The sequence below is a fragment of the Algoriphagus aestuariicola genome, from assembly GCF_017254835.1.
Taxonomy (GTDB): domain Bacteria; phylum Bacteroidota; class Bacteroidia; order Cytophagales; family Cyclobacteriaceae; genus Algoriphagus; species Algoriphagus aestuariicola.
Genome location: NZ_JAFKCW010000004.1, coordinates 565,623 through 623,293 on the forward strand (window position 1 = coordinate 565,623; position 57,671 = coordinate 623,293).

The window sequence follows — 57,671 nt, forward strand, 5'->3', positions numbered from 1 at the left end:
CGGGAACTGGACGAAAAGGAAAAAAAATACCGGTCCCTATTTGAGCGATCGCTTGACTGTATTTTCCTTGCCAACAGCGATTATTCGATGCTGGAGCTCAACGATTCCTTTCTTGATTTCTTTGGATACAAGCCTTCCCAAAATTCCCTCCTACACCTTCGGGATATCTTTGCCAATCAAGAGGATTTTGAATACTGCGTGGAGCAGCTCAAGGTCCACGAGGTGGTAAAGGACTTTGAGGTGGTACTGTTGACCAAAGACCGAGAGCCCAAGGATTGTCTGTTCAACTGCGTCTTCATCCCTGATCAGGCGGATGATTTTTGCTGTTACCAAGGAATTATCCGGGATCTTACTTTTCGGAAAAGGGCTGAGCGGGAGATGATGGTGGCCGAGAAGCTCTCCATGACGGGCAAACTTGCCCGCACTATCGCCCACGAAATCAGAAATCCCTTGACCAACCTAAACCTAGCCCTAGACAATCTAAAAGAGGAAATATCGGACAGGGAAGAGGACTCCATACTCTACACGGACATTATCCAGCGCAGTTCCAACCGGATCGAGACGCTAATCGGTGATCTCCTCAACTCGTCCAAGCCCAAGGAGCTGCAGCTTGAGTTGAGTTCACTGCATCGTATACTCGACGACGTGCTTGAGTTGGTCAGAGACCGTGCAAAACTCCGAGGAATAAGGATTGCCGAAGAGCTTGAAGAGGAACTGCCTAGGATTTTCGTGGATAGAGAGAAGCTCTCCATCGCACTGGTTAATATTCTCATCAATGGCATCGAAGCCATAGAGCATGCCGAGGGACTTCTTAGTGTGCAAACCGAGCTGCGCGGCAGTTCCATTTTTCTGGTCATTGCAGACAATGGGCAAGGCATTGCCAAGGAAGACCTCAAAAAAATCTTTGACCCATTTTACACCAGCAAGTCGGAAGGGACCGGACTCGGTCTCACTTCCACGTTGAATATCCTCTCCAGCCACAATGCCAGCATACAAGTCAGCAGCACGGTCGGAGTCGGTACCCGTTTCGAAATCGAGTTTCCCCTACCGATGCACTAAAAAAAGGCAGCCCCTGGTGAGAGAGACTGCCCATGCCTTTACTAATCGTCAAGTTTATTTGAATACCCTCGCTCCAAATATAAGCGTGAGTAAAAACAAGACGATAAAAATAAAGAACAAAACCTTTGCGATGGAGGCAGCTCCCGCTGCGATACCACCAAATCCGAAAATCGCCGCGATGATCGCAACGATAAAGAATCCTAAAGCCCAACGTAACATAGTATTTAAGTTTTGGTGAATACTTTTTTGGCAGTTTATAGAAAATAAAATGCCAAGACCCTAAAAAGCCCCTAGAGGTTGATTTTTTGGCAAAGTGTCCCATTTGGATGTAGAAGGCTTTCCCCAAAATCGCTGCAAATTCCCCATAGCGATATTTCAAAACGGCCATTTTCTGGCTTTTTGGGCATATTTACCGCTTGGCACCGCACTTGAATAGAGCAGTGTGCAATTATTTTACGACGCTAAACCACAATGAAAATGAAAACGGACACAAAATTCAAAATCCAAGGATCTTGGAGAGAAATCAAAGGAAAACTCAAGCAAAAGTATGCAGACTTGACCGACGATGATCTGCTATATGAAGAAGGCAAAGACGAGGAGTTGATAGGAAGACTGCAGCGAAAGCTTGGAATGACTATCGATGAAGTCAAAAGTGAAATCAACAGTCTTTAAATTAATGAGAGTCTGAAATAAAATTCTAAAACACAAACCAACAAAAATCATGAAAACGAACGCAATTGCAGCTTTGGCATTCGTCGCATTGGGCTTCACGGCGATTTCTTGCGGTGAAAACAGAGCGGAAAAACAAGCAGAAAGAGAACAGGAAGAGCTCGTCGAAGCTCAAAGAGACTTCGAGAAGGAGCGTACAGAGATGCGTGAAGAGCTTCGGGAAATTGAAACCGAGATCGACAAAAAGATGATGGAGCTCGAGGCTAAGAAGGAAAAAGCCGACGCTGAAATGAAAGCTGAAATCGAGAAAATGGAAATGGAGTTGAAAGAGGAGAAGACTGAAGTCGGCCAGGCTATTGACGATCTCGAAAGAGCAACCGAAAATACCTGGGAAGACGTAAAAACTTCCGTCAACAACACCACCAAAGACATCGAGAATAGCTGGAAAGAATTTAAATCCGATGTCAAAGAGACTGTGGATAATGACAATAAGTAAATGGGTGATGGAGTAGGAAAAGGGGCTGGTTTTTAATCAGCCCTTTTGTTTTTCCGCTAATCCCCTAGTCCCAATGGATCCAAAGAAGTAGTCATCCCATGAAGCTTCAAAAAGCTTGGCGAATACTCAAGAAATCCGTGACGTCCTTTCTACGGGAGGATGCATTCACCTATTCGGCGGCGATCTCATTTTATACGATGCTGTCCCTGCCGGCCGTTCTGCTCATCGTCGTGTCGATCGGCGCGACTCTGTATGAGGAAAACCGGATTCAGAGGGAACTGATAGATCAGATTTCAAGATTGATCGGCCCCTCCACTGCCGGTCAGATCGAGCAGATCCTTGCCGAGGCCTCCATCAGCGAGGGAAATACCCTGCTCGCTCGCGCAGTCGGCATTGGCACGCTGATTTTCAGTTCGACTACAGTGTTTTTTTCGCTTCAGTTGGCCATCAACAAAATCTGGAATATCGAGGCAAAGCCGGAAAAGGGATTTGTGAAATACCTACTCAACCGACTTCTATCCCTAGCGATGGTGATCGGGATAGGATTTGTGTTGATGGTCTCCTTGGTCGTAGAGGCTTTGCTGGTAATCTTCAAAGAATTCGTCCAGGGATTTCAGGAGACACTTTCCCTGATCATCATGAAAGTCGGATCAGAGGTTATCTCCTTCAGTATAGTAATGTTGATTTTTTCGATGATGTACAAGATTCTCCCAGATGCCAAGCTCAGATGGAAAGATGTCTGGGTGGGGGGCTTGATCACAGCAATCCTTTTTGTGGGAGGTAAGCTGCTGATTGGAGTTTATTTGGGAGCGAGCTCGTTGACGGATCTCTACGGAGCGAGTGGGTCATTGGTAGTACTGTTGGTCTGGACTTACTATGCATCGTTTATTTTTCTATTCGGCGCAAAAATCACCTATATATATACCAAGCGAAACGGCGGCGGGATAGAGACCTACGATACTGCTGTCGAAGTGAAAAAAGTAATGATCGAAAAAAGCTCCAAGCAGGAATCGGGAGATCAGCCTGAATCTTGATTTTTACCCAATTTGTGGACTTTGGTAGACTTCGAGTCCGAGCCCAGCGATCGGGAGAAAAAAGAAATTGCTGCAACAGTACGTACCAGCCGAATTTTATTTCCAAAAAGCGATCACTTGGAAAATTGTCTCACAAGAAGTCGAATTGGTCTTGATATTGAACCACTTGAGAAAACAAAAATAAATTAACTATGGCAACCGCAACTAATCAAAAAGCAACCTTGTCCAACCACTTGAACCTGGACGAAAAGGTGATGAAGAAGCTCAATGGGCAACTCAATGACCTATTGGCGGACTACCACGTGTTTTACCAAAACGTGAGAGGGTTTCACTGGAATGTCAGGGGAAATGACTTTTTTGTCCTTCATGAGAAATTTGAAGAATTGTACACGCAACTCTACAAGTTTATCGACGAGCTGGCGGAGCGCATCCTGATGATCGGCTACCGTCCTACTCATGTGTACTCCGACTATCTGAAGAATACCATTCATAAGGAAATCACGGATGTCAAGGATGGAGACGAATGTGTCAACCACGTCATCAATGGCCTAGGCGTATTGGTGTCCTCTCATCGCAAGACAGCCGAGACGGCTGAAGAGGCTGGAGATATCGCAACGGCTGATTTGCTTACGAAGTTTGTTGGGGATCTCGAAAAACGTATGTGGATGTTTACTATGTACAGAAAATAGTCCTCAGATACCAACAAAGCATGGCGACCCATTAATTTGGATCGCCATTTTTTTGTCTCTTTCATTTAGAGGCAGGACGGACACTGATTCGTCTCTCTGTATAATCAGAATATTTGCAGGGAATTGCCAGAAGGAATATGGTGTACGGGCAAGTCTGGCATGTGATCGACCAACCAGTTTTTTAAAAATTCAGAACCGCCTTCTTCACTGGCTGAGTGGCCGATTTCTATCATGGAAAGTTTCATCCCGATCTCGTTTGCAGCGCGCACATATTCGGGAGTTTCCCACTCGTTGGATTCACCACAGACTAACACATCCGGCCGATGTTCCATGATTCGGGTGATTTGCATTCGACCGCCGACCGCACCGGGCAGGAGTAGCACTTTGGAACAGACTTGGTCAAGGTCTCCGACAAAGCGCATGGCTGGTACATTCATGCGCGATTTGATATGGTGAATCATATCTCGAAGTCTCACCTTCGGAACGTTAAGAATCGGGCTTTTTTGTACGTAGTAGTCATTCCATCCAAGCTCTGCTACTACGCCGATCCTCACTCCGTCATCCTGCATTCGATGTACGTAGTCGTGGTTTCTCCAAAGCGTAATTCCGTTTCTTTCCATGAGATCATACTTAGCCCTGAATACAGGATCCTCCTGTAGGTAGTCCGTCTCATCCTGTCCAGAAAAGAACGTGGGCTCGTGGGGAATGATTAGGTTCGCTTTAAGCTCGATGGCTTTCTGGATGATCTCCAGGGTAGTAAACATCGTGGTGACCACGCCGGTCACGACCGTGTCTCGTGAGCCAACCTTGATCGTGTCTACAGTTCGTTCAAAGGGAGCATTGGGAACTTCTGAAACGAACGCATCGATGATTTCACCAACTGTCCAGGTTTTCTGTACTGATATGCCAAAAGAGGGAAACGGGTTGTTAACCAGTCCGGCTCCTGCTAGAGCAGCCGATTTGAGGAGGAATTCCCGGCGGCTAGTTTGGGTATTGGGTATCATAGGTATGAGTGCTGTGAAAAAATGACTTTTGCTATTCCACTTTGATATTAGATATCCAAAGCGTACGTTTCCCGTCGGCATTGAAATGCTCGGTGGCGAATTTCAACGGCCCATGGGATTCTACAGTTTCCCAAGTGACAGGTCTGCCCTCGGGGCCGTTGCCCCTTCTAAATACCCATTCGACGATCATCAGGTTTTCATCCAAGTAGAGATCATAGGCATCTCCTGGCGTATAGCCCATGCCCGCAGATTTTGGTTCACCGGATTGATAGATTATCGTCAGCTTGGTGGAGGGGATCCCTTTGATGGGTGAGCTTGCATTTTCAGTCGTTTCAAAGGTATAGCCAGTATCCCAAGCAAGTTGGAAAGGCATCATTGCCCAGTACTTGTCATTGATGAAGCCACCATCCTGCTTTGGCAAAGAGTCTGCGGTCAGGCTGTAGGTGAAGGTGGTATCAGGACCGGAATAATAGACTGTGCTGTCCTTGATATGCCATTTCCAGTCCCTTGAGAGTACATTGACTGAATCCCGCTGTACATTCCACGTGTAGGCGATCGAATTGACTTGGTCAAAATTCTCGATTCCATAGGCTTTGGCTACTTGAAAAGGAAGGGTGTCGGGCATTTCCTGTTTTTGCTCGCAAGCTGCCACTGTTCCGGCAATAGCGAGTATAAAAAGAAGATTTTTCATGGGCGGCTTTATTTTGAATGGCTATTAATATGACGAGGTCTGGAATCAGCTGATTTTTAGCCTTAAATAAATATAGGAAATAGTAGCAAAGAATGAAGGCGCAAGAATAAAGTAGCCAAGCCAAATGTGGAGTAGCCATTCTCTGATTTTCTGGGCCAAGGTCGTATTCCAGACATCGGTCAAAGGGTGCTACACGTGCTCTTCGCGATAGGTAGGTGTCGGAAATCTGATAAAAAAGGGATTTACTTTGATCGCAAAAAGTGGGTGGATCCCACGGATATCCGGGAAAAAGTTCGGGTTAAGATCAAGCTGTTTGATTTTGGCAAGTTTTCCCCAACCTGATCCAGACAGTCTGGTGAAGTGCTTAAGCTTATTCCAAGTTTGGCAGAGTCTGAGAGGAAGAAATGCCGTCGATAAGGGGAATGATAGCCCTCCAGATTCAAAATCCGCTGAGAAGATGATGTCTCCATTTTTGGCCAGCATGATTCGATCTTGGTTGGGTGTTGCATCCCAGGCGATTTCGACATTTTCTGCCGGAATTCCCCAATTGCTTCGGAGGTTTTGGGTGCTGACTTCTTTTTCGGAAAAACACCTGGTTACCGCCTGTTTTCTCGATTTTCTGAATTTCCCCGGAATGAAAATAACCTGATGAAATGGACCTACCGGACTTTCGCTATAGTTTGCCAAAAGCAGCATGCCCAAACCGCCTTTGAATTTTCCTTTCAGGTGTTTGGGAAGGTTTCCGTAGGTTTCCACCCATTCCCGTTTGAACTTATATACCAACAAAATACCCACTCCTTTGAGCCTCCAAGGCGCTGGGCTTTTTAGCACGTATTTTTTGTCCAATATGAGAGAGTGGTTTTCAGGCATAGGGAGAAGGGCTGATGGAGGTCCAGCCCCCGTCCACGACGAGGGTTTGGCCGGTGATGTGACGCGCCCCATCCGAGAGCAAAAAAACCGCCGCCGCCGCGATATCAGTGGTGCTTGCAGGTCGGCCAAGGGGGGTTAGCTTTGACCAGGTGCCGATATAGTTTGGATCCGAAGTGGTCCTTTCGGTCATCGTCGCACCGGGTGCCACGGTGTTGATTCGGATTCCAAAAGGAGCTAGCTCGAGAACCAAGTTTTTGGCCAGCATTTCTACGGCTGCCTTACTCATGGCGTAGGCCGCAAGATTTTCGTGGCTTTGATGCGCAGTGACCGAGGAAGTCAGAAGGATCGAGCCCCCATCCGGCTGCCTTTTCATTATTCTGGCCGCCGCTTGGGTCAAAAAGAATGTGCCTGCCTGATTGATTCGGACAACTTCGAAAAAGTCTTCCCGGCTATAGTCTAAAAAATTGCCAAAAAGTGTAATCCCTGCGTTAGCCACCACCTGATCGATGTGCCCGAAGTGACGCATCGCCATCTCCACCATTTCCGAAATGACTTCTTCTGATGCCGAGTCCCCTGCGCAACCGAACACGGAACCTTTCCCTGCCCCGCTCAGCGAAGCCACTGCCTCCTCGGTGAGGCCTTGTTCGAGATCGTTTAGAATCACATGAGAACCCGTTTCCAGCAAGCTCCGGGCGATTTCAAGTCCGATTCCCTGTCCGGCGCCGGTGATGAGGGCCACTTTCTGATTTTTCATAGTGAGTAGGTGTATCCCCTCCCGGAAATTAGCCCTTGGAGGGGTGCTACGGCAAGCTTATACTTTTTTTTCAATTAGTGTGAATCCCGCTTTACCTCCGATCCGGAGCTTCCTTGCAGAAAGTCGAAATCAACTCCCTCATGGGCTTGGTTTACCTTGTCAAGAAATAGATTGACATAACCTCTTTCGTAAGGCAATCGAGTTGGCACAAATTCTTTTCTCCTTTTTTCAAACTCCTCTTCTGAGATCAGAAGATTGAGGCTGCGATTTGGGACATCGAGGGATATCATATCTCCGTTTTGGACAAAGGCAAGCGGACCACCGATGGCAGATTCCGGGGACACGTGCAGCACGACGGTTCCAAATCCCGTTCCGCTCATACGCCCATCTGAGATTCGGATCATGTCTTTGAAGCCTTTTTCCAGTACCTTTTTAGGAAGTCCCATATTGCCGACCTCCGGCATTCCTGGGTAGCCCTTTGGGCCGACGTTTTTCATCACCATGACGCACGTTTCGTCGATATCGAGATCCGGATCATCCACTTTTGCCTTGTAGTCGTCGATATTTTCGAAGACCACCGCTCGTCCGGTATGCACAAGTAGTTCTGGAGTAGCGGCAGAAGGTTTCAGCACTGCTCCATTTGGGCAAAGATTTCCCTTCAGCACGGCAATGCCGGAATCGGGTTTAATGGGTTTCTCCAGAGTTCCGATCAGGTTTCTGTCCCAGCATTCTGCCTTGGAAATGTTTTCGCCAATGGTTTTGCCATTAACAGTGAGGGCATCCGTGTGGAGGTGTTTTTCGATTTCGCGCATGACGGCAGGCAGCCCGCCAGCATAGAAGAGGTCTTCGACCCAATGTTCTCCCGAGGGCTGGACGTTGGCGATGAGAGGGATTTTTGATGAAAAATAATCGAAATCGGTCAGGTCCAATTCAACTCCGATTCGCTTGGCTATCGCTGTCAGATGGAGAATGAAATTAGTCGAGCCTCCAACAGCTGCATTGACCATGATGGAGTTTTCAAAGGCCTTTCGGGTCAGGATCTTGCTCATCTTTAGGTCTTCCTTCACCATTTCCACGATACGCATCCCGGTGAGATGGGCCAGGACCTTGCGCCGGGAATCCGCGGCGGGGATGGTGGCATTGTCCGGCAATGATAGGCCAAGCGCTTCTACCATCGCAGCCATGGTGGATGCTGTTCCCATCGGTGCGCAGTGACCCGCCGAACGTGACATTGCCGCTTCTGCTTCGATAAACTCTTCTTGGGAAAGCCTTCCCATCTTAAAGTCCTCGGCAAATCTCCAGATGTCTGAAGTGCCTATTCTTTTCCCTTTGAATCTACCCACGAGCATGGGGCCTCCAGACAGCACCAAAGCTGGTAAGTCTACTGAGGCAGCGCCCATCACAAGGGAGGGCGTGGTCTTGTCGCAGCCGCACATGAGTACTACGCCATCCATGGGATTGGCGCGGATGCTTTCTTCCACATCCATGGACGCCAAGTTTCGGAAAAGCATCGCCGTTGGCTTGATGGAACACTCGCCCAAGGACATCACAGGAAACTCCAAGGGAAAACCGCCTGCCTCCCAAATTCCTTTTTTCAGGCATTCAGCCAGTTCCCGAAAATGTGCATTGCAAGGGGTGAGTTCGGACCAGGTATTGCAGATGCCAATGACGGGTTTGTCGCCCTCAAAAAGGTGATGGGGCAATCCTTGGTTTTTCATCCAGGATCTGTAAATAAAACCGTCTTTTCCGGTTCGGCCGTACCATTCTTGGCTACGGAGCTTTTTCTTGGTCATGGGTATAATGGGTTGAGCTAACTGGCTAAAAAGATAGCAAAAAAAGGGGGACGCCTGAAAAATCGGGACTATGAAAGATGAAAAGGCCCCGCTTTGTTTATCTGCAATCCTTTCAGTCTAGCGCAATTGGTGCCTTTGATTGCAAATGGATTGAGGTCAATGGCGACGCCCACAAAACCGAGTCTAGGAATAGCGTGATAAAGCCATATTGTCCTCCGTTTGGTAGCTGGCCTAAAAAGAGTAGGAATGTTGAAAAGAAAAAAGAGGGAGTAGCTCCCTCTTTGTTTATGGCAATCGCTCGATCCTGGCGCCAAGCGCATTGAGACGCTCGTCGATGTTTTGATAGCCTCGATCAATCTGTTCAATATTATCTATCACAGAGGTGCCGCTCGCGGACATTGCCGCGATCAGGAGCGCCACCCCTGCACGGATGTCTGGGGAGGTCATCTTGATGCCGCGAAGTGGATATTTTCTATCCAAGCCAATGACAGTGGCCCTATGTGGATCGCAGAGAATAATCTGCGCACCCATGTCGATCAGCTTGTCCACGAAGAAGAGGCGCGATTCGAACATTTTTTGGTGAACGAGCACCGTGCCTTTAGCCTGTGTCGCTGTCACCAAGATGATGGAGAGCAGGTCAGGCGTAAATCCTGGCCAGATCTGATCAGCCACGGTGAGGATAGATCCGTCGATGAAGGTCTCGATCTCGTAGTGTTTTTGTGCGGGGATGTGTATATCATCTCCGCGAAACTCCAGCTGTATGCCCATCCTGCGGAAAGTTTCCGGGATGATGCCCAAGCGGTGAATCTGGCAGTCCTTGATGGTGATCTCCGATCCTGTCATGGCAGCCATGCCGATAAAAGATCCGATTTCGATCATGTCAGGCAACATCGTGTGTTCCGTACCCCCGAGTGCTTTGACGCCGTCGATTGTCAGCAGGTTGGAGCCGACTCCGGTGATCTTTGCCCCCATCCGGTTGAGCATATCGCAGAGTTGCTGGAGGTAGGGTTCGCAAGCAGCATTGTAGATGGTTGTTTTCCCTTCTGCCAGTACGGCCGCCATCACAATATTGGCGGTGCCGGTGACCGAAGCTTCGTCCAAAAGCATGTAAGTGCCTTTTAGATTTTTGCCATCGATGTGGAAAATCTCGTTTTCGGCATCATAGTGAAATTGGGCACCGAGTTTTTGGAAGCCGAAAAAATGCGTGTCCATCCTGCGGCGTCCGATTTTGTCGCCTCCGGGCTTGGAGAGCTTGCCCTTCCCAAATCTTGCCAAAAGCGGCCCCAGGATCATGACCGAGCCCCTGAGTGCGGAGGCTTTCTGAAGAAAGTCATCCGTTTCGAGGTAGTCGAGATTGACCTCGTCAGCCTGGAATGAATAAGACTCCGGTCCGAGCTTCTGGATTTTTACCCCCATATCGGACAGCAGCTCGATAAGCTTGTTGACGTCGCGGATATTTGGGATTTTGTGGATTGTGACTTTTTCAGGCGTGAGGAGTACGGCGCAGAGAATCTGAAGTGCTTCGTTTTTGGCTCCTTGGGGGACAATTTCGCCTTTGAGTTGGGTGCCCCCGGTGACACGAAAAGATGCCATTAATTTCTGCGTTTTTTATTGTGTCCGTTTCGGTGATTCTTTTTGTGTTGGTTTTGGCGCTTGTTTTTTTGGCCGTGCTCTTCCTCCACATGGGGGATTTTGAAGTCTCTTCTGGTGTTGGACTCAAAGAGGGCATTTTCCCTCACCTTCTCCAGGTCGATGTGGAGTTTGCCTTTGGAGAGCGTCTTGATGTCGTCGAGGATGATGCCGTCGTCGAAGTTGTCCCGGTTCCAGGTGGAGTGAAAACTTCGCATCAGCTGCCCGATGTAGATGATGGCGGATTCCTGATCTTCGTCGTTTTCGATCTCAATGGCCTTTTCGATCAGTTTTTCGATGTTTCGGCCATAGTGTTTGAATTTCACTTCGCCTTTAGGGTACCCTACTGGCAGGGGTTTTTTTCCCAGGAGCTCTTTTTCCGGCATGGGAAAGGGGCCGTCCACATCGAGTTTGAAATCAGACATGATGTAAATGTCGTCCCATAGCTTTTGGTCGCTCTCCTGCTTTACGGAGGGGTTGAGTTGCTTGATGATCTCAATGACGGTGTAGGCACTTTGGGTGCGCTTCTCACGGTCTTCAAGGCCCGTGACATGATCGACCAGGCGTTGAATGTTTTTGCCGTATTCTTTCAAGATAAGTTGTTGTTTTTCAGGTTCGGTGTGCTCCATGTTGCTTCCCGTTTATTGCCTTCAAAAGGTAACAAAAAATCACCAAAGGACAGGGAAGCAGGTGATTAGTCTATGATTCTGAGCTTGGCAAAGCTAAGCAATAATGTTTTCTCGCCAAAATGCTCAAATTGAATGGTTGCTTTTTTGTTAAGTCCTTCTGTCTCAATTTTTTGTACTTTCCCATAGCCGAATTTTGGGTGCTCGACCAGCTGTTCGGCTTGGAGATTGTTGGTGTTGCTGGGCTTAAAATCCGGGGAAGGGGTGTGGATCTTCAGCTGGATCGGCTGTCGGGATTCTGGCTGCCGTTTTAGGCCTACAAACCCTGTACTACCTGGCAAACCTTCCTTACGAAGCGCCCCAGGCATCTCCTTGGATGCCATCCTTTTGTTTACTTTGATCCTACTCGGATCCACCTCTTCCAAAAACCTGCTCGGCTCACAGTTGAGCAAGCGCCCGAACCGATAACGAGACAAGGCGTAGGACAAGTATAATTTTTCCATCGCCCTTGTTGCGGCCACATAAAACAACCTCCGTTCTTCCTCCAGATCGTCACGACTCTGCATCATCATCTGGGAAGGGAAAAGATCCTCCTCCATGCCGACCACAAAGACCTGCTTAAACTCCAGTCCCTTCGAAGCGTGTATGGTCATGAGCGTGATGGCGTCAGTCTTGTCCTTGTCTTGGTCATTGTCGGTCAGCAGGGCGATTTCCTGGAGGAATGAGCCCAGACTTTTGTCTTCATTTTCTGGATTGTCCACATATTCCTTGATCGCGTTGAGCAATTCCTGGACGTTTTCGTAGCGGTTGAGCCCCTCGATGGTTTTGTCCTCATAGAGCTCACGGAGGAGTCCGCTTTGCTTGGCGATGAAGTTGGCGGCTTCATAGGCATCTTTTCGCTCTGCCTCGATCTGGAAGGCTTTGATGGTAGTGGCAAAGTCATCCAATGCACTTCCGGCACGGCCGCCTAGAAAACTGTGGGCATTTTGGACGACTTCCCAAAGTGGAATGTCGTGCTCATAGGCGGAGACGAGGATTTTTTCGACGGAAGTGTCCCCAATTCCCCGCTTAGGATAGTTGATGATGCGCTTGAAGGCCTCTTCGTCCACGGGGTTTACCGTGAAACGGAGGTAGGCCATGAGATCCTTTATTTCCTTTCTTTGGTAGAAGGAAAGTCCGCCGACAATCTTGTAGGTGAGGTTCATCTTGCGCAAGGCCTCTTCCATCGCCCGAGACTGGGAGTTGGTCCGGTAGAGGATGGCGAAGTCGCTGTTGTTGAGTTTTTTATTGTTTTTTTCCTCGAAGATGATGTTGGCCACGATGCGACCTTCCTCATTGTCTGATGCGGCCTTGACGAGTTCGATAAGTTCCCCATCCGGATTGGAAGTCCAAACCAACTTCTTCAGCTGGGCCTTGTTCTTGTCGATGATGGAGTTGGCTGCTTCCACGATGGTTTTGGTGGATCGGTAATTTTGCTCCAATTTGACGACAAAGAGGTCTGGATAATCCTTTTCGAAGTTGAGGATGTTTTGGATATCCGCTCCACGAAACGCGTAGATACTTTGGGCGTCGTCGCCTACCACGCAGATGTTTTGGTGAACAGAAGCTAGCTTTTTGGTGATGAGGTATTGGGAAATATTGGTGTCCTGAAACTCGTCCACCATCACATATTTGAAGCGCTGCTGGTATTTGTTCAATACGTCCAGATGATCACGAAAAAGCACATTGGTATTGAATAGCAGGTCGTCAAAGTCCATTGCCCCGGCTTTGAATAGACGGTCTTGGTATTTTTGATAGAGCTCGCCCATCCGTGGTTTCATGGCGGACTCGTCGTCAGCTTTGACATAGGGATCTGCCTGATAGGCCTGCCAAGAAATCAGGCGGTTTTTGGCGCCGGAAATTCGGGAGAGTACCACGCCAGGTTTGTAGACTTTGTCGTCGAGTCGCATCTCTTTGACGAGCGTGCGGATCAGGGACTTGGAGTCGTCGTTGTCGTAGATGGTGAAGTTGGAAGGATATCCGATTTTCTCGGATTCAACTCTCAGGATCTTTGCAAAGATGGAGTGAAAGGTCCCCATCCAAGTATTTCTCGCCTCCAATCCTACCAATGTTTCGATGCGGTGCTTCATCTCGGCAGCCGCTTTGTTGGTAAAAGTCAGGGAGAGGATATTGAAGGGATCGATTCCCTTGGCGTAGATCAGGTGTGCGATCCTATAGGTCAGTACCCGGGTTTTGCCCGAACCGGCGCCCGCAATGATCATTACCGGTCCATCGGTATGCTGTACCGCCTGTAGCTGGGGGGGATTCAGTTCCTTGAGGTAATCCATTTTTTAGTATCAAGTAGTTAGACTCAGGTGTCAAGATTTTAGGGTCTGGCGGCAAGAGTCAAGAAGCAAGAACCAGCGAGTCGAGAATGCTGGTGTGATTGTATCAAGATTTTAGAATTATGATTTGCGAGCGCATCAACAGGGGTAAAGGCCAAACGTATTAAGGCCTTCGGCTAATTCATTTACCGGCTTCCCAAGCGCAACTATTGAATCCTACAACTTCCATCGCTTATGGCTCCAGAGATAAAGATCAGGTTGGTTTTTTATGTTTTCCTCCAGCCTTCTGCAAAATTCATCCGTGATGCTATGCGGAAGATGGGAGTCATAGGGAGGTTCGGCGAATTTGGCAAATTCAAACCTGTAATGACCCCGTTTCACTTTTGTCATGGTGCCGAAGAAAACAGGAAGCTGCATTTTTTTTGCCATAAATTCTCCACCTTCGAAGAAATAGGCAGGTCGGTTTAGAAACTCCCGCTGGTAGCGGTTTTCCGAACCCGGAGGACGCTGGTCAGCAGCCAAATGTACTATTCTTGGCTGGCTTCGCATCGTGATCATACTCTTTCGAAAAGCTTTTTTCTCCGTCATCACCCCGCCAAAATGGGTCCGGATATGGAGCATCAACTGATTGAAAAAGGGATTGTTTACCTTCAGATATACTGTTTCTGCAGTGACCTTGGTGTTTAAGGCGACGCCTAGGATCGCCATTTCCCAGTTAAATACGTGGCCTGCCATCATTAGGGCGCTTTTTCCCTTTTGGACTTCCTCATCGATGATTTCCTGATTGACCACGTGAAACCTTCGACGAAGCTCTTCCTCTGAGATAGTCAGCATCTTGATTGTTTCTGCAAAAAAGGCGTCGGTAAAATTTCTGTAGAACCGGTTTCGGATCTTTTTTCGCTCCTCCGCGGTTTTGTCTGGAAAGGCAAATCTGACGTTTTCGTCGATGACCTTTTTACGGTAGCTGATCACATAGCGTGCGACCAGGTAGATCAAATCTGAAATCAGATATAAAACCGGCAGGGGCAAGTAGGACAACAGCCTAAAGAAAAACATAGCAATTACCTGTAATTGGGGGAGTTTTGCTCCGGGTATGGAGCCATATCAGCAACAAAATAAATTAATTAAGCCGACTTTCGGTTCAATTACTGGTTATAAATTGAGCCAATTACTACTTTTGAAGCTTATGTCTGAAGTACAGCGAAGGAAATATTCTCAGGAAGAGAAAACGGCCATCTTCGATGGGGAATTTATGCCGCACATAGATTCCATGTACAATTTTGCCTTTAGGCTCACCTTTGACGAGGATGATGCCAAGGATCTCGTGCAGGACACTTACATGAAGGCTTTTCGTTTCATCAACTCCTTTGAGCAGGGGACGAATGCGAAAGCCTGGCTTTTTCGGATCCTGAAAAACAGCTTTATAAACGAGTACCGCAAGAAAAGTAAACAGCCTGCGAAAGTAGATTACCAGGAAGTTGAAACTTTCTACAACTCTGATGATGTTGACTACCAAAGCACTACCGATCTGCGGGCGGAATCCGTCAAGGACATGCTCGGGGATGAGATCTCCAATGCCCTCAATGCGCTGGCGGTAGATTTCCGTACGGTGATCATTCTGGCAGATCTGGAAGGGTTCACCTACGAGGAAATGGCAAAGATTCTCGATATTCCAATCGGGACTGTGAGGTCCAGGCTGCATCGCGCCAGGAATCTGTTGAAAGATCAATTGAAAGAATATGCCCAGTCGATGGGATATAACACTGACGAAGAAGAGGAGGATTAAAATGATTACTCATGGAAATTAACAATCAAGCATCCGGAGAGCGAAAGCTTCAGTGCGATGATGTGAACAGGTGTTTTCAGCTGCTCGAGAGTATTCTCGACGGAGAGATGGGGGAAAATGGCAAGGAAGTCCTCAAGGAAAAACTGGCCAAGTGCCAGCCTTGTTTCGAACACTTCCATCTGGAACAGGCAATCCGCGACGTGCTGAAAAACAAGTGCACCAAGCAACCCGTCCCCAATGAACTGGCCGACTCTATCCGGCAGATGATCAAGGAAAGCAAATGAGCCAAACCCAAGGAAAGGCGATTATTTTCTCTGCTCCCTCCGGCTCAGGAAAAACTTCCCTAGTCATACATCTCATCCAACACGTTCCCAATTTGGGATTTTCCATTTCGGCCTGCACCCGGGACAAAAGAGGAAGACACGAAGTGCACGGGAGAGATTATTATTTTTTGAGCATCGAAGAGTTCAAGAAAAAGATCGATGAAGATGCATTTGTAGAGTGGGAGGAAGTGTATGCGGGAAATTTTTACGGCACCCTCAAAGAAGAGGTACAAAGAATCTGGGATACTGGCAAGGCGGTCATTTTTGACGTGGACGTCAAGGGCGGACTGGCTTTGAAAAAGTACTTTGGCCCCCAGGCCTTGGCGATTTTCGTCAAAGTACCCTCCATGGAAGTGCTGGAATCCAGGCTCAACGACCGGGGGACGGAGACTGCGGAGTCACTCTCCAGGAGACTTTACAAAGCCAAGTTTGAGATGACCTTTGAGCCCCAGTTTGACAAGACCATCCTCAATGATGATTTTGAACGCTCTTCCAGGGAGGCTGTTAGTATGGTTTCTGAGTTTTTGGCCGGATAGCCATGAAGGTGGGGCTGTATTTCGGGAGCTTCAATCCCATCCACGTAGGACACCTGATCATAGCCAACACGCTCTACGACCGCACGGATTTGGATGAGGTGTGGTTTGTGGTCAGTCCCCAAAATCCCTTTAAGAAGCAGCAATCTCTGATCCATGAGTTTGATCGATTGCGGATGGTGGAGTTGGCGATAGCCGATCATTTCCACTTTCGGGCCAGCGATTTGGAATTCCGCATGCCCAAGCCCAGCTACACCATCGACACGCTCACCTACCTCAGTGAGCAATATCCCCAGCACCGGTTTTGTCTTTTTTTGGGTTCGGACAATCTGGCCCATTTCCACAAATGGAAAAACCACCAAGCCATATTGGATCATTACGAAATCTTTGTTTATCCCCGGCCTGGAGAGACGAAAGCCTTTGATCATCCCCAAGTCAAAACCATCGATGCCCCCCTGCTGGATATCTCTGCGACGTTTATCCGTAAGTCCATCCAAGAAGGATATTCTGTCAAATATCTCCTGCCAGACAAGGTAGAGGAGTATATTTTGGATAAGAAGCTGTATCAATAAACTTTCGTGAAAATGGGTAATTCACCCACCGCTATGAAAATCGTTAGTCAACTGCCAGTTGCTAATCGGCGGACAATTGAGACTTCGGAAAGAAAACCCCCGAGACTCCTCCTGGGGATTTTTTGTTGATGTTTTGGAATTTAAAAAGACTTTCCGACCGTGAGCTTGAAGCCTCTGTTATATGCCGTATCAGCAATCTCGCTGATGTTGGATACCCCATGCTCATAGGTGGTCTGTACATGCAGTCCCGCGTTCAATTCTACTCCAAATCCTATCACTCCGGCAAAGTCGAAACCTTTGTAAAGATCCGCCACGTCCTTGCCGTTGACGGTAACCTTGTTTCCGTTTTCTTCCAAAACAATAGCTGGAGAAACCAAAAAGGAGGGTTGCACTCCCGCAAGTCCATAAAATCTTTCGCCGAAGCGATAGTTGAGCAAAAGGGGGAGGTCCAGATATCCGTTTCTAACGACCGCTGATACCCCTCCGTCAGAACCGTTGGCCCCTTTGTTTGCATATTGCAATCCAGACTCAAAACTCAGTGATTCAGAGATGGCAAAAGACGCGAATCCGCCGATGTGGAATCCAACTCGAAACTTGGCTCCTACGCTACCATCGTCACCTCCCAAGGTGGTGAAGCTGGGCCCGCCTCTCAGACCAAATGTGACATCTTGTGCAAACAGTGGCAAAGTCAAGAAAAAAGCCAATAGGAAAAAGACTGATTTGTTCATAGTGGTTAGATTGGGAATATTAAAGTTTTAGAATATTACGGGAAAAAATGAAAACTCCAAACTATTCTTTTCATGCAATTGACGAGCTCTTATTAAAAAGCAAAAGCCCCGAATTTTCAGATTCGAGGCTTTTCTAAATTCTAGTCTTTCAATGCAACCTGTTTCGGCTTGGTGGAGATCTTTTGCCAAATCAACTGACCAACCTGCTTACCCTGTACGATCCCTTCCGTGATCGCGGGCATGTAGTGGATGCCTCCATAAAATCTGCTGATTGCAGCTTCTTCATACATCTTCGTAAATCCATCAAACTCCCGGATCGGCAGCCCATAAGCTACCTCGGAGCTGTCCACGATGTGCATTTCGTCTCCGAACAGCTGTGTTAGCGTATAGGCCGCAGCCGTAGATGCAACGCTGTGTCCGCTGGTATGCTCTGGAAAAGGTGGAGTCTGCAGCAGCGGTACCCACTCTTCATCTATATATTGATTGATGTAAGTCTCCGGGCGGATAAGTTTGGAGCGGTATTTTTCGTCCCAGCAAGAGATAAATGCTTCATTCAGTGACACGGCTGTGAGCGCGTAGGCCTCTACGGTACCTTTCCAATCCCTACCCGCGGCCTTGCTGGCAATGGAGGCTATGCTCATCCAGTGACCACCTGGGGTGATTTTTTTCTCGGCAAACATGACGTGGCCTTTCACATTCATCTTGTAGGGATTGCAGTCCCAAAACATGGCAATGTCCTTTTGGTCATCCGTCATGTTGATTTTTGCATCATAAACCTCTTTGGCCACTTTGTAAAACTCGGAAGATGGATCTGATGAAAAGACCGGAGGCGCGCCTGCCTTGAACTGGGCTGCTGAGTCCAGCGCAAAGGTGCGAATCTTGTTCCAGTGAGGTTCTACCGCTTCCATGTAAGCTGGAGGGGTGGGCTGCCAGGTGTTGGGCTGGTTGACCACCGTATACTTGGGGAAGGAGCGACTTTGGTGGTAGTTGTCCTTTTTGGAGTAGTCCTTCACCTTTTCTGCGACTTCCTGTCCAAACATGACGGAAGCTTCAAACACATCCTCTGGTATTCCTTTTTCCATCAGCTCGGCAAAGTCCTTGTCCCGCTGTGTGTGCATCATATCCTCGGAAAAGATCAAGGCAGTCCCCATGTGGTAGTAGGCAGCCAATGCAGCCAATGGAGGGTAGACATTTTCAGGGATAGTCAAGTTCAAAGGCTCGGAGCCGTTGAGCTGACCTAGGAGGGGAGCATAGTGGGCAGGGTCACTGGCCGCTGCCACTTCGTATGCCGCCAAAGAAGCATAGGAATAGATCCTGGCTGCCACAGGTGGGGAGAAGATGTCGTGGATGATTACTTCGGTGATGCGGGTTTGGGCCCGATGAAAGTAGTGTCCATCGCTGATAAGTTGGGAATAATCCGTTTTTTTCTGGCATGCGGAAAACGCGCCGAGCAGCACCAGAATTAGGAAAGGTAATCGTAAAGAACTCATAGTGGGTTTTTCATTTTTAAGTTGACGATAGATTCCCCTGACGGGGTCGATTGGGTTTTATCAACTTACATGAGAATTCAAAGCTAAGTATAAGGCATTCAATCCCAAATGATTTTGCTCAAGTTTTTCACCTAATCCAGATCAATGGGCCATTGTTTTGGGAAGCGAGTAGGACTGGGCCCGAGGCGGTCTTGATGAATTGCAATTTGCGGAGTTGACCACTGGTAGGCTGCGAACTGGTGCTCAGCCAGGCGCCTTCCTTCCACTGGAAGGCGAGGACGCCAAGATTCATGGATTTGCCAAGATCCACCCGGAAGTCAGAGGAGTTGCCAGCTAAGTATACGGTCTGTGTTTCAGTATCGACAGCAATGCCAAAGATTGGGCTCCATTGTGCGTCTGCCGGAAAAGGTACAAAGTCGAAAGAGGCGTCCTCGTTCTGGAAATAGATACCCGATCGGAATTCATAAGCAGAAAGCCTTCGGGCTCGTTGAAGTTCTTCGGCGGAGAAAAGATCCTCCGGTTTGCTGATCTGGGCATAGTCTGCATAGGATTTGTGCTTTCGCTTGATTGCCGGGATCTGGCGGATCAGATCATCCCGTGTCGCAAAGGGGACCAATTTCTCTCCGAGATAGTGAAAGATCAGGGGATCAGCTTGGCCGTTTCCGTCAAAATCCCCGTGATAGAGCCAGGCAGGCTTTTCCTTCGAAGCCTTGAGCTTGCTGTTTGTCCCGAGATTTCCCACTAGGATGTCGAGCTTTCCGTTGCCGTCCAGATCCGCCACTTCGATGGAATTGATCCAGCCTGCGGAAAATTCCAAACCTTTTGGCTGGATTTCCACCAGTTGTTTCGCGGACCTGATTTCGAAGACCCGAATACCCTGCCAATCTCCCGTCAATACCAATTCGGATTTTCCGTCTCCGTTTAGATCCGCCCATTTTGCGGCATTGATCATTCCCAGCTCGTTTGCTTGCTCAAACCATTCAGTAGTCGCATCCTCAAACTGGCCATGTCCCCGATTGATTAACAGACTGCTTTTCGGGCTCGCTCCATAGTCACCTGCCGTGACTGCTGTTCCGATAAAGAGATCAAGGTCGCCATCTCCGTCGACGTCGTGGATAGCCACACTGGAGGTGTTTTCACCGATCGGTGGCAAGGCTCTCATGGAAAATGCAAAATTCCCCTGGCCGTCCCCGAAGAAAATGCGGTCAAAGTTGTAGAGTTCTCCTGAAGGGTATTCATTTCCTCCGCTCCCGACAAATAGATCCTGATGCCCGTCTCCATTGAGGTCCGCAAACTCGGCCACCACATCTTCGGCTTTGGCCAATTGGTCAAACATCGGGTTGGGGATTTCTTGAAACTCCCCGGTTTCCGTCTGCAAGAAAAACGCTCCAGGCTGATCCATTGCGCCACCGAGGTAAAAGTCGTCAAGCCCATCCCCATTTACATCCGCAACAGCCATAGCAGGACCCATTCTGGAGAAGGTTTTGGGAGCCAAGTATTCCCGCTTGATAAAGTCCATAATGTCCTTTTCACGATGGCTCCAGTCTATCGGTGAATTTTTCCTTTCAGATATTTGACTAGGGGCGGAGAGAGAAATCGCTTTTCCTTTTCCCTGGGATAGTTTTAGACTTTGATTGGCTTGAGTCTGAGGAAAAATTTCTAAAAACCCATCTGGCCAGTTGACTTGGATTGAGTCGACTGATGTGTTTTTCCCCAAGCCAAAAACCAGTGTTGTGGAGGGCCCGGACTGAAATCCCCGGCTCGTACTCAGTCGCTGCGTCCACTTGATATCCCCCGAGTAGAGAGTGACTTGAGCTCCTATACCGTGGCGATTTTTTTCACTGGCTTCCAGATCGATTCTGATGAAATGATTCCCTGTGTTTTCCGCATTATTTTGATAGATAAATGCCTCTTGGTTGAGGTTGTTGACGATCAGATCGAGGTCTCCGTCATTGTCCAAGTCGGCGTAAGTGGAGCCGTTGGAGTAGCTTTCCTGAGCCAAGCCGAGCGAGAGGGCTTCGTTTTTGAAGCTGAGTTGTCCAAGGTTTTTCCAGGCGAAGTTGGGAAGCTTCACACTGGGCAGCATGTCGATTTGTTTTTTGCGCAACTCCGACATAGACAGCCCCGGTTCTGGGGACTGGCTGTATTGGATGAAGTCTAGGTCATTGGGGCGCTTGATGATTCCATTGGTGACGTGGATATCAAGAAGTCCATCGTTATCCATGTCAAAGATCAAGGGAGACCAGCTCCAGTCCGAGGCGAAAACCCCTGCAGACAGCGCGATTTCCGCAAAGCCCTTTTCCCCCAGATTTAGCTGCAGGTGGTTTCGCACATATTGGTCCTGATAGCCAAACTGCTCTTTGATCTGATACACTTCCGCCTTGTCCTCGCCGACGGATTTCATCCAGATCTCCGGATCTTCTGGAAGCATGTCCGTAGTGAAGATGTCTGGACGTCCGTCGCCATTCAGGTCTGCGGCGTCATTTCCCATACTATAGCGACTTGTGCTGGGGATGATTTCCACCAAAACCTCCCGAAAAGTCCCATCCTGATTGTTGAGATAGAGGTAATCGTTTTCGGTAAAATCATTGGAAACGTAGAGGTCAAGCCAATCATCTCCATCGAAATCTTCAACACTGACCCCAAGCCCAAAACCGAGGATGCTGGAATAGATGCCAGAAGCGTCCGTGACGTCCAGAAAACGGTCCTGTCCCTCACTAGCCAGGTTTTTAAGCAGCCGATCACCAAGTGGACTAGCTTTGCTGCGGGCGTCGGATTTCACAAAGACTTCCGGTGATTTCACGTTGTGGTTGAGCAGGTACAAATCCAGGTCCCCGTCCCGGTCGTAGTCGAAGAAAACTGAGTGCGTACCAAATCCTCGAAAATCAAGTCCAAACTCTGCTGCCGCTTCACCGAATTTTCCGTTGCCGAGATTGAGATAGAGTCGGTTGTGACCGGTGATACCGGGGAGTTCGGAGACTTGGGCTACGTAGATGTCCAGCAACCCATCGCCGTTGACATCAGCCATAGTGGCGCCAGTAGACCAGCCCCCATCTCCTCCGACTCCGGCGGACTCGGTAATATCCTCAAACTGGAGATTGCCTCTGTTGAGGTACAGCCTATTGGACACTTGATTGCCCGTGAAATAGAGATCCACCAAGCCATCGCCGTCAATGTCCCCAGCTGCGACTCCGCCACCGTTGTAGAAGTATAAGTATTCCAGGATGTTGAGTTGTGGGCCGTCGGTGAGCTGGTTTTTAAAGTCAACTCCGGTTTGCTCTGGCGTAAGTAGGGAAAACGACGGGGCTTGGATGTCTTGTTTTTTTTCCTTTTTGCAGGAAAAGAGCATTAGTCCCGCGAAGATGAAGCATGCGTATTTTGCTGTCGAAAATGCCATCAATACTTCCAGATTTCAGCTGTCGCGCTGTTTTTGACCACTAAGAGCTCCTTCTCTCCAACGAGGGAAAATGCCCGGATATCCCCTTCTAGCCGTAGGCCGCTGACGCGGTTGGGGAGGTAGGTGAATGTACCGTCGCCCTTGCCCAGCAGTACCTCACCATAGCTCGCGTCAAACTTGCCGATCTCGGGTTTTATCTGAGCCAAGTTTCCACCTAGGATCAAATCTTGTTTTCCATCTTCGTTGAGATCCAGGACTTGGATGGCGAAGATCCAGGAGCGTTGTGCCATCCTCGGAAAGGCTTTCCACTCAAAATTTCCTCCTCCTTTGTTCAGCAGTATTCCAGACTCCAGATGATTGACTTCTTGGACGATGGATTTGTCGATCACATCTTTTGCAAAAATGTCGCTGAGCGCTTTGTTGTTGTAGTCGGTGTAGCGGATGTACTTTTTCTTAATCCCGGGGACCTGACGCTCCAGTTCATGCTTGAGCGTGTAGGGTACCTGCACCTCTCCTAGCTTTTGGGTATAGATCTGCTCGATGGAGCCGTTTTGGTCAAAGTCATTCAAGAACATGCTTACCGGCGAAGTGGCTGAGGCCTTAAACCGCGTGTTGAGTCCATGATTTCCAAGGGCGAGATCAGGCAGACCGTTACCATCGAAATCGCCGATTTCCACGCCTCGGTACCAGCCCTTGAGTCCAGCCAAACCAGCCATTTCGATTTTTTCGAGTTTTCCCCCCGTGTTTTTGAAAAACGTAGGGGACATCCACTCGCCTACGACCACCAGGTCAGAAGTTCCATCCCCGTCCCAGTCAAACGACTGGGAAGCCGTCACCATCCCCAGGTTTTTCAGAGAGGGGGCAAGAGTGGACGATTGTTCGGTGAAATTGCCCCTTCCGTCGTTGACCCAAAGCTGACTACTTGCAGGGGCTCCATAGGTAAAGGGAATAAGCCTGCCACCTACGAAAAGGTCCATTACCCCGTCCCCATTGATGTCGATGGGACTCACCGTACTGCTGCTTCCCAAAACTGCTGAAAACCCCGCCTGGGAATTTTTGGTGAAGTTGCCTTTTCCATCGTTGAGGTAAAGTCGATCGGCGAGGTCAGGCATAGAGAAACCTGATTCATTTCCTCCAGAAGTGACAAAAAGATCCAAGTCCCCATCTCCATCGGCATCAAAAAACAGTGCATCGGTGTCTTCGGAAGATGCATCTTCCACGAATGCCGCCTGTACCGATTCTTTGTATTTGCCGGAAAGGTCGGCAAGAAAAAGTTTTGCGGAAAAGGTTTTTGCCCCTCCGAAGAATAGGTCTTCCAAGCCGTCTCCGTTTACATCGCCTTTTGCAAAAGCCGGGCCTTCAGTAGAAAACATAAAATAGGTCAACCTATCCCGGTCGAAGTCCACGAAGGGATTTTCGGAATGGGTAAATTCCAAGCCTGGCTCCGGAACCTTGGAAAACTGGTGGGTTTTGGTTTCAGGGTAAAAGAACACGTCCGTGGGGATGTCAACTGCATCTTCCCATTTGAGCTGAAGGAGCTGGTCGGCGGCTTGTTTTTCCAGTACGCTGTATTGGCCATCAGGCCAGAAGACCTCAATCTTATCCAACCGGGTGATTGAGCCTAGGCCTAAGGTAATCTTGGGATCTACCGAAGACTGGAAGCCGCGATTGGGCATTTGCTCCGCGTAGAATATTTTGTCGCCGGCAGTCACCCGAATTTGCGTGCCAATGGCTTGGGTATTTTTACCTTTTCCCAAGAGCTGGACCTGTAAAGAATGGTTTTCAGGAAGTTGTGATTTTCCCTGGTTTTTAAAGATCTGCGCAGGCTTGTTCACATTGCTGACGACCAAGTCAAGCGTACCATCGTTATCAAGATCTCCGTACGCGGCACCATTGGAATGTATAGGCTCACCCAAACCCCAAGCCTCTGCGACACTTTCAAACTTCAGGTCGCCGAGGTTCTTGAACGCATAGTTTGGAACTGGATTGATGGGAATCGGATCGATCAGCGCTTTGTAGTCCACGCCTTCCTGGGAGATGATTTTGATCTTGGTCTCCTCATCGTCGATGAAATTGAGGTAGTCCAAGTCGGTGATGTCCTGATAGATGCCATTTGCGACAAAGAGATCTCGCATGCCGTCGTTGTCCATATCGAAGATCAACGCGCCCCAGCTCCAGTCGGTCGCCTCCATGTTGGCTAATCGGCCCATTTCGCTGAAGGTGCCGTCGCCATTGTTGATGTGGAGCATATTACGCGAAAACTGGTAGTGATAGCTGTGCGTCTTGTTGAACTGGAATTTGTCCCAGTTTTCAAAGGTTGTCACCTGCTTTAGTCGCGGCAGTGGCTCAGGAAGCATGTCCGTTACGAAGATATCCAATAGCCCATCACCATTGATATCCGCAATGTCGGCCCCCATGGATGCGGCGCTGATGGAGCGCATGGAGCTTTCCAGGGATTCGGTGAAGGTGCCGTCCTGATTGTTGATGTAGAGGTAGTCTTTCTCGAAAAAGTCATTGGAGATAAAGATATCCGGCCAGGTGTCCTGATTGACATCGCCGATGGTGATCCCCAGCCCAAAACCAATGATTGACCCATAGATTCCCGCAGCCTCGCTGACATCGATAAACTTTCCATCGTCGTTTCTGAAAAGCTTATCTCCTCCCACTGCGTCTCTTTTGATGCGCTCGTTCTGCATCTTGTTGAAGGAGCCGATGGCCTGATAGGAGTTGTTGAGCAGGTAGACATCGAGGTCTCCGTCCTTGTCATAGTCGAAGAATACCGCGTGGGTAGAAAATCCCTGGTCGGCGAGACCGAAAGCTTCGGCTTGCTCAATAAAGGTACCGTCGCCTTGGTTGATGAAGAGCTCGTTTTGTTTGTTGTCTCCAGAGATGTCCCCGGAGTTGCAGACATAGATATCCAGCCAGCCGTCTCCATTGACGTCCGCCATCGCCACTCCCGTACTCCAAGCACGGGTGCCGGCAGTTCCGGATTTTTCGGTCACGTCTTCAAACTTGAAGTCGCCTTTGTTCAGATAAAGTTTGTTTGGACCTAGATTGGCGGTGAAATACAAGTCGGCCAAACCATCATTGTTCACATCCCCAATGGCAACTCCACCCCCATTGTAGTAGTTTCTGTAGGTAAAGACGTTGAATTCCTCGTCGAAATTCAGGTCGTTGCTGAAGTTCATTCCGGATGATTCCGCCGGAATTTCCTGGAAAAGCGTAGGCTGCTTTTCCGGTTGTTTCTGGCAGGAAAAAAGTATTGACAGGAAGAGAATGCTTGGAAGGACGTTTCTCATGAATTGGTGTTTCCTTTTAGTTTCTTCTCTACGGGAAGATCGGAAATCTCCGCTCTCACCACCGAGAGGTGCTTTTTAAATATCCTGATCCTGCGGTTGCCATCCATTTTTACAAAGACGATTTGGGATTTGTCCTCGTTGTACACTTCGATGAATCCAGGTCCATACCAGGACTCAAAGAGCTTCACGACGTCTTCGCGCAGCTTCTCCGCTTTGAGATCTTCGTTCCACGGTGCCCAACCTTCGTAGGTGAATTCGATGGGCATGAGGTAGATCCTTTCATCTTCAAATCTGGGATAAAACATCATCTTGGTGGGAAATCTAGAGGGCATCGTCGGGCGGTACTCTACCGACAACTCCGAGGGGCCGTTGACCAAGAGTCCTTGCTGGTTGAGATCCCAGCAGGTCTGGTAGAAGGCCTTTCTGTCCATACCCAGTTTTAGTCCGAGAAAAAGCTCGTTTTGGATTTTGCCGGATGCCAGCTCCCGTTTTTCCATTTTTTCGTATGGAGTTTGGCAGGAAAAAATAAGAGAAAGAGCAAATAATAGGAGTGGGTAGTTGGCTAAGTTAATCCGAACTGACTGCATGCAATTTTGGGTTGTATTCGGTTTTTTCTTTGGAGAGAGACCCTTCCCAAAGACGGAACGAAGGGTAAAATTAACGGTTTTGGCTAGATTGTCTTGGGGAAAACCGGTTTTTGGCGACTATGTACAAGAGCTTTTCCCAAGATTGATTCTTGTGGAAACAAAAAGGAAGCGTGCCGATGCACGCTTCCCGTTTTTCATTACTCCATTCAGATTAATAGCCTGGGTTTTGAACCAGATTTGGATTGGCATTGATCGCCTGCTGTGGGATAGGGAACAAGGCTCTGAAAGGCTCAGATTGGGCCTTTTCCCACCAAGCCTGATTCCACTTGCCAAAGCGGATCATATCTGTACGACGGCTAGCTTCCGCAAACATCTCCCTGCCGCGCTCATCGAAAATGTCGTCGGCGGTAAGCGTATTATACGGGGCTACTTTAGCCCGAGCTCGGATCATGTTTATATAGGTTAAGGCATCGCTAATGTCTCCCTGACGGAAGGCCGCTTCTGCCTTGACCAAAAGGATGTCGCCGTAGCGAATTAAAGGGTAATCATTACTTAACGAGGAAGTAGCTCCGTTGGCAAACTCATATTTTCCAACACGCACACCAGCCTGTCTGAATGCATTAGGGGTGAGCATGTTGATCTCCGGTGTGAAGGTCAGGGGCTGACCGTCTGGATCGCCAGCCTCTGCAGAGATGTCGTTCAGTCTACTTCCGTCTGCCGCATATTGGGGGCCTTCCAGAAAGGAATTGATGCGGACATCGTTGTCATCAAAACTGTTATAAAATTCTTCCAAAGAAGAGTAGCCATTCCAAGGCTGCTCTTGCAGATTGTAGGTTTGCTGATTAAGGTAGTGCAAAGTCATCATCGGTAGATTGAATCCCCCAGCGTTGTTTTGGTCATAGGGTAGCGTCATTATGTTTTCTGTCGATCCACTGTTTCGTTCAGCGAAGTTGGCGAAAAAGTCAGAGGTAAGGGAGTACTTCCCACTCTGTATTACCATGTCGGCTGCGGTCTCTGCGTCGGCCCATCTCGGAGTTCCGGTGTAGATCTCTGCGTTGAGATAGAGCTTGGCTAGCATTGCGTGGGCTGTAAGCTGGTTGACAGTATATTTGTTTGTACCATCAGAAAGAAGGTCCAAATTGTCTTTGATGGAGCTTTCGATGAAGGCGAAAACCTCTGCCCTACTGTTGTTCGTAGGATTTCCTCCAGTAGAGTTTTCGTCTACAATCGGCACATTGCCAAAGGCATCTATAAGCCACATATAAACCAAGGCACGCAAAACGCTCAGCTCGGCTTTGAGTTCAACCACGTCGGGATATTGAATTATGAGGTTATTGATCTCACCGATGGCGGTGTAGCAATAGTTCCAGGAGTTGTTGAAGGATTCTTCTTTTGTTTCCCACTCATGCTGATGCATCTTTATCCACTGCCGTCCATCTTCCCAATCCGAGGCTTTGTGGGTGATCACCATTTCATCAGATGATACCTCCTGAATAGACCAGATGCTATTGTGTGCTCCCCATGATCCCACGATTCTGGAATAGGCAGAAGCTTTCAGTACATTAACCAAATTTGGGTTGGTGCTGTTGGCAATATCGTCTGCGGTCACACCATCCAACACTTCTTGATCTAGCTCCCAACATGCGCCCAAGCCAAAGGTCAAGGGGAGCATTAAACAGATTTTTTTTAGTGATTTTAACATGTCTGTAGGATTTGATCGGTTATTTAAAGTTTACGGTTACTCCCATAGTGAAGGAGCGAGTCTGGAAATAGGTGTTTCTTCGCTCGATACCTGGAGATAGGGCTGAAGTAAAGGCATCTAGGTTCTCAGAATCATTTGTCCTTACTTCAGGGTCGATCCCAGTGTAACCAGTGATAGTGAAGAGGTTCTGGGCAGCGAAATAGATTCTCAGTGAGCTCAGGTTGGCTGAATTGGTCTTCACGTTGTAGCCAAGTTCTGCGTTGTCCAAGCGAATGAAGGAGGCATCTTCCACGTAGGAGCTATTGAAAGTTTGAGTGGAGACGACTAGAGGGTTCGTGGGGGTTTTGTCGGTGATGACCGAGTTCCAAGTCACCGCTCCGGGATCGTTATTTTCGTAGAAACCTCTGTAAGAATTGTAAAGGTCGTGGCCCCAAGCTCCTCTCAGGAAGAAATTCAGGCTCCATTGACCATACATAAAACTGTTGGTAAAGCCGAATTCTCCTTTGGGTAGCCCGTTTCCGAGTTTTTCATACTCGTCTTCTTTCGTTGTAGACAAAATGTATTGTCCGTCTTCGGTATAGCCGAGGAGTCTTGGTCCGTAAATATCGCCCAGGTTTTCGCCCACTCTATTGTAGATGATAGGAATATTATTTTGGCCAGGAGATCCTGGAGTGGCAAATCTCAGTTCTTCAAATCCGAGATCACCAGCGGATAAGCTTTCAATAGTCGTTTTGTCGTAGATGGTGAAGTTGAGGGTCGGAGTCCATTTCAGTTTTCCATTTCCGATCTGGTTGACCGAAGCCGCAAATTCAAAACCGGCGGCACGCAAGTCCGCAAGGTTGATCCATGTAGAAGAGGCAGTGTTGAATCTTCCCGGATCAAATGGGTTTGGAGCTCCGGGGGCAACAGGCACATTGAATAACAGGTCAGAGATATTTCGGGTATAATAGTCCACACTACCGGTGACTTTATTGTTAAACATCCCGAAGTCCAATCCCACGTTGAATTCTTTTTTGGTTTCCCACTTCAGGTCCCTGTTAGGGTTGGAGTTTTGCACAATACCCACAAAGATGTCATTCTGGGTCAGCGGGTCGCCATCCAAATCGATTCTGTTACCATTGCCAAACACACCCAATGCCAAGGTGGGCGATGGAGGTAGATTGCCGGTCACACCGTAAGAAACCCTCGGCTTGAACTGGGAAAACAAGCCCATGTCGAAGATTTGGGTAAAGTCAGAACCTACGGAGAAGGCAGGGAAAATACCAGTTTGGTTGTTCGCTCCAAATCCAGAGTAGGTCTCTGATCTCACGGATGCCGAAACGAAGAAGGTGTTGTCCCAATTGAAGTTGGCTCGACCAAAAAGCGAGTTGAGTTGGTCCTCATTCGCGTAGGACGAAACCTCGGTGAAGTTGCCCACACGGATCGCACCCCCTCCAAGGTTGTTCCATCCTTGGTCAAACAAGTACTGCCGTACTCGTGCCCTAAAACCCTCATTTTTGGTGAATTGCATACCTGCACCACCAAGTAAGGTCATGTTTAACTTGTCGCTCAGGTCGATTTCGTATCTAAGCGTTGATTCAAAGATACGCTGGGCGCGATCCCTTGTGATTCTTTCCGCGGAGCCTGCCGCACCAAAGCCTACTTGGTAGTCCTGCATAGACCAGAAGTTGCCTAGGAGTTCGTTTTTTCTATCCTGGGAATATTGTGCAGAGAGTGTCAGGTTGCTCAGGATATCAAACTCCGCCCTATAAGATAGCAGGTTGGATTTTACTTCTTCTACAAATTTCTGCTGATTGGCCAAGGCCACAGGATTATAGAAGTCAAAAAGGTTCCTTTGGAAATATCCCCCAAAATCTTCTATGGCGTCTTCGGTGTCCTCATAGATAGGGGCTGTGGGGTTATAGATGGTAGCATATCTGAATGCGGCATCATTAATCGATTCTTTTGCCAAGTTCGTAAACGACAGATTGACATTGAAACGCAGTCTGTTGTTTAGCGCGCCTTGGGAAAGGTTCAATCGGGTGTTGAGTCTTTCGTTGCCGACGCCATTGACTATCCCGTTGTTGTCGCGATAGTTGACGGATGCCATATAATTGGAATTGCCAAAACTGCCGGATATGCTGGCGTTGGTAGTAAAGGACATCGCATCGTCGATGAGTTCTTCCCTCCAATCGGTTTCGCTACCGAAGTCAGTTCCACCCCTTTCGACAAATTCCTCTGCGGAAAGAATTGGGATCAAGTTGGCGGCTTTGTCGAGTGTGGCAAAGCTGTTGACAGTCACATTGGTAGCGCCCTCGCGCTTGCCTTGCTTGGTAGTGGTGATCAGGATCACACCAGAGGAGCCTCTGGCACCGTAGATCGCCGCCGCGGATCCATCCTTCAATACGTCGATGGACTGGATATCATTGGGATCGACGTTTTCCAAGGATGCTCCGATCACTCCATCCAATACGATCAAGGGAGAGGAGTTGGCCCCAAACGTGGAAAGACCTCTCAGCCTTACATTGAAGGCATTGTTTGGATTACCGCCTGGTCTTGTGATAGACAGACCGGCCACCTTGCCTTGCAGCAATTGTGCTGGGTTCGACACATTTCCTCGGTTGAAGTCTTCTGGTTTCACACCGACCACCGCCGACGTGATTTCCTTTTTGTCTTGTGAACCGTAGCCGATGACTACAGCTTCTTCCAGGCTCTGAATGTCCTCTTCCAGATTGATGGTGATAGTGCTTTGGTTGCCGATCTCTACCTCTTGGGTCAGATAGCCTACAAAGGAAATTACCAGCACCTGGTCTTCGGGCTGTAGGGGAAGCGTGAACTTACCATCCACATCAGTGGCTGTGCCTCGGGTGGTGCCTTTGACCATCACCGTGGCTCCGGGTACAGGGTCTCCAAGGCCGGCGTCCATGACTGTCCCAGAGATGGAGCGGCTTTGGGCATTGACGGCCAAAATAGCACTTAGGGTAAGTGCAATTGTAAGCGCCAATGACTTGAGATTGGGTAAATAATTTGTCATAGGGTTTTTTGTTTGATAAAAATCGAAATAGGCATGAGTACTCGTATTCCAAATCTAAAGTGCTCGTAAGATTTCGATTTTGCAATTATTAACAATTGCGCGCTTTCCTCGGTGAAAAACCAATCGTCAACAGAAGATTGTATTGTTTGTTTAGAATTTAATAGAATCCTAAAAAATGTATGAATACGTTAATGGAAAACGTTTTCCGTTTATGGAATGTCAAAAAAGTCATTTTTTTTTAATTATTTCAGAATTCTGATTTTTGATAAAGTGTCTCAGAAAATGCAAAAGCGGCTTTTTCGAAAAAATTAAATAAGTGCCTTAGTTAGCATAAAATTATCATAAATAAGGAGTCGGTGAATGTGGTTGTTTTTGACTGTTCCAGTCTATCTCTTTACCTGGTCTTACCCTCTTTTTGTGAACATCCTAAATCATCTTAAATGAGGCCTTACAACCTTGGGGTCGTTTTTTACATCTATATCTTTATACAAAGCAAAACCGACTTTTATGACGCACGGGAGTAAGTTCTCTATACTTTGGATGGGTATGTTTCTTTTTGGTATTCAGGTGATTTCTGTTGCGCAGGGGATACGTGGAAGAGTTGCTACGACGGATGGTGAGCCCCTGGCCTTCGCTTCAGTCTACATTCGCAATTTGGAGGACGGAGTGCCAACCAATGAAAATGGACTCTACGAATTTAGGTTGAAGCCAGGATACTATGACGTGATTGTCCAATTTCTCGGCTACAAGTCACAGCTAGAAACCGTTGAAGTCAGAGATGCCTGGGTGGATTTGAACTTCACACTGGAGCCGCAGATCTATAATCTAAGCGAGGTGGAGGTAAGGGCAGGAGCGGAAGATCCCGCACTTACTATCATGCGAAAGGCCATATCCAAGGCCAAATACCATCGAATGCAACTTCAGACATATTCTACTACGGTTTATTTAAAGGGAACCGGTCAATTGACCGACGCGCCATTTTTCATGAAAAAAACGTTGGAGGAGGAGGGGCTTAAGCTCAACGAAGCCTATACTTCCGAGTCGGTATCGAGGATTACTTTTACCCTTCCGGATAAGGTGGAGGAGAAGGTGATTTCCATCCGTACCAACGGGGACAATCAAGGTACCTCTCCCGCACCCTATATCCAAACCTCCTTTTATCAGGATCAAATCAACGGGATCGTCTCACCCCTTTCCCGGTACGCCTTTCAATATTACCAGTTTAAATACGAGGGAAGTTTTTTTGATCAGGATGTGATGGTGAGCAAAGTGAAGGTGACTCCCCGCTCGAGGGGTGAAAAAGTCTTCGAAGGCTATATCTATATCATCGAGGACCTTTGGGCTATCCACAGTCTGGATCTGAAGACTTCTCTCCTGGGATTTCAGATTACGGCTAAGCAGCAATATGCCCCGGTTGCAGAAAACGTGTGGATGCCGCTTACCCATACCTATACATTTGGCGGGAAGATTTTTGGCTTCGCCGGAGAGTTCAAGTACCTAGCTTCGACTCGCGACTATGAGGTGACGCTCAATCCTGATTTGGTGACCGTACCGGAGATCATCGATGAAAAGGTACAAGAGATCCCGCAGGACATACAGAAGTTGGACAAGTCCATCTCAGCCTTGGAGCAGCTCGCGAGCGAAGAGCCGATGACTAGAAAGGAATACAGAAAGCTGCTGAATGAATATGAGAAAGAAACTCTGAAGGAAGAGCAAGGAGAAGAAAAGGAAACAGTTACCTCGGAGCGCTACTATAGTGTGGATTCTTTGGCGAAAAAGCGGGGCTTGAGCTATTGGGATAGCATACGGCCCGTACCGCTGACGGTGAAGGAAGTTGAGGGGTATCGTCGAGACGACAGCTTAGCCACTGTGGAGGCTGCGAAGATGAGTGAGGTTGACTCAGTCGCCAAAAAGGCCAGAAAGGGATTCAAGCCAATGGAGGTGATCATGGGCGGTTCCTATTCTTTTGGTAAGGGAGTATCGGTAGGGTTTAGGCAGAATTTGACCAAACTCTCTTTCAATACTGTAGAAGGCTGGAAAGTTGGAATGGGATTTTTCTACCGCAAATACTCCGAGGAAAAGCTCGCTGACAGCGTCAACAGGAACAGGCAAAGCTTCAACATCGAACCGGAGCTCCGCTACGGATTCTCCAGCGACAGATTTTATGGAAAAGTCAATTTCCGATGGTCCCATACGCAGCCCATCTCGGCACAGACTTGGGGCCTGGAAGGAGGAAGGTACGTCTATCAATTTAATCCAGAAGACCCGATCCAAGAACAGATCAATGCGGCCTATTCCCTTTTGGTTCGCCGTAACTACATGAAACTCTATGAGCAGGACTTTGCGCGTGCCTACTGGTATCACAGGATCGACTACGGACTGACTTATCGATTTGATTTTACTTGGGCCGAGAGGCGGGAGTTGTTCAACAACTCGAACTACTCCTTTTATAACAAGCCGGAAAGAGAATACACCCCCAACCAACCCGAAAACGTCGAAGCAGACGGAGGTGCGTTTCAAAACCATCAGATTGCGAAACTCAAAGCCTCGGTAGAATGGCGTCCGGGACTGACCTATTCGATTCGGGATGGAAGAAAATATCCCAATTTTTCCCGCTCGCCATTGCTCACTTTTTCCTATCAAAAAGCTTTGCCTGGACTGGTCGTTTCGGAGAGTGCTGCAAAATTTGACCAATTGGAGCTGGGAGTGCAGCATGACGTGAACTTTGGAGTGAGTGGAAAACTTGACTTCAATGTCGTGGGCGGGACTTTTCTCAACAGCGATCGGGTTTATTTTCAGGATTTCAAGCACTTCGGCGGCAACCGGACTATCTTTTCCAATTTTGGACCCGCGTCCAACTTCCGCTTTATGGATTACTATAAGTATAGCACGAGCTCCAGTTATATTTCCGGTATTGCCCACTATCAATTCAGAAAGTTCTTGTTGACTCAATTGCCGATGTTGAGATATTCGGGAGTTAGAGAAAACATTTTTGTCAATTACCTGAAAACCGAGAACTCGCCTCATTACACTGAGATCGGGTATTCCTTAGACAATTTGTTCCGGATATTCAGACTGGAACTGGGTGTAGCCTTTGAAAACGGGAAGTACCTACGCAGCGGGCCGCTGTTTGGGATCGCTACGTTTATCAATGTGAATTTTGAGGACTAAAAGTGGGGAGCCACGGACTTGTGTGTGGGGATTTGGGTTTATGCTGGCAAAGCGAATACGGGAATGTGTCGAAATAAAAAGTCCGATGGAGTGTACGTTCCATCGGACTTTATTGTTTAGTTGAAAATCAAATTAGACTTTCATGATGTCTGCTTCTTTTTTGGCGAGCAGTTCATCCAACTTGCTTGAATACAGGTCGGTGAGTTTCTGAACCTGATCCTCTGCACGCTTTATAGCATCCTCGGGTGCGCCATCTTTCTGAAGTTTTCTCAGAGACTCGTTGGTGTCTTTTCTCACACTTCGAATGGAGATTTTTCCTCCTTCACATTCCTGCTTGGCTTGTTTTACAAGGTTGATCCTGCGCTCCTCGGTAAGTGCGGGGATGGTCAGAATAATAATCTCGCCGTTGTTTTGCGGAGCAAGTCCCAGGTCTGAGTTGATGATTGCTTTTTCGATCTCGGAGATCAGGTTTCTTTCAAAAGGTTTGATCGCAAGAGTTCTGGCATCAGAGGTATTGACAGAGGACACCTGATTGAGTGGGGTGGGTGCTCCGTAATACTGCACCATGACCCCGTCCAATAGATTGGGCATGGCCTTGCCTGCGCGGATTTTTACTAGTTCTGCAGCGGTGTGATCTACCGCTTTTTGCATAAGTTCTTTTGCTTCTTCTAAGAATAACTCGATTTCTTCCATGATTTAGTTCAGGATTAGGCAGTGATCAATGTTCCGATTTCTTCTCCAAGTACTAGTTTGCTAAGGTTGCCGGCTTTGTTCATGTCAAAGACGATGATGGGCAGATTGTTTTCCTGACAGAGTGTGAAGGCAGTCATATCCATGATGCTGAGGTTTTTTTCGTAGGCCTCTGTGAAGGTAAGCGTTTGGTATTTGGTAGCTGAGGGGTCTTTTTCCGGGTCTGCGGTGTAGACGCCATCCACTCGGGTTCCCTTTAGAACTACATCAGACTCGATCTCTATAGCCCGCAATGCGGCCGTAGAGTCGGTGGTGAAGTAAGGGTTGCCGATACCTGCCCCAAAGATCACAATGCGGCCTTTTTCCAGATGACGAATTGCTCTTCTGCGGATGAAGGGTTCACAGACGCTCTCGATCTTGATGCCGGACATCAATCGGGTAAACATTCCGTTTTGCTCCAATGCACTCTGCAAGGCCATTGCGTTGATCAGCGTGGCCAGCATCCCCATGTAGTCACCTTGCACACGGTCAATGCCTGATTTTTCTGCCTGCACTCCTCTAAAAATATTTCCTCCGCCTATCACTATCGCAATCTCGACACCCTTGTCCTTCACTTTCTTGATTTCGTCGGCGTATTGCTGGAGGCGCGTGGGGTCGATGCCGTAGTTTTTTTCGCCCATCAAGGCTTCTCCACTGAGTTTGAGCAGAATTCGGTTGTATTTCATCTATTGGATTATTGATTTCTAAAGTTGTGGTCGGCAGCGCCTGATGGATATCCGGATTTATTTGTCAAAATCTGATCGAATCGACCCTGAAACGTCTAAACAATCCGACAAATATAATTTCTTCAACTCACAATGCTAGGCCAAAATCCAAAAATGGAAGTTAAGCGCTTATATTGTATGTGCTAACCGCTTGATACAATGGGGTTTTGGGTTCATAAAAGGGTGTGGATCGTGGGGGCTTCTTCTGGGATCGGGGAGGCCCTGGTGAGGATTTTGGTGGAGAATGGGGCAAGTCTGGTGATTTCCGCCCGAAATGAACCTAAACTCCGCGAGCTGAAATCTGCGTTTCCGTCCAGTCCAATGGAAGTTTTGCCTGTCGATGTGGAAGATCATTCTGTACTTTCTTGCAAAACCGACCGTGCCTCGGAAGTTTATGGTGGACTGGACTACGTCTTCCTAAATGCTGGCATGACTGTCCGGGACCTGGTCGCAGACACAGCGCTCGATGTGGAGCGCAAAATCATGGATATCAATTTTTGGGGTCCCGTGGCAATTACCAAGGCGATACTCAAAAATCGAAGTCCAGGTTCGCCGCTGCATTTGGTGCTCACCTCTAGTCTGAGCGGGAAATATGGAGTTCCGAAGCTCGCTGCCTATGCGGGGTCAAAGCATGCTCTTCAAGGTTATTTTGACTCCCTGCGCGCGGAGACCCATGGTTCGGGGCTTTTTGTCCACCTTGTTATCCCCGGCTTTATCCGAACCAACATTACGGTGGCTGGCTTGAGAGGAGATGGCAGCAGGAGTGGCAAAATGCAGGCTGCCTTGGCAGATGGGATGGAGCCGGAAGTCTGCGCCCGTGGAATCCTTCGAGGGCTTGAGCGGGGCAGGGAAGAGTTTGTGGTCGGCGGATCCGAGCGATTTACCGTCTTGCTCAATCGGATTTTTCCCGGCATGATGAAAAGACTGATCCGCTCCAACCCGCTTCAGAGGATCAAGAAAGTCAAGAGAGGTTTTTTTGGAACCTGAGCACGTTGTTAGTCTTTACGCGGGACGACTAAAAGAGAATCATCACCTGGTTTTTTTCCACGCTCTGTTTGAGTGCGACCTTGATTTCCCTGACTATTCCGTCGCCCGGCGACTTGATGATGTTTTCCATTTTCATGGCCTCAAGGATCAATACAACGTCTCCTTTTTTAACCTCATCGCCGGGCTTTACCATCAGATCCAAAATCAGGCCCGGCATCGGAGCTTTGATGTCCTTTACGCTTCCGCTTCCATTCATGCTCATTCCCATCTGCTCGAGTAAGAGGTCAAACCTATCCTTCAGCTTTAGACTGGCGGTCTTATGACCTATTCGGATTTGGAGGGTCTTGGTGGCGTGATCTATGGACAGCAGCTCCGCTTCGATGGATTCGTTGTCGCGGATCAGGTGCACTTTCCGTTCTCCTATCCATCTCAAGTCCCATGCGATTGTCCTTTGGTTGACTGAGATTGAGTCTTCGTTTTTTTCAACCTTATGGACGGCGTTTTGAAGGATAACTGAAAACATTCCTGCTATTTTGGGTGTGAATATATATTGCCCGGCGGGCGAACTCGCCTAGATTTTCCAAAATATCAAACAAATGGCTTCGAATCCAAAGAAATTCCCGAATACCCTTCTTTCATTGGGGAGCACTGCTATCCTGCTGCTGGCAGTAGCCTGCAAGTCGGAAAAACCAATGACTGTCAACGATACGCAGGAGGTTTCGGAGGCTTCTTCCGATACGGTTCCGATTCTGGATAGCATGGAGATTTTGAAGACCTTGAGAAGCAGGGAGCGGCAAATCGAAGCCTATCAGCCGAGTGCCACACGGGATTTTGATTTGATACATACTGATTTGGATCTGTCTTTTGATTGGACAGGTCAGGCGGTTGTGGGAAAGGCGCGACTTATGCTTCGTCCATTTTTCTATCCCCAAAAAGAATTGGTGCTCGATGCGAAAGACTATGAAATGGGGGCAATCTATCTGGTGGAGGAGGATAGCCTATCTAAGCTTTCCTATCGCTACGACGAAAAACAGCTCGGGATCTACCTTCCAAAACTGATTTCTTCCGAGGACACCATTGAAGTCGAGATCAACTACACGGCCTTTCCAGAACGGAACGCCGGAAATGGGAGCGAGGCGATCACCGATACCAAAGGACTTTATTTCATAGATCCCATGGATACGATTCCCGGAAAGCCGACCATGATCTGGACCCAGGGAGAGACTGAGCACAACAGCAAATGGTTTCCGACCATTGACAAGCCTAATGAGCGGGCGACGCAGCTATTTAAACTCACCGTGCCGGACACCATGGTGAGCATAGGCAACGGGCAATTGATCAAAAAGGAGCAATTGGGCAATGGACTGAGGAGAGACTACTGGGAGCTTAAGCTGCCGTCAGCGCCTTATCTAGCAGCCATAGCCATAGGGAATTTTGGAAAGGTGGAGGACAAATGGCAGGATGTCCCTCTAGGTTACTATGTCGAAAAGGGGTATGAAGCGGGTGCCGCAAAGGTCTTCGGGAATACTCCTGAAATGCTTGCGTTCTTTGAGCAAAAACTGGGAGTGAAATTCCCCTGGCCAAAGTACGACCAGATCGTGGTTCGGGATTTTGTGTCCGGAGCTATGGAAAACACCACCGCATCGATCTTTATGGAAGAGCTTAGGCTCAATGAGCGGGAGGCTATAGACTCGGACTGGGACTACATCATTGCGCATGAGTTGTTTCACCAGTGGTTTGGGGATATGGTGACGACGGAGTCTTGGGCAAATCTGACGCTGAATGAAGCGTTTGCGAACTACAGCGAGTACTTGTGGAATGAGCACAAATATGGGGCGGATGAGGCTGCGCTCAAGCTGCTCTCCGAAATGGAAGGGTATTTTGCCGAATCGGAGTCCAAGCAGGTGGATTTGATCCGCTTTGACTATGAGGATTCGGAGGATATGTTTGACGCCCATAGTTATAACAAGGGAGGCGTCATCCTGCATATGCTGCGCCGTCACTTGGGAGACAAAGCGTTTTTCGCGGCGCTCCATCTGTACTTGGAGCGGCATGCTTTCCAATCAGTGGAAGTGCATGACTTGAGATTGGCATTTGAGGAGGTGAGTGGACAGGATTTGAATTGGTTTTTCAACCAATGGTTTTTGGACAAAGGGCATCCCGAGATTCGTGTCGAAGTGGATTATTCCCAGCCGGAAAATATCTTGATCACCGCCTATCAGATGCAGGATTTGAAGAAATCTCCACTATTCCAAGTCCCAATAGAAATAAGCTGGTACGAAGATGGAAAACGAAACTCGAGGGTATTTCAGATGACGAAAGCCTTCCAGCAGTTTGCTTTGGAAAACCGTGTTCCACTTAGCCAGGTGTACTTTGACGAAGGCAAGAATCTTTTGGCTAGGAGGGCTCAAGAGATCAGTTCCGATCGTTTTGCTACACAGTTTAAGGAGTCTTTACTTGGGGTGGCTAGGTATGAGGCTCTAGATAGTTTGGTGGCGAGGGAAGCGACAGCCCAGCTGGAGATAGTGCTGCCTGCCGCATTGGCCGATCCTTTTTGGTCAGTACGGGAAAATGTCCTGGGCTATCTGCAAAACGACCCAAGTTGGCCGACCCGTATCACGGGATTGGAAAATCAGGTTTTGAAGCTCGCCGAGAAAGACCCGAGGAACTCTGTAAGGGCGGCTGCATTGGATTTGTTGGCGACCTGGGATCCGGAGAAGTACCAGTCCACTTTCCTCAAATTGGCAGATGAGCCATCCTATTTGGTGGCAGGGTCGGCGTTGATGGGTTTGGTGAGTGCAGAGGACCATCCAGCGGATACCGCCGTGATCAATAGATTTGCTGACGATGGCAATTTCAGGATCACGATCCCGGTTGCGGAATACTATATCCAACAAAACATCGATGGCAAAGGACGGTGGTTTTTGGAGCGTCTGGATGCGCTTACTGGGGAAGGGCGATACTACTTCTTGGGGTATTTTAGCGAATATTTCTCCAGACATCCAGAGGAAGGAAAAGACCAAGCCGTGGAAGTGTTGATGGATCAAATGAAAAGTGATTCGAAAAATTTCATGCGGCTCGGTGCCTTCCAAGCTTTGATGGGTTTTGCGGATGACCAGCTTGTCGTCGCCGAAATTGTCCGAATCGCCACTCTGGAACGTGATCCTGAACTCAAAAACTATTACGATTACTTTCTTGAAGCCTTGAAGGAAGAAAATTAATCGGTTGATTTCTAAATCATTGAATTGGCAGTACTGAAAAAGTTTTCAAATTTGAATGGCATCCTTTGATACTTTGACAAAAGGCTATAATTTTGCCATCCGTTAACGTCACAAGGGCTCAAAACCCCTAGATTTTAGCGCAGTTGGGGGAATACCAAAGCGGCCAACTGGGACGGACTGTAAATCCGTTGACTTATGTCTTCACAGGTTCGAATCCTGTTTCCCCCACACCAGTTGTCCGAATGCGAAATTTTTTTTCTAATTTTGCAGGACTTTGAAAAATCCGGTACGCCGGTTTAAAAGCGGGAGTAGCTCAGTTGGTAGAGCGGCAGCCTTCCAAGCTGCAGGTCGCGGGTTCGAGCCTCGTCTCCCGCTCTGTGCTGACAGAGCACAATGGGTTAAGCCGACGTAGCTCAGGGGTAGAGTACTTCCTTGGTAAGGAAGGGGTCGCGGGTTCAATTCCCGCCGTTGGCTCAATTACAGAGAATTATTATCTAAACATATCTTTAAACTTAAACTGAGGATTTTCACGCATGGCAAAAGCAACCTTCGACCGTTCCAAGCCGCACGTTAATATCGGTACGATTGGACACGTAGACCATGGCAAAACAACCCTGACTGCCGCCATCACTACCGTATTGGCTAAAAAAGGTCTTTCTGAATTGAGAGATTTCTCTTCAATCGATAACGCTCCTGAAGAGAAAGAGAGAGGTATCACTATCAATACTTCTCACGTAGAATATCAGACTGAAAAAAGACACTACGCTCACGTAGACTGTCCAGGTCACGCTGACTACGTTAAAAACATGGTTACTGGTGCTGCCCAGATGGACGGTGCTATCCTTGTAGTCGCTGCAACTGACGGACCTATGCCACAGACCAGAGAGCACATCCTTTTGGCTCGTCAGGTAGGTGTTCCTCAGCTGGTTGTTTTCTTGAACAAAGTCGACATGGTTGACGACCCTGAATTGCTTGAGCTTGTTGAAATGGAAGTGAGAGAATTGCTTTCTTTCTACGAGTTTGACGGTGATAATATCCCAGTGATCGCAGGTTCTGCACTTGGTGCATTGAACGGTGAAGAGAAGTGGGTTGACACTGTAATGCAGTTGATGGACGCAGTTGATTCTTACATTCCTCTCCCAGAGCGTTTGATCGACAAAGACTTCTTGATGCCTGTTGAGGACGTATTCTCCATCACTGGTCGTGGTACTGTAGCTACCGGTCGTATCGAGAGAGGCGTTATCAACTCTGGTGAGCCAGTTGAAATCATCGGTATGGGTGCTGAAGGTCTTAAGTCTACCGTTACTGGTGTTGAGATGTTCCGTAAAATCCTCGACAGAGGTGAAGCTGGTGACAACGTAGGTTTGCTTTTGAGGGGTATTGAAAAATCTCAAATCAAGCGTGGTATGATCATCTGTAAGCCAGGATCTGTGAAGCCTCACGCTCACTTCAAGGCTGAAGTTTACGTACTTTCAAAAGAAGAAGGTGGACGTCACACTCCATTCTTCAACAAATATAGACCTCAGTTCTACCTTAGAACAACAGACGTAACTGGCGAGATCAAACTTCCAGCAAACGTGGAAATGGTTATGCCAGGTGATAACGTGACTATCGAAGTTACCTTGTTGTCAGCAGTTGCATTGGAGAAAGGTTTGAGATTCGCAATCCGTGAAGGTGGCCGTACAGTGGGCGCCGGACAGGTTACCGAAATCCTAGACTAAACTGACTTAGTATAAGAACACGATGCGATCCCAAATTATTTTGGGATCGCATTTGTTTCTAAAGACTTTATTCCTAATTTTGCGTTCCCATTCGCGGGGCGTTCATTCACACGGGCATAGTTCAATGGCAGAATAGCGGTCTCCAAAACCGTTGATGGGAGTTCGAATCTCTCTGCCCGTGCAGCAAGTAAGTAGACTATGAATCTTAAAAACTTTGTCCTCGAGTCTTATGACGAAATGAAAAACAAGGTCACTTGGCCGAAGTTTTCATTCCTTCAAAATAGTGCCGTATTGGTGTTGGTAGCATCTCTGATCTTCGCACTTTTCATTGGTGCTGTGGATTTGGGGTTTGAGAACATCATGACATGGTTTTATGATTTATTCTAATTGACATTACAGAATGGCTGAACATAAGTGGTACGTACTCAGGGTAGTAGCGGGGCAGGAGAAAAAGACCAAGGCTTACCTGGACAATGAAATCCAGCGGGAGAAAATTGGGGAGTTTATTCCTGAAGTCCTGATTCCCTCTGAGAAGGTATATGAGATGCGCAATGGTAAGAAGAGGGTCAGGGAAAGAAACTTTTTTCCCGGCTACGTTCTGGTCAACGCGGATCTTTCCAATGGGGAAGCCAATCACGTAATAACGAGTATCCCGGGTGTTATCGGGTTTCTTGGATCAAACCAGGGGGGAGCTTCCAAAACCCCTGAGCCATTACGACAGTCGGAGATCAACCGTATCTTAGGTAAGGTTGAGGAGATTGACGAGTTTGCCGAGAAGCAGGATACGCCATTTATAGTCGGAGAAGCCGTAAAAGTAATGGACGGCCCATTCAGTGGATTTACCGGGACAATTGAGGAGATATTTGAGGAGAAGAAGAAGCTTAATGTTATGGTTAAGATCTTCGGCCGAAATACTCCAGTAGAGTTAAACTTTATACAAGTAGAAAAACAAGACTAAGCAATGGCTAAGGAAATCACTGGTTATGTAAAACTACAGGTGAAAGGTGGCCAGGCTAACCCGTCGCCTCCAGTAGGTCCAGCTCTTGGTTCCAAGGGTTTGAACATCATGGAGTTCTGTAAGCAGTTCAATGCCCGTACCCAAGATAAAATGGGTACCGTGCTACCGGTTCTGATTACGGTTTTTTCTGACAAATCTTTCGAGTTCGTAGTAAAAACTCCTCCAGCTGCAAACATGCTGTTGGAAGCTGCGAAACTGAAGGGTGGTTCGGCTGAACCAAACAGAAAGAAAGTAGGATCTGTTACCTGGGATCAGGTAAGAGTGATTGCTGAGACGAAAATGCCTGACCTGAATGCTTTCAAAGTAGAATCTGCCATGAAAATGGTAGCTGGTACTGCACGAAGCATGGGTATCACTGTATCTGGTAAAGCCCCTTGGGAAGTATAAATAAAAAACAATGGCTAAGTTAACAAAAAAGCAAAAAGAAGCTCTTTCTAAGTACGACGCAAGCCAAATGTACTCCCTGGAGGCAGCTTCTTCACTGGTTAAGGAAATTACCATGACCAAGTTTGACGCTTCTGTAGACGTCGATGTCCGTTTGGGCGTTGATCCTCGTAAAGCAGATCAAATGGTTAGAGGTGTGGTAGCACTACCTCATGGTACTGGCAAAGACATCAAAGTATTGGTTCTTTGTACTCCTGACAAAGCAGCAGAAGCAACCGAAGCAGGTGCAGACTACGTAGGTTTGGACGATTACATTGCCAAAATCGAAGGCGGATGGACTGACGTAGACGTCATCATCACTATGCCTAACGTAATGGCAAAAGTAGGTAGGTTAGGTAGAGTATTGGGTCCTCGTGGCTTGATGCCAAATCCTAAATCAGGAACCGTTACTCTGGAAGTAGGCAAAGCAGTAAGAGAAGTAAAAGCCGGTAAGATCGACTTTAAGGTCGACAAATTTGGAATCATCCATGCCGGTGTAGGTAAAGTGTCTTTCTCTCCTGAGCAAATTCAGGAGAACGTAAAAGAGCTGATCTCTACCATCTCTAAGTTGAAGCCTTCTTCTTCAAAAGGTACATATTTCAAAAGCATTCATTTGTCAAGCACAATGTCTCCGGGTATTGCTGTAGACAAGGGTAGCATTCAAGGTATTTAATCATGACTAGAGACGAAAAGAAAGTTATAATCGACAGTCTGACTGAGAAGCTGAAGGAAAACCCTTTCTTCTACATCACTGACGCTTCAGGATTCTCCGTAGCTCAAGTGAACGCGTTCAGAAGAACTTGCTTCGAGAAAGGTGTGGAGTACAAAGTGTACAAAAACACCCTAATCGCCAAAGCTCTTGAAAATCTGGATGCTGACTACTCCAAATTGGTGGGGGGTGCATTGAAAGGGTTCTCTGGAATTATTTTCTCAAAAGAGACTAGTAACCTTCCAGCAAAAGTATTGCTGGATTTCAGAAAGAAACAAGGTAAAAAAGAGACTAGACCGGTATTTAAAGGTGCAGGGATCGACTCAGACGTGATTCTGGGCGAGAACAACCTCGAAATGCTGTCTAACCTCAAGTCTAAGCAAGAATTGCTGGGTGATCTTATCGGATTGCTTCAGTCTCCTGCTAAAAATCTCGTCGCTGCATTGCAGTCTGGACAGAACAACATCACTGGTGTTCTTAAGACTCTTGCTGATCGGGAAGCAAAATAATCTTATCAAATCATTCAAAAACAAATTAAATAATTAATACAATGGCAGATCTTACACAACTTGCAGAACAGTTAGTGAACTTGACTGTAAAAGAAGTAAAAGAATTGACAGATATCCTTAAGGACCAGTATGGCATCGAGCCTGCTGCAGCTGGTGCTGTAATGGTAGCTGGTGGTGCTGGCGCTGGCGCTGGTGAAGCTGCTGCTGAAGAGGAAAAAACTTCTTTCGATGTAATCCTTAAAGCTGCTGGAGCATCTAAGCTTGCAGTGGTGAAATTGGTTAAAGAATTGACCGGTCTTGGATTGAAAGAAGCGAAAGATCTTGTTGACGGCGCTCCTAAAGCCTTGAAGGAAGGTATCGCTAAGGACGAAGCTGAAGCGTTGAAAAAGTCTCTTGAAGAGGCTGGTGCTGAAGTAGAGATCAAGTAATTTGGCGATTTCGGCCCTCTAGGTTCGAAATCAGCCCAAAGACCTGACTAAACTAGTCAGGTCTTTTCCTGTTTATGCTCAGGTTAAAAATTGCATTATTTCAAGTGATAATTGTCACTTTCCGGTATTAAATTTCACCATAAACTATACACTACCTTGGCTATCAAGAATCAAACCGAAAGGAAAAGTTTCTCCTCCATTAAGGTGGTCAAAGACTATCCCGATTTTCTCGATATCCAGCTGCAGTCCTTCAAGGACTTTTTCCAGCTGGATACCCCAGCAGAGAAGCGACGGGCAGATGGCTTGTTCAAAGTTTTCGCCGAAAACTTCCCGATCAGTGATTCCAGAGAGAATTTTACACTGGAATTCATCGATTATGCAGTAGACCCGCCCAAGTACAGCGTGGAAGAGTGCATAGACAGGGGACTGACCTATTCTGTTCCGCTCAAAGCAAAGTTGAGATTGCTTTGCCACGACGAAGACAACGAGGATTTCGAAACAATCGAGCAAGAGGTGTTCCTTGGCAATTTGCCCTACATGACCGAAAAGGGCTCCTTTGTAATCAATGGGGCAGAGCGTGTGATTGTATCCCAACTTCACCGTTCCCCGGGTGTGTTCTTTGCGCAAAGCAAACACACCAACGGTACCAAACTCTACTCTGCCAGAATTATTCCTTTCAAAGGTTCTTGGATCGAGTTTGCGACAGACATCAACAATGTCATGTATGCTTACATCGACCGTAAGAAAAAGTTCCCGGTTACCACGCTCTTGAGGGCGATCGGCTACGGCTCTGATAAGGATATTCTCGATCTGTTTGGTCTTTCTGAGGAAGTGGCTGCTACAAAAGCTGCCCTGAAGAAGGCCGGAGGAAGAAAGCTTGCAGCTAGGGTTTTGAGAACCTGGGTAGAAGATTTCGTGGATGAAGATACTGGTGAGGTAGTCTCCATCGACAGAAATGAAGTGTTACTTGAGCGTGACACTGTTCTTACTGAAGAAGACATCGAAATGATCTTGGATTCTGGCTCCAAATCCATCATTCTCCACAGAGAGGATGTGAACGTGGCCGACTTCTCGATCATCTACAATACATTACAAAAAGACAATTCCAACTCTGAGAAAGAGGCGGTAGAGGTAATCTATCGTCAACTGAGAAACACCGAGGCTCCTGATGAGGCTACTGCCCGCGAGGTAATCCAAAGCTTGTTCTTCTCGGACAAGCGTTACGATCTTGGTGAAGTTGGACGTTATAGAATAAACAAAAAACTCGGACTGAACATCGAGCCTGAGAAGATTGTATTGACCAAGGAGGACATCATTTCCATCGTGAAATACCTCATCGGTTTGATCAACTCAAAGGCAGTAGTCGATGACATTGACCACTTGTCCAACAGACGAGTGAGAACTGTAGGTGAGCAGCTTTACAGCCAGTTCGGAGTAGGTTTGGCCAGAATGGCAAGAACGATCCGTGAACGAATGAACGTTCGTGACAATGAAGACTTCAAACCAGTCGACTTGATCAATGCCCGCACGCTTTCTTCCGTGATCAACTCCTTCTTTGGCACCAACCAGCTTTCTCAGTTCATGGACCAGACCAACCCGCTCGCGGAGTTGACTCACAAGAGAAGACTTTCGGCTTTGGGTCCAGGTGGTCTTTCCAGGGAAAGAGCAGGTTTCGAGGTTCGTGACGTTCACTACACGCACTATGGCCGTTTGTGTACGATCGAAACTCCTGAAGGTCCAAACATTGGTTTGATCTCTTCTCTCTGCGTTCACGCGAAAGTGAACTCCATGGGATTCCTGGAGACTCCTTATAGAAAGGTGAAGGATGGTAAAGTCGGTATGAAGCCTGAGGAAATTGTTTTCCTCACCGCGGAAGAAGAAGATAACCACAACATCGCGCAGGCAAATGCTCCTTTGGATGAGGCCGGTACTTTTGTCAACGAAAAAGTGAAGGCCAGATTCGAAGGTGACTTCCCGGTTTTGGAGCCTAGCGAAATCTCCTATATGGACGTTGCGCCAAACCAGATCGTATCGGTAGCTGCATCCTTGATTCCGTTCTTGGAGCACGATGATGCTAACCGTGCCTTGATGGGATCCAACATGCAACGACAAGCAGTACCCTTATTGAAAGCTGAAGCTCCAATCGTGGGTACAGGTTTGGAAGGCAAAGCAGCTATTGACTCTAGGGCCCTGATCATAGCAGAGGCAAATGGTGTGGTTGAGTTCGTGGACGCGAAGAAAATCACCATCAAGTACGATCTGACTTCAGACGAGCTTTTGGTGAACTTCACCAACGAATACAAAACTTACGATTTGATCAAGTTCCGAAGAACTAACCAAGACACCACGATCAACTTGACTCCTTTGGTACTCAAAGGACAGAAAGTAGAGAAAGGCCAAGTTTTGGTAGAAGGCTATTCCACCAACAAGGGTGAGCTTGCTTTGGGTAAAAACCTGAAAGTAGCCTACATGCCTTGGCAAGGATACAACTTCGAGGATGCGATCGTAATCTCCGAGCGTGTAGTTCGTGAGGACATCTTTACTTCCATCCACGTGGAAGAGTTCCAACTTGAAGTTCGTGATACCAAACGTGGTGAAGAAGAATTGACTTCTGAGATTCCGAACGTGTCTGAAGAGGCCGTGAAGCACTTGGACGAAAACGGTATCATCCGTATTGGAGCCGAAGTGAAGGAAGGCGACATCATCATCGGTAAGATCACTCCTAAGGGAGAAACTGATCCGACTCCTGAAGAGAAACTTTTGAGAGCGATCTTTGGTGACAAAGCTGGTGATGTAAAAGATGCATCTTTGAAAGCTTCTCCATCCTTGAATGGCGTGGTAATCGAGACCAAACTCTTCTCCAGACCTAAGAAGGACAAAGACAATAGAGCGAAGTCTAAAGCCGAAGTTGAGAAACTGAAGGCAAAATATTCCAAAGACCTTTTGGGTATCAGAGCCAAGATGATCAACAAGCTCGTGACCATTCTGGATGGCAAAACCTCTCAAGGTGTAAGACACAAGTTTGGCGATGAGATCATCAGCAAAGGCGTGAAATTCAACCTGAAGAACATTGAAAACAACCTCTTCCCTGCTAAGAACCCTTACAGAGACGAGTCTAACTACAATGTTCCAGAGGAAGCAAACTTGGTTTCTGACATCATCTTGGATGACTGGACTGAAGACGCACACACCAACTCACTCATTGTGAAATTGGTGAAGAACTACACCAATTCCAGAAACGAAATCTCTGGCCTGTTCAAGCGTGACAGATTTACGCTGGAAGTTGGAGACGAATTGCCAGCTGGAATCGTGAAGCTTGCCAAAGTTTACATCGCCAAGAAGCGCAAGCTGAAAGTGGGTGATAAAATGGCGGGTCGCCACGGTAACAAAGGTATCGTCGCCAGAATCGTAAGAGACGAGGACATGCCTTTCTTGGAAGACGGAACGCCAATGGACATCGTGTTGAACCCACTTGGGGTACCTTCCCGAATGAACATCGGACAGATCTTCGAGACCGTTTTGGCTTGGGCTGGACAGAAGACAGGCAAGAAATTCGCCACTCCAATCTTCGATGGGGCTTCATTGGATGAAGTTTCTGCCGAATTGGAAGCAGCGGGAGTGCCAGCTTATGGACGTACCTACCTCTACGACGGTCTTTCCGGAAACAAGTTTGACCAGCCGGTCACTGTAGGTGTAGCCTACATGCTGAAGCTGGGCCACTTGGTTGACGACAAGATGCACGCCCGTTCCATCGGTCCATACTCGCTCATTACCCAGCAACCATTGGGTGGTAAGGCGCAGTTTGGGGGACAGCGTTTCGGAGAGATGGAAGTGTGGGCTCTTGAGGCATTCGGAGCATCCCACGTACTTCAGGAGATCCTGACTGTCAAGTCTGATGACGTAATCGGTAGAGCAAAAGCTTACGAAGCTATTGTGAAGGGTGAAAACCTTCCTAAGCCAAACATCCCTGAATCATTCAATGTATTGGTTCATGAGTTGAGAGGCTTGGCTCTTGAAATTACCCTGGATTAATTTGGCTCAAGGGGCGGGCACCGCCCTGAACATATCTCAAAACATTATGTCGTTTAGAAAAAATAAAAAACTCAACAACGATTTCTCCCGAGTGACCATCAGCTTGGCCTCTCCAGAATCCATTCTGGACAGCTCCAATGGTGAGGTAACTCAGCCAGAGACCATCAACTACAGAACCTATAAGCCTGAAATGGGTGGTTTGTTCTGCGAGAGGATCTTTGGTCCGGTCAAAGACTGGGAATGTCATTGTGGTAAATACAAGCGCATCCGTTACAAAGGCATTATTTGCGACCGTTGCGGTGTGGAAGTGACTGAGAAAAAAGTTCGTCGTGAGCGAATGGGACACATCGAATTGGTGGTGCCGGTAGCACACATCTGGTACTTCAAGTCCCTTCCAAACAAAATCGGCTACCTGCTGGGTCTTCCAACCAAGAAATTGGATCAGATCGTGTATTACGAGCGATATGTGGTAGTACAGGCTGGAGTGAAGGCAGAAGAAGGTGTTCAGTATCTCGACTTCTTGACTGAGGACGAATACTTGGACATTATGGACAAGCTTCCAAAGGAAAACCATACTTTGGATGACGAGGATCCTACCAAATTCATCGCTAAGATGGGCGCTGAGGCTTTGGAGATGTTGTTGGCAAGATTGGATCTCGATGACCTTTCCTACTCTCTTCGTCACCAAGCCGCAACTGACACTTCTCAGCAGAGAAAAGCAGAAGCTTTGAAGCGACTTAAAGTGGTAGAAGCATTCCGTGATGCCAGAACCCGTATCGAAAACCGTCCAGAGTGGATGGTAGTAAGAATGGTTCCTGTAATTCCACCGGAATTGCGTCCATTGGTTCCTTTGGATGGCGGTAGATTCGCTACTTCTGACTTGAACGACTTGTACAGAAGAGTAATCATCCGTAACAACCGTCTGAAGAGATTGATCGATATCAAAGCTCCAGAGGTGATCTTGAGAAACGAGAAGCGTATGCTACAGGAAGCTGTGGATTCACTGTTCGACAACTCCAGAAAAGTAAATGCGGTAAGATCCGATGGTAACCGTGCTTTGAAATCCCTTTCTGACATGTTGAAAGGTAAGCAAGGTCGATTCCGTCAAAACTTGCTCGGTAAGCGTGTGGATTACTCCGGTCGTTCTGTAATCGTAGTAGGTCCAGAGCTGAAACTGCACGAATGTGGTCTTCCTAAAAATATGGCAGCGGAGCTTTTCAAACCATTTATCATCAGAAAACTGATCGAAAGAGGGATTGTTAAGACCGTAAAATCTGCCAAGAAAATCGTTGATCGTAAAGATCCAGTGGTTTGGGATATTTTGGAAAACGTATTGAAAGGACACCCTGTGCTCCTAAACCGTGCCCCAACTCTTCACAGATTGGGTATCCAAGCGTTCCAACCAAAATTGATCGAAGGAAAAGCGATCCAACTTCACCCACTGGTATGTACTGCATTCAACGCCGACTTTGACGGTGACCAGATGGCGGTTCACGTACCACTTGGACACGAGGCGATCTTGGAAGCTTCTACTTTGATGCTTTCTGCTCACAACATCCTTAACCCTGCGAACGGTGCACCTATTACTGTACCATCTCAAGACATGGTTTTGGGTCTTTACTATGTGACCAAAGGCAAAAAATCAACTCCTGAAGAGGTAGTAGCTGGCGAAGGTATGACTTTCTACAGCACTGAAGAAGTGATCATTGCATTGAACGAAGGCAAAATCTCCAAGCACGCGAATATCAAGTGTAAGGTGAAAGTAAGAACTGCCGAAGGCGAGATCAAAGATCAAATCATCGAAACTGTTGCTGGTCGATTGATCTTTAACCAGTTCGTGCCTGAGGAAGTTGGTTATGTCAACGAACTATTGACTAAGAAAAAGCTTCAGCAGATTATCGCTGAGGTAGTAAAAGTTTGTGGTATCGCCCGTACTGCGCAGTTCTTGGATGATATCAAGCATCTAGGATTCCAGATGGCATACCAAGGTGGTCTCTCTATGGGTCTTAACGACGTTATCATCCCAGAGGAAAAAGAGCCAATGATCGCGAAAGCGAAAGAGGAAGTGGACCAAGTATGGAACAACTACCTCATGGGTCTGATCACCGACAACGAACGTTACAACCAAGTAATTGATATCTGGACTCGTACCAACTCTCATTTGACTAACAATCTGATGAAGAAGATGGAAGAGGATAAGCAAGGATTCAATGCTATCTACATGATGATGCACTCCGGTGCCCGTGGTTCCAGAGAGCAGATTCGTCAGTTGGGTGGGATGAGAGGTCTGATGGCTAAGCCGCAGAAAAACCTTCAAGGTTCTGTTGGTGAAATCATCGAAAACCCAATCCTTTCAAACTTCAAAGAGGGTCTGGACGTATTGGAGTACTTCATTTCTACTCACGGTGCTCGTAAGGGTCTTGCGGATACGGCTTTGAAAACTGCCGATGCGGGTTACTTGACTCGTCGTTTGGTAGACGTAGCACAAGATATGATCATCACCGAGGAGGATTGCGGTACGTTGAGAGGTTTGGTGGTTCAGCCGTTGAAAGACAACGATGAAATCGTCGAGCCACTTTCTGAGCGAATCCTTGGAAGAGTCTCTGTACACGATGTCTATGATCCAGTAACAGATCAATTGATCGTTCCTGCTGGAGTTGAAATCGGTGATGAGGTTGCCAAGATGGTGGATGAGTCCGCAATCGAAGAGGTAGAAATCAGATCGGTCTTGACTTGCGAAACTCGCAGAGGTGTCTGTGCGAAGTGCTACGGAAGAAACTTGGCTACTGGCAAGATGGTACAATCCGGTGAGTCTGTAGGTGTAATCGCCGCGCAATCTATCGGTGAGCCAGGTACCCAGCTTACCTTGAGAACCTTCCACGTGGGTGGTACTGCTTCCAACATGGCGGTAGATGCATCCATCCCGGCGAAGTTTGATGGGGTGATTGAATTCGAAGAAGAACTGAGATTCATCGAGACGACCAACAAAGACGGTGAGGCAATCACCATCGTAATGGGACGTTCGGGTGAGATCAAGATCAACGATGCGAAGACTGGTAAGACTTTGGTGTCCAACCACGTACCTTATGGTGCTTTGTTGAACGTGAAAGACGGTCAGAAAATCTCCAAGGGCCAATCTCTATGTACTTGGGATCCTTACAATGCGGTTATCCTTTCTGAATTTGACGGTTCAGTTGAATTCGAAGCAATCGTAGAAGGCATCACTTACAAAGAAGTAGCCGATGATCAGACCGGTTTCCGTGAGAAAGTAATCATCGAGACCAAAGACAGAACCAAAAACCCAGCGATCGTCATCAATTACGGTGAAGATTCCAAGGGATATAACATTCCAGTTGGGGCTCACCTGGCAGTGGAAGTTGGCGAGAAAGTAAAAGCTGGTCAGATCTTGGTGAAGATCCCAAGATCAGTAGGTAAGACTCGAGATATCACCGGTGGTCTTCCACGAGTTACCGAATTGTTCGAAGCACGTAACCCATCCAATCCGGCTGTGGTTTCTGAAATCGACGGTGTAGTAACTTATGGTGGTATCAAGCGTGGTAATAGAGAGATCATCATCGAATCTAAGGATGGCGTGATTAAGAAATACATGGTATCTCTTTCCAAGCACATCCTGGTTCAGGAAAATGACTTCATCCGTGCGGGTGAGCCACTTTCTGACGGTGCGATTACTCCAAACGACATCTTGTCTATCAAAGGTCCAACTGCAGTTCAAGAGTACTTGGTGAATGAAATCCAAGAAGTTTACAGACTTCAAGGGGTGAAAATCAACGACAAGCATATCGAGGTAATCGTATCCCAGATGATGCAGAAGGTTGAAATCCTTGATGCCGGTGACACAGGATTTCTTCAAAACCAAGTCGTGGACAAGTGGGCTTTCCGTGAGGAAAACGACAACATCCTCGATAAGAAAGTGGTGATGGATGCTGGAGACTCTTCTACGTTGAAGCCAGGTATGATCATTTCTGCAAGAAGACTGAGAGACGAAAACTCCAGCCTGAAGCGCAAGGATTTGAAACTGGTGCAGGTGAGAGATGCAGAGACTGCCGTTTCCGCCCCAACTTTGCAGGGTATCACTGCTGCTTCTTTGGGTACTGAGTCCTTCATCTCTGCGGCTTCCTTCCAGGAAACTACCAAGGTGCTTTCCGAAGCTGCCATCCGAGGCAAGCGCGACGAGCTGTTGGGTCTGAAAGAAAACGTAATCGTGGGTCACTTGATCCCAGCGGGTACCGGACAGAGAAGATTGCAAAATCTGATCGTCGGTTCTCAGGAAGAATACGAAAAGCTCTCCGAAAACATGGAGAAAACCTCCTCCAGAAGATCCAGTGAAGCGATCCTTTAATCAAAATTGATTTGAACATAAAAGGCCTGTATGTCGTGTACAGGCCTTTTTTAATCCAAAAAAGATGGAAGACAACAAAAGACAAGATCAGCAGATCAATGTGGAGCTTTCCGAAGAAGTAGCGGAAGGCATCTATTCCAACTTGGCGATGATAGCCCATTCCAATTCCGAGTTTGTGATCGATTTCATCCGATTGATGCCGGGCGTGCCAAAGGCAAAAGTGAAATCTAGGATCATCGTGACTCCTGACCATGCAAAAAGGCTCCTTTCCGCTTTGAAAGAAAACATCGAAAAGTATGAGGCTGCCTTCGGAAAGATCCAGCAGGGAGGAGGCGCTCCCTCATTCCCTATTTCCTTCGGTACGCCTGGGGAAGCGTAACAAAAATATAACTGCTTAATTTTGTTACTCTTATTACTTTCTTTACCTTTGCAGTCCAAAATTTAACAGTTTACAGGAAAACTAAATTTTATCAGTTAATGCCTACTATTCAACAGCTAGTAAGAAAAGGTAGAAATACACTGGAAATCAAATCGAAATCTCGGGCTTTGGACGCGTGTCCACAGCGTAGAGGTGTTTGTACCAGGGTATATACTACGACCCCTAAGAAGCCAAACTCTGCGATGAGAAAGGTGGCTAGGGTAAGATTGACGAACGGAAAAGAGGTGAACGCTTACATTCCGGGTGAAGGTCACAATTTACAGGAGCACTCTATTGTATTGATCAGAGGTGGTCGTGTGAAGGATCTTCCAGGTGTAAGATACCACATCATCCGAGGTGCATTGGATACTGCCGGAGTAAAAGACCGTAAGCAAGGTCGCTCCAAGTACGGTGCTAAAAGACCTAAGGCTGGCAAGGGTGCCCCTGCTGCAGCTCCAGGCAAAAAGAAATAATAAAAACATTCAAAAGAAATGAGAAAAGCGAAACCAAAGAAGAGATATATTCTTCCTGACCCAAAGTTCAACGATACTTTGGTGACTAAGTTTGTAAACAGTCTGATGTTCGACGGGAAGAAGAGTATTGCTTATACCATTTTCTACGATGCGATAGCAAAGGTAGAGACTAAGGTAGGTGAGAATGGTCTTGAAGTTTGGAAAAAAGCGCTTAACAATATTGCTCCATCCGTAGAGGTGAAGAGTCGTAGAGTTGGTGGTGCTACATTCCAGGTTCCTATGGAAGTCAGACCTGAAAGAAAGATGTCCCTTGGAATCAAGTGGATGATCAACTACGCTCGCAAGAGAGGTGAGAAGACCATGATGGACCGTTTGGCAGGTGAGATCATCGCAGCAGCAAAAGGCGAAGGAGCCGCTGTGAAGAAGAAAGATGATACCCACAGAATGGCCGAAGCCAACAAAGCATTCTCCCACTTTAGATTTTAATTAGGATGGCAAGAGATTTAAGATATACCAGAAACATTGGTATTGCAGCCCACATTGATGCTGGTAAAACTACTACCACTGAGCGTATTCTTTACTACTCAGGTGTAAGTCACAAGATCGGCGAAGTGCACGACGGTGCTGCTACCATGGACTGGATGGCACAGGAGCAGGAGCGTGGTATTACCATTACTTCGGCTGCTACTACCGTTTTTTGGCCTTACCGAGACAATAAATATCAAGTCAATATCATCGATACTCCGGGACACGTTGACTTTACTGTTGAAGTTAACCGTTCCCTTCGTATTCTGGACGGTCTAGTTTTCCTGTTTAGCGCTGTGGATGGTGTAGAGCCACAGTCTGAGACCAACTGGAGATTGGCTGATAATTACAAGGTAGCCCGAATCGGATTCGTTAACAAAATGGACCGTTCTGGCGCCAACTTTTTGGAAGTATGTAAGCAAGTGAAGGAAATGCTCGGATCCTATGCAGTTCCGTTGCAGCTTCCAATCGGTGCTGAGGACAAGTTCCAAGGTGTAGTTGACTTGATCAACAACCGAGGAATGGTGTGGAACGAAGAGGACAAAGGGATGACCTACAAGATCGTTCCTATCCCCGAAGACATGGAAGAGGAAGTGGCTCAGTACAGAGAGCACCTGCTTGAGGCAGTAGCTGAGTACGATGAGTCATTGATGGAGAAATTCTTCGACGATCCCAACTCTATCACTGAAGGTGAGATCTTGACGGCCCTTAGAGCTGCGACCATTGACATGAAAATCGTCCCTATGGTTTGCGGATCTTCCTTCAAAAATAAAGGTGTGCAGACTATGCTTGACTTGGTGATGGAATTGCTTCCTTCTCCACTGGATAAGGACGCGATCTTCGCCACTAGCATCGATACAGAAGAAGAGGTAGCGATCAACCCTGACGAGAAGGAGCCATTCACCGGCTTGGCGTTCAAGATTGCAACCGACCCATTTGTTGGTCGTCTCTGCTTCGTAAGAGCATATTCCGGCGTGTTGGAATCAGGATCTTACGTTTTCAACAGCCGTTCAGGCAGCAAGGAGCGTATTTCCCGCGTATTCCAGATGCATGCAAACAAGCAAAACCAAATCGAAAGATTGGTGGCTGGTGATATCGGCGCTGTAGTAGGCTTCAAAGACATCAAAACTGGAGATACACTTTGCGACGAGAAACGCAAGGTAGTTCTTGAGTCCATGGTATTCCCTGAGCCGGTGATTGGCTATGCGATCGAGCCTAAAACTCAGGCCGACGTGGATAAATTGGGTATGGCGATTGCAAAACTGATCGAAGAAGATCCAACCCTGCAGGTAAACACTGACCAGGAGACTGGCCAGACTATCCTTAGAGGTATGGGTGAGCTTCACCTAGAAATCATCATCGACCGTCTGAAGAGAGAATTCAAGGTTGAAATCAACCAAGGTGCTCCTCAGGTAGCTTACAAGGAAGCACTGTTTGGCTCAATTGAGCACAAAGAGGTATACAAAAAGCAGACTGGTGGTAAAGGTAAATTTGCCGATATCGTATTCGAATTGGGTCCAAAAGATCCTGATCCAGAAACCGGAGAGATCAAGCCAGGACTTGACTTTGTCAATGGTATCGTGGGTGGTGTGATTCCTAAGGAATTCATCGCGCCAGTTCAGAAAGGTTTCCAAGAAGCAATGAAAAACGGTCCTTTGGCAGGTTATCCTATCGAAGCGATGAAAGTAAGATTGTTTCACGGATCCTACCACGACGTCGATTCAGATGCCCTTTCTTTCGAATTGGCAGCAAGAATCGGGTTCAAGGAAGCTGCTAAAAAGTGTAAGCCACAGTTGTTGGAGCCAATCATGGCTGTTGACGTGGTTACCCCTGACGAGTACACAGGTCCTATTACAGGTGACTTGAACAGAAGAAGAGGCTTGATGAAAGGGATGGATACCAAAGGTACCTCTACCGTAGTTAAGGCCAGCGTTCCTTTGTCTGAGTTGTTCGGGTATGTAACTGATTTGAGAACGATCACTTCCGGTAGAGCGACAGCGTCTTTGACCTTCTCTCACTACGAGCCAGTTCCTAACAACATAGCTGAAGCGGTAATTGCTAAAGTAAAAGGTGATAAAGCCTAATCTTCAAGAAAATGAACCAGAAAATCAGAATAAAACTAAAATCATACGATCACAGCCTGGTGGATAAGTCATCAGAGAAGATCGTGAAGGCTGTAAAAGCCACTGGCGCGGTAGTAGTAGGTCCTATTCCATTGCCTACCAAAAAGGAAAAGTTTACTGTGTTGAAATCCCCACACGTAAACAAGAAAGCCAGAGATCAGTATCAGCTTTGTACTTACAAGAGACTGGTTGATATCTACTCCAACTCTTCCAAGACAGTGGATGCTTTGATGAAAATCGAGCTTCCAAGTGGGGTAGATGTAGAGATCAAAGTCTGACAGTACTTGGAATTCCAATATCGAAAGGCCTGCAACTCACGCAGGCCTTTTGTTTTTTGGGACGTTTCGGAATTTCAGTTGGATCGAGGATCAGAAATCTGCCTCCGGCCAAACGAAATTTCTTCTAATTGTTTGAAAATATTAGAGTTGGGATTTGTTGCCGAATTTTATTTCAGTAACTTTGCAGTCCTTAAAAAGGGCCCAAGTGCGTAAACGCTTGTGGATTATCAAATTATCTTATCAAAGATGTCTGGTATTATAGGTAAAAAAGTAGGAATGACTAGCATTTTCAGTGCCGATGGGCGTAACGTCGCATGCACGCTAATAGAAGCTGGTCCTTGCGTAGTGACGCAAGTAAAAAACGTTGAAACAGACGGGTACAACGCAGTGCAGTTGGCATTCGGTGAGCGTAAGGAGAAAAACACTCCTAAGCCACTAATCGGTCACTTTAAAAAGGCCGGTACGACGCCAAAGCAGAAAGTTGTTGAGTTCCGTGACTTCAGGGTCGAATTTGAAGGCCAGGTTGATCTCGGAAAATCGGTAAGTGCAGGAGAGGTATTCGTAGAAGGTGACTTCGTCGATGCTATCGGTACTTCAAAAGGTAAAGGCTTCCAGGGTGTTGTGAAGCGTCATGGTTTTGGTGGTGTGGGTGGTCAAACCCACGGTCAGCACAACAGACAGAGACACCCAGGTTCCATCGGTGCATGTTCTTGGCCATCAAGAGTTTTCAAAGGCATGAGAATGGCCGGAAGA

47 protein-coding genes and 4 tRNA genes (2 of these 51 cut by a window edge) are annotated in these 57,671 nt (G+C 47.5%); 31 read left to right on the top strand and 20 right to left on the bottom strand.

The window, feature by feature from the left end:
- Positions 1-1,059, top strand: the 3' portion of a protein-coding gene (locus J0A67_RS18690; RefSeq protein ID WP_206570916.1) for an ATP-binding response regulator. Its footprint begins 393 nt before the window's first position; only the last 1,059 of its 1,452 coding nucleotides appear in the window; the start codon falls outside the window, past its left edge; the stop codon is at positions 1,057-1,059.
- A 54-nt stretch (positions 1,060-1,113) separates the two neighbouring features.
- Here J0A67_RS18690 and J0A67_RS18695 read toward each other — a convergent pair whose 3' ends face one another.
- Positions 1,114-1,278: a DUF1328 family protein gene (locus J0A67_RS18695; RefSeq protein WP_206570917.1), complete on the bottom strand. Its 165-nt coding sequence runs from the start codon at positions 1,276-1,278 to the stop codon at positions 1,114-1,116.
- A 258-nt stretch (positions 1,279-1,536) separates the two neighbouring features.
- On the opposite strand from J0A67_RS18695, the gene J0A67_RS18700 reads away from it, so the two are divergent.
- The 4 genes from J0A67_RS18700 to J0A67_RS18715 all read left to right on the top strand — a co-directional run bounded on the left by J0A67_RS18700 (position 1,537) and on the right by J0A67_RS18715 (position 3,947).
- Positions 1,537-1,731 carry a CsbD family protein gene (locus tag J0A67_RS18700; protein ID WP_206570918.1) on the top strand — a complete coding sequence of 65 codons (195 nt, stop codon included), beginning with the start codon at positions 1,537-1,539 and terminating at the stop codon, positions 1,729-1,731.
- Positions 1,732-1,780: 49 nt separating this feature from the next.
- The gene (locus J0A67_RS18705) at positions 1,781-2,224 is read left to right on the top strand and encodes a sll1863 family stress response protein (protein WP_206570919.1); all 444 of its coding nucleotides are present in this window, start codon (positions 1,781-1,783) and stop codon (positions 2,222-2,224) included.
- A gap of 98 nt (positions 2,225-2,322) precedes the next feature.
- The gene (locus J0A67_RS18710) at positions 2,323-3,258 is read left to right on the top strand and encodes a YihY/virulence factor BrkB family protein (protein ID WP_206570920.1); all 936 of its coding nucleotides are present in this window, start codon (positions 2,323-2,325) and stop codon (positions 3,256-3,258) included.
- A 191-nt stretch (positions 3,259-3,449) separates the two neighbouring features.
- The gene (locus tag J0A67_RS18715) at positions 3,450-3,947 is read left to right on the top strand and encodes a Dps family protein (RefSeq protein ID WP_206570921.1); all 498 of its coding nucleotides are present in this window, start codon (positions 3,450-3,452) and stop codon (positions 3,945-3,947) included.
- A gap of 104 nt (positions 3,948-4,051) precedes the next feature.
- Here the strand turns inward: J0A67_RS18715 and J0A67_RS18720 are convergent, their stop codons facing one another.
- The 9 genes from J0A67_RS18720 to J0A67_RS18760 all read right to left on the bottom strand — a co-directional run bounded on the left by J0A67_RS18720 (position 4,052) and on the right by J0A67_RS18760 (position 14,694).
- Positions 4,052-4,951 (bottom strand): Nif3-like dinuclear metal center hexameric protein, encoded by a 900-nt coding sequence (locus J0A67_RS18720; RefSeq protein ID WP_206570922.1) that lies wholly within the window; start codon positions 4,949-4,951, stop codon positions 4,052-4,054.
- 31 nt (positions 4,952-4,982) lie between these two features.
- Positions 4,983-5,642 carry a hypothetical protein gene (locus tag J0A67_RS18725; protein ID WP_206570923.1) on the bottom strand — a complete coding sequence of 220 codons (660 nt, stop codon included), beginning with the start codon at positions 5,640-5,642 and terminating at the stop codon, positions 4,983-4,985.
- 189 nt (positions 5,643-5,831) lie between these two features.
- On the bottom strand, positions 5,832-6,512 hold the full coding sequence (locus tag J0A67_RS18730; RefSeq protein ID WP_206570924.1) for a hypothetical protein: 681 nt from the start codon (positions 6,510-6,512) through the stop codon (positions 5,832-5,834).
- Complete coding sequence (locus J0A67_RS18735; protein ID WP_206570925.1) at positions 6,505-7,266, bottom strand: SDR family NAD(P)-dependent oxidoreductase; 762 nt, start codon at positions 7,264-7,266, stop codon at positions 6,505-6,507. Before J0A67_RS18735 ends, J0A67_RS18730 begins: the two co-directional genes overlap by 8 nt.
- 74 nt (positions 7,267-7,340) lie before the next feature.
- Positions 7,341-9,059, bottom strand: a complete 1,719-nt coding sequence (locus tag J0A67_RS18740; protein WP_206570926.1) for an IlvD/Edd family dehydratase — start codon at positions 9,057-9,059, stop codon at positions 7,341-7,343.
- Between the two features lie 285 nt (positions 9,060-9,344).
- Positions 9,345-10,652 carry a UDP-N-acetylglucosamine 1-carboxyvinyltransferase gene (murA, locus tag J0A67_RS18745; protein WP_206570927.1) on the bottom strand — a complete coding sequence of 436 codons (1,308 nt, stop codon included), beginning with the start codon at positions 10,650-10,652 and terminating at the stop codon, positions 9,345-9,347.
- Positions 10,652-11,317, bottom strand: a complete 666-nt coding sequence (locus tag J0A67_RS18750; RefSeq protein ID WP_206570928.1) for a DUF4290 domain-containing protein — start codon at positions 11,315-11,317, stop codon at positions 10,652-10,654. The genes murA and J0A67_RS18750 overlap by 1 nt, the downstream gene beginning before the upstream one ends.
- Before the next feature lie 65 nt (positions 11,318-11,382).
- Entirely contained in the window at positions 11,383-13,641 is a 2,259-nt protein-coding gene (locus tag J0A67_RS18755) for an ATP-dependent helicase (protein WP_206570929.1), read from the bottom strand.
- A 213-nt stretch (positions 13,642-13,854) separates the two neighbouring features.
- Positions 13,855-14,694, bottom strand: coding sequence for a lysophospholipid acyltransferase family protein (locus J0A67_RS18760; protein WP_206570930.1), 840 nt, complete (start codon positions 14,692-14,694; stop codon positions 13,855-13,857).
- A 130-nt stretch (positions 14,695-14,824) separates the two neighbouring features.
- Here J0A67_RS18760 and J0A67_RS18765 point away from each other — a divergent pair, with 130 nt between their 5' ends.
- Genes J0A67_RS18765 through nadD form a run of 4 tightly spaced genes read left to right on the top strand, consistent with a single transcriptional unit; the run spans position 14,825 to position 16,852 of the window.
- Positions 14,825-15,424: a sigma-70 family RNA polymerase sigma factor gene (locus J0A67_RS18765; RefSeq protein ID WP_077349808.1), complete on the top strand. Its 600-nt coding sequence runs from the start codon at positions 14,825-14,827 to the stop codon at positions 15,422-15,424.
- 11 nt (positions 15,425-15,435) lie between these two features.
- Complete coding sequence (locus J0A67_RS18770; RefSeq protein WP_206570931.1) at positions 15,436-15,708, top strand: mycothiol system anti-sigma-R factor; 273 nt, start codon at positions 15,436-15,438, stop codon at positions 15,706-15,708.
- Positions 15,705-16,283: a guanylate kinase gene (gene gmk / locus J0A67_RS18775; RefSeq protein WP_206570932.1), complete on the top strand. Its 579-nt coding sequence runs from the start codon at positions 15,705-15,707 to the stop codon at positions 16,281-16,283. The genes J0A67_RS18770 and gmk overlap by 4 nt, the downstream gene beginning before the upstream one ends.
- Before the next feature lie 2 nt (positions 16,284-16,285).
- Positions 16,286-16,852, top strand: coding sequence for a nicotinate (nicotinamide) nucleotide adenylyltransferase (gene nadD / locus J0A67_RS18780; RefSeq protein WP_206570933.1), 567 nt, complete (start codon positions 16,286-16,288; stop codon positions 16,850-16,852).
- A 140-nt stretch (positions 16,853-16,992) separates the two neighbouring features.
- Here nadD and J0A67_RS18785 read toward each other — a convergent pair whose 3' ends face one another.
- The 7 genes from J0A67_RS18785 to J0A67_RS18815 all read right to left on the bottom strand — a co-directional run bounded on the left by J0A67_RS18785 (position 16,993) and on the right by J0A67_RS18815 (position 31,068).
- Positions 16,993-17,580 carry a porin family protein gene (locus J0A67_RS18785; protein WP_206570934.1) on the bottom strand — a complete coding sequence of 196 codons (588 nt, stop codon included), beginning with the start codon at positions 17,578-17,580 and terminating at the stop codon, positions 16,993-16,995.
- Positions 17,581-17,720: 140 nt separating this feature from the next.
- The gene (locus J0A67_RS18790) at positions 17,721-19,070 is read right to left on the bottom strand and encodes a vanadium-dependent haloperoxidase (RefSeq protein WP_206570935.1); all 1,350 of its coding nucleotides are present in this window, start codon (positions 19,068-19,070) and stop codon (positions 17,721-17,723) included.
- Positions 19,071-19,197: 127 nt separating this feature from the next.
- Positions 19,198-22,467, bottom strand: a complete 3,270-nt coding sequence (locus tag J0A67_RS18795; RefSeq protein WP_206570936.1) for a VCBS repeat-containing protein — start codon at positions 22,465-22,467, stop codon at positions 19,198-19,200.
- Entirely contained in the window at positions 22,467-25,766 is a 3,300-nt protein-coding gene (locus J0A67_RS18800) for a VCBS repeat-containing protein (RefSeq protein WP_206570937.1), read from the bottom strand. Before J0A67_RS18800 ends, J0A67_RS18795 begins: the two co-directional genes overlap by 1 nt.
- Positions 25,763-26,263, bottom strand: coding sequence for a hypothetical protein (locus J0A67_RS18805; RefSeq protein WP_241265254.1), 501 nt, complete (start codon positions 26,261-26,263; stop codon positions 25,763-25,765). The genes J0A67_RS18800 and J0A67_RS18805 overlap by 4 nt, the downstream gene beginning before the upstream one ends.
- A gap of 301 nt (positions 26,264-26,564) precedes the next feature.
- Complete coding sequence (locus tag J0A67_RS18810) at positions 26,565-28,025, bottom strand: RagB/SusD family nutrient uptake outer membrane protein (protein ID WP_241265255.1); 1,461 nt, start codon at positions 28,023-28,025, stop codon at positions 26,565-26,567.
- A gap of 49 nt (positions 28,026-28,074) precedes the next feature.
- Entirely contained in the window at positions 28,075-31,068 is a 2,994-nt protein-coding gene (locus J0A67_RS18815) for a SusC/RagA family TonB-linked outer membrane protein (RefSeq protein ID WP_206570939.1), read from the bottom strand.
- A 507-nt stretch (positions 31,069-31,575) separates the two neighbouring features.
- Here J0A67_RS18815 and J0A67_RS18820 point away from each other — a divergent pair.
- Positions 31,576-34,239 (top strand): DUF5686 and carboxypeptidase regulatory-like domain-containing protein, encoded by a 2,664-nt coding sequence (locus J0A67_RS18820; protein WP_206570940.1) that lies wholly within the window; start codon positions 31,576-31,578, stop codon positions 34,237-34,239.
- A gap of 132 nt (positions 34,240-34,371) precedes the next feature.
- Here the strand turns inward: J0A67_RS18820 and frr are convergent, their stop codons facing one another.
- Together frr and pyrH are read right to left on the bottom strand one after the other, a co-directional pair.
- Complete coding sequence (frr, locus tag J0A67_RS18825; RefSeq protein WP_206570941.1) at positions 34,372-34,932, bottom strand: ribosome recycling factor; 561 nt, start codon at positions 34,930-34,932, stop codon at positions 34,372-34,374.
- 14 nt (positions 34,933-34,946) lie between these two features.
- Positions 34,947-35,654 carry a UMP kinase gene (gene pyrH / locus J0A67_RS18830; protein WP_206570942.1) on the bottom strand — a complete coding sequence of 236 codons (708 nt, stop codon included), beginning with the start codon at positions 35,652-35,654 and terminating at the stop codon, positions 34,947-34,949.
- A 198-nt stretch (positions 35,655-35,852) separates the two neighbouring features.
- Between pyrH and J0A67_RS18835 the strand changes: the two genes are divergently transcribed.
- Entirely contained in the window at positions 35,853-36,680 is an 828-nt protein-coding gene (locus tag J0A67_RS18835; protein ID WP_206570943.1) for an SDR family NAD(P)-dependent oxidoreductase, read from the top strand.
- A gap of 28 nt (positions 36,681-36,708) precedes the next feature.
- Here the strand turns inward: J0A67_RS18835 and J0A67_RS18840 are convergent, their stop codons facing one another.
- A complete protein-coding gene (locus J0A67_RS18840) occupies positions 36,709-37,203 on the bottom strand; it encodes an acyl-CoA carboxylase biotin carboxyl carrier protein subunit (protein ID WP_206570944.1) in 495 nt (164 codons plus the stop codon).
- Between the two features lie 73 nt (positions 37,204-37,276).
- On the opposite strand from J0A67_RS18840, the gene J0A67_RS18845 reads away from it, so the two are divergent.
- The 20 genes from J0A67_RS18845 to rplC all read left to right on the top strand — a co-directional run.
- Positions 37,277-39,901, top strand: coding sequence for a M1 family metallopeptidase (locus tag J0A67_RS18845; RefSeq protein WP_206570945.1), 2,625 nt, complete (start codon positions 37,277-37,279; stop codon positions 39,899-39,901).
- Positions 39,902-40,046: 145 nt separating this feature from the next.
- Positions 40,047-40,129, top strand: a tRNA-Tyr gene (locus J0A67_RS18850).
- Positions 40,130-40,203: 74 nt separating this feature from the next.
- A tRNA-Gly gene (locus tag J0A67_RS18855) sits at positions 40,204-40,276 on the top strand.
- A gap of 27 nt (positions 40,277-40,303) precedes the next feature.
- A tRNA-Thr gene (locus J0A67_RS18860) sits at positions 40,304-40,375 on the top strand.
- A 59-nt stretch (positions 40,376-40,434) separates the two neighbouring features.
- Positions 40,435-41,622, top strand: a complete 1,188-nt coding sequence (gene tuf / locus J0A67_RS18865; RefSeq protein ID WP_206570946.1) for an elongation factor Tu — start codon at positions 40,435-40,437, stop codon at positions 41,620-41,622.
- A gap of 110 nt (positions 41,623-41,732) precedes the next feature.
- Positions 41,733-41,803, top strand: a tRNA-Trp gene (locus tag J0A67_RS18870).
- 17 nt (positions 41,804-41,820) lie between these two features.
- A complete protein-coding gene (gene secE, locus J0A67_RS18875; protein WP_206570947.1) occupies positions 41,821-42,009 on the top strand; it encodes a preprotein translocase subunit SecE in 189 nt (62 codons plus the stop codon).
- Positions 42,010-42,022: 13 nt separating this feature from the next.
- Positions 42,023-42,580, top strand: coding sequence for a transcription termination/antitermination protein NusG (gene nusG, locus J0A67_RS18880; RefSeq protein WP_206570948.1), 558 nt, complete (start codon positions 42,023-42,025; stop codon positions 42,578-42,580).
- A 3-nt stretch (positions 42,581-42,583) separates the two neighbouring features.
- Positions 42,584-43,027 (top strand): 50S ribosomal protein L11, encoded by a 444-nt coding sequence (gene rplK / locus J0A67_RS18885; RefSeq protein ID WP_206570949.1) that lies wholly within the window; start codon positions 42,584-42,586, stop codon positions 43,025-43,027.
- 10 nt (positions 43,028-43,037) lie between these two features.
- The gene (rplA, locus tag J0A67_RS18890) at positions 43,038-43,736 is read left to right on the top strand and encodes a 50S ribosomal protein L1 (protein WP_206570950.1); all 699 of its coding nucleotides are present in this window, start codon (positions 43,038-43,040) and stop codon (positions 43,734-43,736) included.
- A 2-nt stretch (positions 43,737-43,738) separates the two neighbouring features.
- Entirely contained in the window at positions 43,739-44,281 is a 543-nt protein-coding gene (rplJ, locus tag J0A67_RS18895) for a 50S ribosomal protein L10 (protein WP_206570951.1), read from the top strand.
- Positions 44,282-44,322: 41 nt separating this feature from the next.
- Positions 44,323-44,709 carry a 50S ribosomal protein L7/L12 gene (gene rplL / locus J0A67_RS18900; protein ID WP_206570952.1) on the top strand — a complete coding sequence of 129 codons (387 nt, stop codon included), beginning with the start codon at positions 44,323-44,325 and terminating at the stop codon, positions 44,707-44,709.
- 156 nt (positions 44,710-44,865) lie between these two features.
- Positions 44,866-48,741 (top strand): DNA-directed RNA polymerase subunit beta, encoded by a 3,876-nt coding sequence (gene rpoB / locus J0A67_RS18905; protein ID WP_206570953.1) that lies wholly within the window; start codon positions 44,866-44,868, stop codon positions 48,739-48,741.
- A gap of 46 nt (positions 48,742-48,787) precedes the next feature.
- Positions 48,788-53,101, top strand: coding sequence for a DNA-directed RNA polymerase subunit beta' (gene rpoC, locus J0A67_RS18910; RefSeq protein WP_206570954.1), 4,314 nt, complete (start codon positions 48,788-48,790; stop codon positions 53,099-53,101).
- A 64-nt stretch (positions 53,102-53,165) separates the two neighbouring features.
- Positions 53,166-53,480: a DUF3467 domain-containing protein gene (locus tag J0A67_RS18915; RefSeq protein WP_206570955.1), complete on the top strand. Its 315-nt coding sequence runs from the start codon at positions 53,166-53,168 to the stop codon at positions 53,478-53,480.
- A 98-nt stretch (positions 53,481-53,578) separates the two neighbouring features.
- Positions 53,579-53,992 (top strand): 30S ribosomal protein S12, encoded by a 414-nt coding sequence (gene rpsL / locus J0A67_RS18920; RefSeq protein WP_026953260.1) that lies wholly within the window; start codon positions 53,579-53,581, stop codon positions 53,990-53,992.
- An 18-nt stretch (positions 53,993-54,010) separates the two neighbouring features.
- On the top strand, positions 54,011-54,478 hold the full coding sequence (gene rpsG, locus J0A67_RS18925; RefSeq protein ID WP_206570956.1) for a 30S ribosomal protein S7: 468 nt from the start codon (positions 54,011-54,013) through the stop codon (positions 54,476-54,478).
- Between the two features lie 5 nt (positions 54,479-54,483).
- Positions 54,484-56,601: an elongation factor G gene (gene fusA / locus J0A67_RS18930; RefSeq protein WP_206570957.1), complete on the top strand. Its 2,118-nt coding sequence runs from the start codon at positions 54,484-54,486 to the stop codon at positions 56,599-56,601.
- An 11-nt stretch (positions 56,602-56,612) separates the two neighbouring features.
- Entirely contained in the window at positions 56,613-56,918 is a 306-nt protein-coding gene (rpsJ, locus tag J0A67_RS18935; RefSeq protein WP_024284766.1) for a 30S ribosomal protein S10, read from the top strand.
- 246 nt (positions 56,919-57,164) lie between these two features.
- Positions 57,165-57,671: the 5' portion of a 50S ribosomal protein L3 gene (gene rplC, locus J0A67_RS18940; protein ID WP_206570958.1), read on the top strand. Its footprint extends 126 nt past the window's final position; the window shows 507 of its 633 coding nt (coding positions 1-507); the start codon lies at positions 57,165-57,167; its stop codon lies off the right edge, out of view.

Excerpts from the sequence above, each read along its gene's own strand:
- J0A67_RS18695 (WP_206570917.1), bottom strand. The coding sequence starts at position 1,278 with ATGTTACGTTGGGCTTTAGGATTCTTTATCGTTGCGATCATCGCGGCG.
- J0A67_RS18700 (WP_206570918.1), top strand. The coding sequence starts at position 1,537 with ATGAAAACGGACACAAAATTCAAAATCCAAGGATCTTGGAGAGAAATC.
- J0A67_RS18705 (WP_206570919.1), top strand. The coding sequence starts at position 1,781 with ATGAAAACGAACGCAATTGCAGCTTTGGCATTCGTCGCATTGGGCTTC.
- J0A67_RS18710 (WP_206570920.1), top strand. The coding sequence starts at position 2,323 with ATGAAGCTTCAAAAAGCTTGGCGAATACTCAAGAAATCCGTGACGTCC.
- J0A67_RS18715 (WP_206570921.1), top strand. The coding sequence starts at position 3,450 with ATGGCAACCGCAACTAATCAAAAAGCAACCTTGTCCAACCACTTGAAC.
- J0A67_RS18720 (WP_206570922.1), bottom strand. The coding sequence starts at position 4,951 with ATGATACCCAATACCCAAACTAGCCGCCGGGAATTCCTCCTCAAATCG.
- J0A67_RS18725 (WP_206570923.1), bottom strand. The coding sequence starts at position 5,642 with ATGAAAAATCTTCTTTTTATACTCGCTATTGCCGGAACAGTGGCAGCT.
- J0A67_RS18730 (WP_206570924.1), bottom strand. The coding sequence starts at position 6,512 with ATGCCTGAAAACCACTCTCTCATATTGGACAAAAAATACGTGCTAAAA.
- J0A67_RS18735 (WP_206570925.1), bottom strand. The coding sequence starts at position 7,266 with ATGAAAAATCAGAAAGTGGCCCTCATCACCGGCGCCGGACAGGGAATC.
- J0A67_RS18740 (WP_206570926.1), bottom strand. The coding sequence starts at position 9,059 with ATGACCAAGAAAAAGCTCCGTAGCCAAGAATGGTACGGCCGAACCGGA.
- murA (WP_206570927.1), bottom strand. The coding sequence starts at position 10,652 with ATGGCATCTTTTCGTGTCACCGGGGGCACCCAACTCAAAGGCGAAATT.
- J0A67_RS18750 (WP_206570928.1), bottom strand. The coding sequence starts at position 11,317 with ATGGAGCACACCGAACCTGAAAAACAACAACTTATCTTGAAAGAATAC.
- J0A67_RS18755 (WP_206570929.1), bottom strand. The coding sequence starts at position 13,641 with ATGGATTACCTCAAGGAACTGAATCCCCCCCAGCTACAGGCGGTACAG.
- J0A67_RS18760 (WP_206570930.1), bottom strand. The coding sequence starts at position 14,694 with ATGTTTTTCTTTAGGCTGTTGTCCTACTTGCCCCTGCCGGTTTTATAT.
- J0A67_RS18765 (WP_077349808.1), top strand. The coding sequence starts at position 14,825 with ATGTCTGAAGTACAGCGAAGGAAATATTCTCAGGAAGAGAAAACGGCC.
- J0A67_RS18770 (WP_206570931.1), top strand. The coding sequence starts at position 15,436 with ATGGAAATTAACAATCAAGCATCCGGAGAGCGAAAGCTTCAGTGCGAT.
- gmk (WP_206570932.1), top strand. The coding sequence starts at position 15,705 with ATGAGCCAAACCCAAGGAAAGGCGATTATTTTCTCTGCTCCCTCCGGC.
- nadD (WP_206570933.1), top strand. The coding sequence starts at position 16,286 with ATGAAGGTGGGGCTGTATTTCGGGAGCTTCAATCCCATCCACGTAGGA.
- J0A67_RS18785 (WP_206570934.1), bottom strand. The coding sequence starts at position 17,580 with ATGAACAAATCAGTCTTTTTCCTATTGGCTTTTTTCTTGACTTTGCCA.
- J0A67_RS18790 (WP_206570935.1), bottom strand. The coding sequence starts at position 19,070 with ATGAGTTCTTTACGATTACCTTTCCTAATTCTGGTGCTGCTCGGCGCG.
- J0A67_RS18795 (WP_206570936.1), bottom strand. The coding sequence starts at position 22,467 with ATGGCATTTTCGACAGCAAAATACGCATGCTTCATCTTCGCGGGACTA.
- J0A67_RS18800 (WP_206570937.1), bottom strand. The coding sequence starts at position 25,766 with ATGAGAAACGTCCTTCCAAGCATTCTCTTCCTGTCAATACTTTTTTCC.
- J0A67_RS18805 (WP_241265254.1), bottom strand. The coding sequence starts at position 26,263 with ATGGAAAAACGGGAGCTGGCATCCGGCAAAATCCAAAACGAGCTTTTT.
- J0A67_RS18810 (WP_241265255.1), bottom strand. The coding sequence starts at position 28,025 with ATGCTCCCCTTGACCTTTGGCTTGGGCGCATGTTGGGAGCTAGATCAA.
- J0A67_RS18815 (WP_206570939.1), bottom strand. The coding sequence starts at position 31,068 with ATGACAAATTATTTACCCAATCTCAAGTCATTGGCGCTTACAATTGCA.
- J0A67_RS18820 (WP_206570940.1), top strand. The coding sequence starts at position 31,576 with ATGACGCACGGGAGTAAGTTCTCTATACTTTGGATGGGTATGTTTCTT.
- frr (WP_206570941.1), bottom strand. The coding sequence starts at position 34,932 with ATGGAAGAAATCGAGTTATTCTTAGAAGAAGCAAAAGAACTTATGCAA.
- pyrH (WP_206570942.1), bottom strand. The coding sequence starts at position 35,654 with ATGAAATACAACCGAATTCTGCTCAAACTCAGTGGAGAAGCCTTGATG.
- J0A67_RS18835 (WP_206570943.1), top strand. The coding sequence starts at position 35,853 with ATGGGGTTTTGGGTTCATAAAAGGGTGTGGATCGTGGGGGCTTCTTCT.
- J0A67_RS18840 (WP_206570944.1), bottom strand. The coding sequence starts at position 37,203 with ATGTTTTCAGTTATCCTTCAAAACGCCGTCCATAAGGTTGAAAAAAAC.
- J0A67_RS18845 (WP_206570945.1), top strand. The coding sequence starts at position 37,277 with ATGGCTTCGAATCCAAAGAAATTCCCGAATACCCTTCTTTCATTGGGG.
- tuf (WP_206570946.1), top strand. The coding sequence starts at position 40,435 with ATGGCAAAAGCAACCTTCGACCGTTCCAAGCCGCACGTTAATATCGGT.
- secE (WP_206570947.1), top strand. The coding sequence starts at position 41,821 with ATGAATCTTAAAAACTTTGTCCTCGAGTCTTATGACGAAATGAAAAAC.
- nusG (WP_206570948.1), top strand. The coding sequence starts at position 42,023 with ATGGCTGAACATAAGTGGTACGTACTCAGGGTAGTAGCGGGGCAGGAG.
- rplK (WP_206570949.1), top strand. The coding sequence starts at position 42,584 with ATGGCTAAGGAAATCACTGGTTATGTAAAACTACAGGTGAAAGGTGGC.
- rplA (WP_206570950.1), top strand. The coding sequence starts at position 43,038 with ATGGCTAAGTTAACAAAAAAGCAAAAAGAAGCTCTTTCTAAGTACGAC.
- rplJ (WP_206570951.1), top strand. The coding sequence starts at position 43,739 with ATGACTAGAGACGAAAAGAAAGTTATAATCGACAGTCTGACTGAGAAG.
- rplL (WP_206570952.1), top strand. The coding sequence starts at position 44,323 with ATGGCAGATCTTACACAACTTGCAGAACAGTTAGTGAACTTGACTGTA.
- rpoC (WP_206570954.1), top strand. The coding sequence starts at position 48,788 with ATGTCGTTTAGAAAAAATAAAAAACTCAACAACGATTTCTCCCGAGTG.
- J0A67_RS18915 (WP_206570955.1), top strand. The coding sequence starts at position 53,166 with ATGGAAGACAACAAAAGACAAGATCAGCAGATCAATGTGGAGCTTTCC.
- rpsL (WP_026953260.1), top strand. The coding sequence starts at position 53,579 with ATGCCTACTATTCAACAGCTAGTAAGAAAAGGTAGAAATACACTGGAA.
- rpsG (WP_206570956.1), top strand. The coding sequence starts at position 54,011 with ATGAGAAAAGCGAAACCAAAGAAGAGATATATTCTTCCTGACCCAAAG.
- fusA (WP_206570957.1), top strand. The coding sequence starts at position 54,484 with ATGGCAAGAGATTTAAGATATACCAGAAACATTGGTATTGCAGCCCAC.
- rpsJ (WP_024284766.1), top strand. The coding sequence starts at position 56,613 with ATGAACCAGAAAATCAGAATAAAACTAAAATCATACGATCACAGCCTG.